The 57,671-nt window shown below is 56.7% G+C and carries 54 protein-coding genes and 1 pseudogene (2 of these 55 only partly in view); 37 read left to right on the plus strand and 18 right to left on the minus strand.

Features of this window, described 5'->3' with window-relative positions; all coding sequences use genetic code 11:
• The 3 genes from dprA to PKC29_10760 all read left to right on the plus strand — a co-directional run.
• Window positions 1-976 carry the 3' portion of a DNA-processing protein DprA gene (gene dprA, locus PKC29_10750; protein HML95896.1) on the plus strand. It extends 140 nt beyond the left edge of the window, so only the last 976 of its 1,116 coding nucleotides appear in the window; the start codon falls outside the window, past its left edge; it ends in the stop codon at window positions 974-976.
• A 154-nt stretch (window positions 977-1,130) separates the two neighbouring features.
• Complete coding sequence (locus tag PKC29_10755) at window positions 1,131-1,805, plus strand: response regulator transcription factor (GenBank protein HML95897.1); 675 nt, start codon at window positions 1,131-1,133, stop codon at window positions 1,803-1,805.
• 147 nt (window positions 1,806-1,952) lie between these two features.
• Window positions 1,953-3,257: a UDP-glucose/GDP-mannose dehydrogenase family protein gene (locus tag PKC29_10760; protein HML95898.1), complete on the plus strand. Its 1,305-nt coding sequence runs from the start codon at window positions 1,953-1,955 to the stop codon at window positions 3,255-3,257.
• Here the strand turns inward: PKC29_10760 and PKC29_10765 are convergent.
• Entirely contained in the window at window positions 3,254-3,850 is a 597-nt protein-coding gene (locus tag PKC29_10765) for a response regulator transcription factor (protein ID HML95899.1), read from the minus strand. The genes PKC29_10760 and PKC29_10765 overlap by 4 nt on opposite strands.
• 430 nt (window positions 3,851-4,280) lie before the next feature.
• On the opposite strand from PKC29_10765, the gene topA reads away from it, so the two are divergent.
• From topA to PKC29_10780, 3 genes are all read left to right on the plus strand, one after another.
• Entirely contained in the window at window positions 4,281-6,572 is a 2,292-nt protein-coding gene (topA, locus tag PKC29_10770) for a type I DNA topoisomerase (protein ID HML95900.1), read from the plus strand.
• Between the two features lie 76 nt (window positions 6,573-6,648).
• A complete protein-coding gene (gene ispG, locus PKC29_10775) occupies window positions 6,649-7,716 on the plus strand; it encodes a flavodoxin-dependent (E)-4-hydroxy-3-methylbut-2-enyl-diphosphate synthase (protein HML95901.1) in 1,068 nt (355 codons plus the stop codon).
• Window positions 7,717-8,929: 1,213 nt separating this feature from the next.
• On the plus strand, window positions 8,930-9,991 hold the full coding sequence (locus PKC29_10780; protein HML95902.1) for a PA0069 family radical SAM protein: 1,062 nt from the start codon (window positions 8,930-8,932) through the stop codon (window positions 9,989-9,991).
• 56 nt (window positions 9,992-10,047) lie between these two features.
• Here PKC29_10780 and PKC29_10785 read toward each other — a convergent pair whose 3' ends face one another.
• Window positions 10,048-11,472, minus strand: coding sequence for a hypothetical protein (locus tag PKC29_10785; protein HML95903.1), 1,425 nt, complete (start codon window positions 11,470-11,472; stop codon window positions 10,048-10,050).
• Window positions 11,473-11,715: 243 nt separating this feature from the next.
• On the opposite strand from PKC29_10785, the gene PKC29_10790 reads away from it, so the two are divergent.
• The 19 genes from PKC29_10790 (at window position 11,716) to miaA (ending at window position 30,390) form a co-directional block, all read left to right on the plus strand.
• Window positions 11,716-11,874, plus strand: a complete 159-nt coding sequence (locus PKC29_10790) for a hypothetical protein (GenBank protein ID HML95904.1) — start codon at window positions 11,716-11,718, stop codon at window positions 11,872-11,874.
• Between the two features lie 101 nt (window positions 11,875-11,975).
• Window positions 11,976-13,790, plus strand: a complete 1,815-nt coding sequence (gene mutL, locus PKC29_10795) for a DNA mismatch repair endonuclease MutL (GenBank protein HML95905.1) — start codon at window positions 11,976-11,978, stop codon at window positions 13,788-13,790.
• Window positions 13,791-13,793: 3 nt separating this feature from the next.
• Window positions 13,794-14,405 carry a D-sedoheptulose 7-phosphate isomerase gene (locus tag PKC29_10800; protein ID HML95906.1) on the plus strand — a complete coding sequence of 204 codons (612 nt, stop codon included), beginning with the start codon at window positions 13,794-13,796 and terminating at the stop codon, window positions 14,403-14,405.
• Window positions 14,406-14,474: 69 nt separating this feature from the next.
• Window positions 14,475-14,681 (plus strand): DNA gyrase inhibitor YacG, encoded by a 207-nt coding sequence (locus PKC29_10805; protein HML95907.1) that lies wholly within the window; start codon window positions 14,475-14,477, stop codon window positions 14,679-14,681.
• A 30-nt stretch (window positions 14,682-14,711) separates the two neighbouring features.
• Window positions 14,712-15,284 carry an elongation factor P gene (gene efp, locus PKC29_10810; GenBank protein ID HML95908.1) on the plus strand — a complete coding sequence of 191 codons (573 nt, stop codon included), beginning with the start codon at window positions 14,712-14,714 and terminating at the stop codon, window positions 15,282-15,284.
• A gap of 488 nt (window positions 15,285-15,772) precedes the next feature.
• Window positions 15,773-16,348: a sigma-70 family RNA polymerase sigma factor gene (locus PKC29_10815; protein HML95909.1), complete on the plus strand. Its 576-nt coding sequence runs from the start codon at window positions 15,773-15,775 to the stop codon at window positions 16,346-16,348.
• Window positions 16,338-16,841, plus strand: coding sequence for a zf-HC2 domain-containing protein (locus PKC29_10820; GenBank protein ID HML95910.1), 504 nt, complete (start codon window positions 16,338-16,340; stop codon window positions 16,839-16,841). Before PKC29_10815 ends, PKC29_10820 begins: the two co-directional genes overlap by 11 nt.
• Window positions 16,838-17,302, plus strand: coding sequence for a hypothetical protein (locus PKC29_10825; GenBank protein HML95911.1), 465 nt, complete (start codon window positions 16,838-16,840; stop codon window positions 17,300-17,302). The genes PKC29_10820 and PKC29_10825 overlap by 4 nt, the downstream gene beginning before the upstream one ends.
• A gap of 136 nt (window positions 17,303-17,438) precedes the next feature.
• Window positions 17,439-19,526, plus strand: coding sequence for a DUF3488 and transglutaminase-like domain-containing protein (locus tag PKC29_10830; GenBank protein HML95912.1), 2,088 nt, complete (start codon window positions 17,439-17,441; stop codon window positions 19,524-19,526).
• 163 nt (window positions 19,527-19,689) lie between these two features.
• Entirely contained in the window at window positions 19,690-20,148 is a 459-nt protein-coding gene (gene rimP, locus PKC29_10835; GenBank protein ID HML95913.1) for a ribosome maturation factor RimP, read from the plus strand.
• A gap of 14 nt (window positions 20,149-20,162) precedes the next feature.
• Window positions 20,163-21,566 carry a transcription termination factor NusA gene (nusA, locus tag PKC29_10840; protein HML95914.1) on the plus strand — a complete coding sequence of 468 codons (1,404 nt, stop codon included), beginning with the start codon at window positions 20,163-20,165 and terminating at the stop codon, window positions 21,564-21,566.
• 188 nt (window positions 21,567-21,754) lie between these two features.
• Window positions 21,755-24,394 carry a translation initiation factor IF-2 gene (gene infB, locus PKC29_10845; protein HML95915.1) on the plus strand — a complete coding sequence of 880 codons (2,640 nt, stop codon included), beginning with the start codon at window positions 21,755-21,757 and terminating at the stop codon, window positions 24,392-24,394.
• Window positions 24,395-24,408: 14 nt separating this feature from the next.
• Window positions 24,409-24,699: a DUF503 domain-containing protein gene (locus tag PKC29_10850; GenBank protein HML95916.1), complete on the plus strand. Its 291-nt coding sequence runs from the start codon at window positions 24,409-24,411 to the stop codon at window positions 24,697-24,699.
• A 16-nt stretch (window positions 24,700-24,715) separates the two neighbouring features.
• Window positions 24,716-25,057: a 30S ribosome-binding factor RbfA gene (rbfA, locus tag PKC29_10855; protein HML95917.1), complete on the plus strand. Its 342-nt coding sequence runs from the start codon at window positions 24,716-24,718 to the stop codon at window positions 25,055-25,057.
• Complete coding sequence (locus PKC29_10860) at window positions 25,050-26,033, plus strand: bifunctional oligoribonuclease/PAP phosphatase NrnA (protein HML95918.1); 984 nt, start codon at window positions 25,050-25,052, stop codon at window positions 26,031-26,033. Before rbfA ends, PKC29_10860 begins: the two co-directional genes overlap by 8 nt.
• Complete coding sequence (gene truB, locus PKC29_10865; GenBank protein HML95919.1) at window positions 26,030-26,941, plus strand: tRNA pseudouridine(55) synthase TruB; 912 nt, start codon at window positions 26,030-26,032, stop codon at window positions 26,939-26,941. The genes PKC29_10860 and truB overlap by 4 nt, the downstream gene beginning before the upstream one ends.
• A gap of 40 nt (window positions 26,942-26,981) precedes the next feature.
• The gene (rpsO, locus tag PKC29_10870; protein HML95920.1) at window positions 26,982-27,251 is read left to right on the plus strand and encodes a 30S ribosomal protein S15; all 270 of its coding nucleotides are present in this window, start codon (window positions 26,982-26,984) and stop codon (window positions 27,249-27,251) included.
• A gap of 52 nt (window positions 27,252-27,303) precedes the next feature.
• Complete coding sequence (gene pnp / locus PKC29_10875) at window positions 27,304-29,391, plus strand: polyribonucleotide nucleotidyltransferase (GenBank protein ID HML95921.1); 2,088 nt, start codon at window positions 27,304-27,306, stop codon at window positions 29,389-29,391.
• Between the two features lie 66 nt (window positions 29,392-29,457).
• A complete protein-coding gene (gene miaA, locus PKC29_10880; protein HML95922.1) occupies window positions 29,458-30,390 on the plus strand; it encodes a tRNA (adenosine(37)-N6)-dimethylallyltransferase MiaA in 933 nt (310 codons plus the stop codon).
• Between the two features lie 21 nt (window positions 30,391-30,411).
• On the opposite strand, the gene PKC29_10885 is transcribed toward miaA, so the two are convergent.
• Window positions 30,412-30,906, minus strand: coding sequence for a cytochrome c-type biogenesis protein CcmH (locus PKC29_10885; GenBank protein HML95923.1), 495 nt, complete (start codon window positions 30,904-30,906; stop codon window positions 30,412-30,414).
• Window positions 30,907-30,926: 20 nt separating this feature from the next.
• Complete coding sequence (locus PKC29_10890) at window positions 30,927-31,478, minus strand: TlpA disulfide reductase family protein (GenBank protein HML95924.1); 552 nt, start codon at window positions 31,476-31,478, stop codon at window positions 30,927-30,929.
• Between the two features lie 185 nt (window positions 31,479-31,663).
• On the opposite strand from PKC29_10890, the gene PKC29_10895 reads away from it, so the two are divergent.
• Entirely contained in the window at window positions 31,664-33,421 is a 1,758-nt protein-coding gene (locus PKC29_10895; protein ID HML95925.1) for a diguanylate cyclase, read from the plus strand.
• A gap of 48 nt (window positions 33,422-33,469) precedes the next feature.
• On the opposite strand, the gene PKC29_10900 is transcribed toward PKC29_10895, so the two are convergent.
• The 6 genes from PKC29_10900 to PKC29_10925 form a co-directional block, all read right to left on the minus strand.
• On the minus strand, window positions 33,470-33,868 hold the full coding sequence (locus PKC29_10900; protein HML95926.1) for a hypothetical protein: 399 nt from the start codon (window positions 33,866-33,868) through the stop codon (window positions 33,470-33,472).
• Window positions 33,869-33,944: 76 nt separating this feature from the next.
• Window positions 33,945-34,454, minus strand: a complete 510-nt coding sequence (locus PKC29_10905) for a cytochrome c (protein ID HML95927.1) — start codon at window positions 34,452-34,454, stop codon at window positions 33,945-33,947.
• 13 nt (window positions 34,455-34,467) lie between these two features.
• Window positions 34,468-37,596, minus strand: a complete 3,129-nt coding sequence (locus PKC29_10910; protein ID HML95928.1) for an efflux RND transporter permease subunit — start codon at window positions 37,594-37,596, stop codon at window positions 34,468-34,470.
• 29 nt (window positions 37,597-37,625) lie between these two features.
• Complete coding sequence (locus PKC29_10915) at window positions 37,626-39,032, minus strand: efflux RND transporter periplasmic adaptor subunit (protein ID HML95929.1); 1,407 nt, start codon at window positions 39,030-39,032, stop codon at window positions 37,626-37,628.
• Window positions 39,029-40,303, minus strand: coding sequence for a TolC family protein (locus PKC29_10920; GenBank protein HML95930.1), 1,275 nt, complete (start codon window positions 40,301-40,303; stop codon window positions 39,029-39,031). The genes PKC29_10915 and PKC29_10920 overlap by 4 nt, the downstream gene beginning before the upstream one ends.
• 119 nt (window positions 40,304-40,422) lie before the next feature.
• The gene (locus PKC29_10925) at window positions 40,423-40,818 is read right to left on the minus strand and encodes a hypothetical protein (GenBank protein HML95931.1); all 396 of its coding nucleotides are present in this window, start codon (window positions 40,816-40,818) and stop codon (window positions 40,423-40,425) included.
• 171 nt (window positions 40,819-40,989) lie between these two features.
• Between PKC29_10925 and PKC29_10930 the strand changes: the two genes are divergently transcribed.
• Window positions 40,990-41,985 carry an aldo/keto reductase gene (locus tag PKC29_10930; GenBank protein ID HML95932.1) on the plus strand — a complete coding sequence of 332 codons (996 nt, stop codon included), beginning with the start codon at window positions 40,990-40,992 and terminating at the stop codon, window positions 41,983-41,985.
• A 6-nt stretch (window positions 41,986-41,991) separates the two neighbouring features.
• Here PKC29_10930 and PKC29_10935 read toward each other — a convergent pair whose 3' ends face one another.
• The 8 genes and pseudogenes from PKC29_10935 to PKC29_10970 form a co-directional block, all read right to left on the minus strand.
• Complete coding sequence (locus PKC29_10935; GenBank protein HML95933.1) at window positions 41,992-42,648, minus strand: HAD family phosphatase; 657 nt, start codon at window positions 42,646-42,648, stop codon at window positions 41,992-41,994.
• A 184-nt stretch (window positions 42,649-42,832) separates the two neighbouring features.
• Window positions 42,833-43,144, minus strand: a complete 312-nt coding sequence (locus tag PKC29_10940; protein HML95934.1) for a hypothetical protein — start codon at window positions 43,142-43,144, stop codon at window positions 42,833-42,835.
• A gap of 151 nt (window positions 43,145-43,295) precedes the next feature.
• Window positions 43,296-44,189 (minus strand): cation diffusion facilitator family transporter, encoded by an 894-nt coding sequence (locus PKC29_10945; protein ID HML95935.1) that lies wholly within the window; start codon window positions 44,187-44,189, stop codon window positions 43,296-43,298.
• A 171-nt stretch (window positions 44,190-44,360) separates the two neighbouring features.
• Window positions 44,361-45,647: pseudogene (locus tag PKC29_10950) on the minus strand (malic enzyme-like NAD(P)-binding protein).
• 65 nt (window positions 45,648-45,712) lie between these two features.
• Window positions 45,713-45,940 carry a zinc ribbon domain-containing protein gene (locus PKC29_10955; GenBank protein ID HML95936.1) on the minus strand — a complete coding sequence of 76 codons (228 nt, stop codon included), beginning with the start codon at window positions 45,938-45,940 and terminating at the stop codon, window positions 45,713-45,715.
• A gap of 157 nt (window positions 45,941-46,097) precedes the next feature.
• Complete coding sequence (locus PKC29_10960) at window positions 46,098-46,847, minus strand: 4'-phosphopantetheinyl transferase superfamily protein (GenBank protein HML95937.1); 750 nt, start codon at window positions 46,845-46,847, stop codon at window positions 46,098-46,100.
• A gap of 76 nt (window positions 46,848-46,923) precedes the next feature.
• Window positions 46,924-47,679 carry a cytochrome c biogenesis protein CcdA gene (locus PKC29_10965; protein ID HML95938.1) on the minus strand — a complete coding sequence of 252 codons (756 nt, stop codon included), beginning with the start codon at window positions 47,677-47,679 and terminating at the stop codon, window positions 46,924-46,926.
• Window positions 47,676-48,197, minus strand: a complete 522-nt coding sequence (locus PKC29_10970) for a TlpA disulfide reductase family protein (GenBank protein ID HML95939.1) — start codon at window positions 48,195-48,197, stop codon at window positions 47,676-47,678. Before PKC29_10970 ends, PKC29_10965 begins: the two co-directional genes overlap by 4 nt.
• A gap of 239 nt (window positions 48,198-48,436) precedes the next feature.
• Here PKC29_10970 and PKC29_10975 point away from each other — a divergent pair, with 239 nt between their 5' ends.
• From PKC29_10975 to PKC29_11020, 10 genes are all read left to right on the plus strand, one after another.
• Window positions 48,437-49,117: an HAD family phosphatase gene (locus tag PKC29_10975; protein HML95940.1), complete on the plus strand. Its 681-nt coding sequence runs from the start codon at window positions 48,437-48,439 to the stop codon at window positions 49,115-49,117.
• Window positions 49,118-49,218: 101 nt separating this feature from the next.
• Window positions 49,219-50,301, plus strand: coding sequence for a sugar phosphate nucleotidyltransferase (locus tag PKC29_10980; GenBank protein HML95941.1), 1,083 nt, complete (start codon window positions 49,219-49,221; stop codon window positions 50,299-50,301).
• Window positions 50,302-50,395: 94 nt separating this feature from the next.
• Complete coding sequence (gene gmk, locus PKC29_10985; GenBank protein ID HML95942.1) at window positions 50,396-51,001, plus strand: guanylate kinase; 606 nt, start codon at window positions 50,396-50,398, stop codon at window positions 50,999-51,001.
• 6 nt (window positions 51,002-51,007) lie between these two features.
• Window positions 51,008-53,170, plus strand: a complete 2,163-nt coding sequence (locus PKC29_10990) for a bifunctional (p)ppGpp synthetase/guanosine-3',5'-bis(diphosphate) 3'-pyrophosphohydrolase (GenBank protein ID HML95943.1) — start codon at window positions 51,008-51,010, stop codon at window positions 53,168-53,170.
• A 96-nt stretch (window positions 53,171-53,266) separates the two neighbouring features.
• A complete protein-coding gene (gene lepB / locus PKC29_10995) occupies window positions 53,267-54,202 on the plus strand; it encodes a signal peptidase I (GenBank protein ID HML95944.1) in 936 nt (311 codons plus the stop codon).
• Window positions 54,203-54,246: 44 nt separating this feature from the next.
• Complete coding sequence (locus PKC29_11000; GenBank protein HML95945.1) at window positions 54,247-54,597, plus strand: hypothetical protein; 351 nt, start codon at window positions 54,247-54,249, stop codon at window positions 54,595-54,597.
• An 18-nt stretch (window positions 54,598-54,615) separates the two neighbouring features.
• Window positions 54,616-55,149: a bifunctional pyr operon transcriptional regulator/uracil phosphoribosyltransferase PyrR gene (pyrR, locus tag PKC29_11005; GenBank protein ID HML95946.1), complete on the plus strand. Its 534-nt coding sequence runs from the start codon at window positions 54,616-54,618 to the stop codon at window positions 55,147-55,149.
• Window positions 55,150-56,079 carry an aspartate carbamoyltransferase catalytic subunit gene (locus tag PKC29_11010; protein ID HML95947.1) on the plus strand — a complete coding sequence of 310 codons (930 nt, stop codon included), beginning with the start codon at window positions 55,150-55,152 and terminating at the stop codon, window positions 56,077-56,079.
• Window positions 56,076-57,359 carry a dihydroorotase gene (locus PKC29_11015; GenBank protein ID HML95948.1) on the plus strand — a complete coding sequence of 428 codons (1,284 nt, stop codon included), beginning with the start codon at window positions 56,076-56,078 and terminating at the stop codon, window positions 57,357-57,359. The genes PKC29_11010 and PKC29_11015 overlap by 4 nt, the downstream gene beginning before the upstream one ends.
• Before the next feature lie 283 nt (window positions 57,360-57,642).
• A protein-coding gene (locus tag PKC29_11020; protein ID HML95949.1) for a hypothetical protein crosses the window boundary here: on the plus strand, window positions 57,643-57,671 show its beginning. 124 nt of this gene lie beyond the right edge of the window; 29 of the gene's 153 nt are visible here — the first part of the coding sequence; the start codon lies at window positions 57,643-57,645; its stop codon lies beyond the right edge, outside the window.

A 57,671-nucleotide genomic window follows, 5' to 3' on the forward strand; every position in this document is an offset into this window, starting at 1 on the left:
AGGCGTTCCTCCGCGCTCGGTGGAGGCGATAAAGGCCTTTTCCGACTGGGAGATCGTGGACGCCGAGCTCGAAAAGCTCGCTGAATCCCGTTACGGGATCCTTCCTCTTAACGACCCCGAATACCCCTCGCAGCTTTATAACATCCATAGCCCGCCGCCCTGTCTCCTTACGCTCGGGGAGGTCCTGCCCGCGGACGACATTGCGATTGCGATAGTGGGGTCGAGGCTCCCGGACAGGTACGGCCGCACGGTGACGGAGACCCTGGCGGGGGAGCTCGCGGCCCTCGGGGTCACCGTGGTGAGCGGCATGGCGCGCGGCATAGATTCCGCAGCGCACGAGGCGGCACTTAAGAGGGGAGGGCGCACGATAGCGGTGCTGGGCTCGGGTATAGACGTCGTATACCCGCGCGAGAACGAGGAGCTCTACGAAGCCATAGCCGAAAACGGCGCCGTACTGTCCGAGTTTTTCACGGGGACGGCGCCGCTGCCGCAGAACTTCCCCAGGCGGAACAGGATAGTGAGCGGGCTTTCGCTGGGGGTGGTCGTGGTGCAGGCGTCGGAGAAGAGCGGCTCGCTCATAAGCGCCTCTTTCGCGCTGGAGCAGAACAGGGAGGTTTTCGCCGTTCCGGGCAACGTGGACAGGAAGCTCTCGAAGGGGCCCAACTATCTCATAAAAAGGGGGGCGAAGCTCGTCGAGACCGTGGACGACATACTCGGAGAAGTGGGGGCGCTGAGAGGTTTCGGCGGCAGGGCTTTGCGCGGGGCGGAATCGTTGGCCGAAGCGGAGGCGCCGCCTTCGATTACGGGGCCGGATAAGGCCGTGTACGATGCTCTCGGGCGCGATCCCGTTCACATAGACGAAATAATAAGGCTCACCGGGCTCGACACCCCGAGCGTCCTTTCGGTTCTTTTGTCGCTCGAGCTCGGGGGCTATGCCCTCCAGCATCCGGGTAAGTTTTTCAGCCGAAGGATATAGAGGCCTCGCTTACTTTAGTTTTACATCTTTTCTAACCAAAGTATGTTGACATTTTAGGACTTTGGTATTGTAATTAATATAGATATACCGAGAAACACCTGATTATGTATGCCGTTTCCCGCTTGCAGCGGGGCCCGGAAGCGCGGAACCAGAAATGTCCCAGGAAAAGAACGGTAGCGGTGAATCCGTAAGAATAGTTGTGGCCTGTCATTTCCCCCTCCTCAGGGAAGGTATATCGAAAATCCTCGAAGAGGACGCCGGTGTCGAGGTCGTGGCGAAAGTCTCGAACCTGATCGACCTTATCCAGTCCTGCGAGGAATTCGAATTCGACATACTGCTTCTGGACGTCGATCTGAGGGGCCTCAATCTCACCCGCATCCTTAACCTCATGAAGAAGAACAAGGGCGCGAAGGTTATTCTTATAATCGACAACGATTACAACGAGAATCTTCTTATAAACGCCATAAGGTCGGGCGTCAGGGGATATCTCGTCAAGGACACGGATTCGAAGCACCTCGTAAAATCCGTGAACGCCGTCTACAACGGGGAGCTCTGGGTGGAGAGAAAGCTCATGGGCAAGGTGCTCGACGGGACGGCGTATCCGACCAAGACGGTGAGGAGTAAGGGCGAGATTTACGACCTCACAGAGACCGAAATAAAGATTATAAAGCTCGTTCTGAACGGCTACACGAACAAGGACGTCGCCGACGAGCTTTACATAAGCGAAAAGACTGTAAAGTTCCACCTCTACAAGGTTTTCAAGAAGCTCAAGGTCAAGAACAGGTCCGAGCTTATACTGTTCGGCTTCCGCCACGGGCTGGTAAACTGATGCGGCGAAAAGGGAAGGGGGGCTTACGCCGGCAGGTTTCGGCTTGATTTCACGCCCGAAGGGTCTAAATTTAATGCGGATCTTCCATAGCAGTGGAGTCCCTCGATTCGGCAGCGTAAAAAGACCGCGGTTAAAGGAGAATTCTGAATGAGAGTATGTGTGATCGGCACGGGGTACGTCGGGCTCGTAACCGGGGCCTGCCTTTCCGGCAGCGGGAATAACGTCATCTGCGTCGATATCGACGAGGACAAGATAAGGAGCCTCGAGGAAGGACACGTTCCGTTCTACGAGCCCGGGCTCGAAGACATAGTGAAAAAGAACGTGAAGGAAGGCCGGCTTCATTTCACGAGCGACATCGCTCACGGGGTAAAGAATTCCCTTATCATACTGATAGCCGTCGGCACCCCGCCCAACGAGGACGGCTCGGCAGACATGCAGTACGTCGTGGCCGCCGCCCGCTCGATAGGCGAGCACATGAACGACTACAAGATAGTCGTCACGAAGAGCACCGTCCCCGTGGGCACTACCGAGATGGTGAGGGAAGAGATCAAGAAAATGACGGACGTCGAGTTCGACGTCGCGTCTAACCCCGAATTCTTAAAGGAAGGGGCCGCGGTAGACGACTTCATGAAACCCGACAGGGTGATAATAGGCGTCGATAAGCCGTCCGTCGGCGAGATATTGAGGGAGCTCTACTCGTCGTTCATGCGCTCGGGCGACAGGGCGATAGTGGTGTCGATAAGGTCTTCGGAGCTCGCCAAGTACACGGCGAACGCCATGCTCGCAACGAGAATCTCCTTCATGAACGAGATAGCGAACCTCTGCGAGCTCGTGGGGGCGGACATATCGGACGTGAGAAGGGCGGTCGGCTCGGACAGCCGTATCGGGAGGCATTTCCTTTTCCCGGGAATCGGGTACGGCGGATCGTGTTTCCCGAAGGACGTGAAGGCGCTTATAAATACGGCCTCGGGGCACGGGTATGACCTCAGGCTCTGCGGGGCTACGGACGAGGTGAACCACAATCAGAGGGAGGTTTTCTGGAAGAAGATAGAGCGGCACTTCGGCGGGAACCTCGCGGGCAAGAGGTTCGGCGTGTGGGGTATCTCGTTTAAGCCCGAAACGGACGACATACGCGAGGCGCCGTCGCTGTACGTGATAGACAAGCTGGTTTCGAGCGGGGCCGAGGTCGTCGTGCACGACCCCGTTGCGCTGGGGAACGCCAAGAAGCAGCTCGGCGAGAAGGTCGGCTACGGAGAGTCCAACTACGACGCGTGCAGGGACGCCGATGCGCTCGTCATATGCACAGAATGGAACGAGTACCGCCAGCCCGATTTTCAGACGATGAAGGAGCTCATGAAGGGGCACGTCATCTTCGACGGAAGGAACCTTTACGATCCGAAAAGGCTCTCCCGAGAGGGGTTCAAGTATTACGGGATAGGGGTAGGGAATTAAACCCCGGCGTCCTCGCCGGACATGTTCCTCTTTCCGTAGACGATGAGCTGGTAGCGGTTGTCGAGGCCGAGCTTTCCGAATATGCTCGTGATGTGAGCCTTTACGGTCTTTTCGCTGCTCCCGAGCTTCCGGGCGATTTCACGGTTGCTCTCTCCCTCGGCTATAAGCTGTATAATCCTGAACTCTGTTTTCGTTATCTTCCTGAATTCGAGGTCTTTAAGGCTCGTATTCCTTGCGGGCTGTTTTTTGCTTCCGCCGTTTTTGATGATGTTTATGAGCTCGCTCGTGGTCGTCTCGAAGTTGACGTGTATGATCTTTTCCGTGTCGGGCTCGGTCCCGCCGGACTGTGTGAAGAGTATCACCTTAGATTTGGATTCTCCGGAGGCTACGAGTCCGTCGACGTCGAATTCCCTTTCCCTGTTGTCGATGAAGATAAAGTCCGGTGCGCTGTCCCGTACCATTCCGGAGAGAGCCCCGGGCTCCGAAACCTCGGCCGCGACCTCTACGTCGGCCTCGAATTCCATTATTTTCCTGAGACCGTCCAGAAAGAGCTTCGAGCTCGATACGAGCGCTATTTTATATATTCGAGTCATTCTTTTTCTCTGCATGTAAGTGGCAACTACCGTGCCGGAAGGTTCAATTCCGGATATTTTCATTGACGTCTCCCGAAGCGGCATCAATAACCGAGTGTTTATATGTACTTACGAACATACTTCTGGAAATGGATTTACAGCCCCATGGAAACGATGAGCAGCCGTTCTGCATAGCCGCTGTCAAAAGACGGCAAATGATGGATGACGGGCGACAAAATACGTCACATTATCCGGTGTTACGTGCTTTTTAAGGGAATTCGGATGAGTGAAATATGCTTTCACGGAGCCCAAAACGGGTGCTCCCGCATCTAAGTATTTGAATAATTATTAATTCAGGTAAAATGCCACACGTCCCGACCGAAGAAATTTGACACCGGAAGGGTTGTGATTAGATTTAACAATAACGCATTTAAGGGAAGCCGGAGGTTTAATGGGTAAGTCTCTAGTAATCGTCGAGTCCCCTGCAAAAGCAAAGACAATAAAAAAATTCCTCGGCAGGAATTTCGACGTGGAAGCGTCTTCGGGTCATCTCGTGGACCTTCCCAGCAGCAAGCTCGGCGTAGATATAGAAAACAATTTTAATCCGCAGTACGTCGTAATAAAGGGAAAATCTAAGTACCTGAACCAGCTGAAGAAGGCGGCCAAGGGAGCGGAAAAGGTGTATCTCGCGTCCGACCCCGACCGCGAGGGCGAGGCCATAGCCTGGCACATCGCGGACAAGCTCGACATACGGGACAAGTCTCTCCGCGTTCTCATTCACGAGATAACGGAAAAGGCCGTCAGGGATTCGATAGAGCACCCGACGACGCTCAGCCAGGACAGGTTCGAGGCCCAGCAGGCCAGGCGAATCCTCGACAGGCTCGTCGGATACCAGGTGAGCCCGATACTCTGGAAGAAGGTCAGGAAAGGGCTCAGCGCGGGGAGGGTCCAGAGCGTCGCGCTCCGGCTCGTAGTCGAGCGCGAGAGGGAGATAGAGGCCTTTAAGTCCGAGGAGTACTGGACGATAGAGTCTCTTCTGAAGAGGAGCGAGGACTCGCCCGAGAGCGCGTTTACCGCCGTCCTCGCGACGTACGAGGGGAATAAGGTAAGCATCGATAACGGGGCCGACGCGAAGTCCATAGTCGATTCCGTCAGAAACGAAAAATTCACCGTCACGTCCATCGAAAGGAAAGAGCGAAAGAAGAACGCCCTCCCTCCGTTCATAACGAGCACGCTACAGCAGGAGGCGTCGAGGAAGCTCAGGTTCCCCGTGAAGAGGACGATGTCCATAGCGCAGAAGCTATACGAGGGCATCGACCTCGGGAGCGAGGGGCCGGTCGGTCTCATCACGTACATGAGGACGGACTCGGTCAGGATATCCGAAAACGCGCTCGCCGAGGCGAGGGAGCTCATAAAGGAGACGTACGGGGGCGAGTACCTCCCCGAGAAGGCGAATACGTATAAAGTAAAAAAATCGGCGCAGGACGCACACGAGGCGATAAGGCCGACGTACGTCGGCAAGCTGCCGGATTCCGTGAGGCAGTATCTATCGGACGACGAGTACCAGCTCTATAAGCTCGTCTGGCAGAGGTTCGTCGCTTCGCAGATGCAGCCGACGGTATTCGACCAGACGACTCTCGAGATAACCGCCGGGAAGGGCGTTTTCAGGGCCACGGGGTCAATCGTGAAGTTCCCCGGGTTCTCGGCCGTCTACCTCGAAGGCAAAGAGGACGAGGAAGAGGAGAAGGAAAAGGAGGAGATGCGGAAGCTCCCCGACGTCTCCAGGGGCCAGGAGCTCGACCTCGTTAACCTCGAAGGGAAGCAGCACTTCACGCAGCCGCCGCCGAGATTCACCGAGAGCTCGCTCGTAAAGGAGCTGGAGGAAAAAGGCATAGGACGCCCGTCTACTTACGCGACGATACTTTCAACCATACAGGAAAGGCAGTATGTCACCATGGAGAGGAAGAAGCTGAAGCCTACTCTCCTCGGATGCTCGGTGAGCGACCTTCTCATACAGGGGTTCCCCGAGATCATGGACGTACAGTTCACGGCCGAGATGGAAGACAAGCTCGACAACGTCGAGGAGGGGAGCGTCAACTGGGTAGAGCTCCTGAACGGTTTTTACAGCGGGTTCTCCGAAAGGCTCAGCAGCGCCCAGGATTCGATGAAGAGCCTCAAGCGCGACGGCCTCCCGACGGACATAAAGTGCGACAAGTGCGGCGCCGACATGATTATAAAGTGGGGTAAGAAAGGTGAGTTCCTCTCCTGCTCGAAGTACCCCGAGTGCAAGAACGCCAAGGCCTTCGAGTACGACCCCGACGGAAACATAAAGGTCATAGAGCAGGCGGAGCCCGTTCTTAGGGAAGACATAAAATGCGAGAAGTGCGGGAAGCCCATGCTCATAAAGCGGAGCCGGAGGGGGGAGTTCCTCGCGTGCTCGGGCTACCCCGACTGTAAGAACGCCAAGGCCTTCGAGCTCGACCCGGACGGCAACATCAAAATCATCGAGAAGGAAGAGCCGGTCCTCAGGGAAGACATAAAGTGCGAGAAGTGCGGGAAGCCCATGGCCGAGAGGAAGGGGCGCTACGGGAGATTCCTCGGGTGTACGGGATATCCCAAGTGCCGCAACATCAAGGGCCTCGACGAGAACGGAAACCCCGTAGAAGCCAAGGCCGCCGGGAAATCCGGCGGGAAGAAAAAGACCGCCGACCAGGCTGCGTCCGCCGGCGAAAACGCAGGTTAATTATGCGTTAACGGGCCCGCAGAGTTGTTGACACCGTAAAAATATCAACTAATCTTGATAGTGTTTTTAACCTGATATGGAAAGGAATTCGAGGCAGATAAATCTGGGCGGCGTCAAGGTGGGCGGAGGAGCGCCCGTGACGGTTCAGTCCATGACGAAGACCGACACGAGGGACGTCACCGCCACGGTCCTCCAGATAAGGGGCCTCGAAAAGGCAGGCTGCGATATAGTGCGCCTCGCGGTCCCCGACATGGATGCCGCCAAGGCCTTGGGGCACATAAAAAAGCAGGTCCGGATACCGATAGTCTCGGATATACACTTCGATTACAAGCTTGCCCTCGAGGCCGTAAAGCAGGGCGTTGACGGCATGAGGATCAACCCCGGCAACATCGGCGCCAGGTACAGGATAAAGGCAGTCGTGGACGCCGTTAAGGAAAGGGGCATACCGATAAGAATCGGCGTCAATTCCGGCTCGCTCGAAAAGGACATACTGAAAAAGCACGGCTCTCCGACAGCCGAGGCCCTCGCCGAGAGCGCCATGAGGCACGTCTCGATCCTTGAGGACTTCGATTTCAGGGACATAAAGATTTCGGTCAAATCGACGGACGTGAAGAAGATGATAGCCGCATACAGGCTCCTTGCCGAGAGGACGGACTATCCGCTTCACCTGGGCGTGACCGAGGCGGGAACGTACGAGCTCGGTACGATAAAATCGTCCATCGGCATAGGTACCCTTCTGGCCGACGGTATCGGCGATACTATAAGGGTTTCGCTCACCGGCGACCCGAGGGACGAGATAGGCGTCGGGCTTAATATCCTGAAATCTCTCGGGCTGAGGAAGAACGGCATAGAGCTCATATCATGCCCCGGGTGCGGCAGGCTCGAGATTGACCTTATGAAGCTCGTAAAGGACGTCGAGGGGCGGATAGCGGGGCTGGAGCTCCCGAGGCCGATCAAGGTCGCCATACTGGGCTGCGTCGTGAACGGGCCGGGCGAGGCGTCCGAGGCCGACATAGGAATAGCCGGAGGCCGGGGGAAGGGGATGCTTTACAAGGACGGGAAACTTGTGCGCTCGTTCAAGGAAGGGGACCTCGTGAACGAGCTCGTGAAGGAGCTAGAGACTTTTTCCGTACCGGTCGAGTGATCCGGTTTCTTCATTTTAAACTTTTACTTTATTCAACCGCTTTTCTTATTCCTCAAACTGAGTATTGCCCAAATGTGTCATTCCCAACGATTTCGAGCGAGCAAGGAATCGGATGCCGTTCCCAATGTTTGTCATTCCCAACGGTTCTGAGCGGGCGGGAATCGGATGCCCTAACCTTGAAGCGCAAACGCTTATCTGGTACCGCGCGAGACCTGCCTATACATCGGGAATCCATTCTTCAAGATAAAAAAGAGAAATACAAAGGCAAAGGATTTCTACTTTTGCTTGACCACACACGTACGTGTGTTTCTCGGCGTAGCACCGAAGCTGCCGTAACCACTTGGAGTGCGGCAGGTGGCAATGGCAAAGCGCTGCCACTTCGATTGTTTACTGCTGGGAGTCTTCAGTGGCTGAAGGGGAAGTTCTGAGCTAGCTGGTAAGGGCGGTGCAAGTGTTTTCTACTTTTCCTAGATGAAAAGTAGCAAAAATCACGGGCCGGGAAAAATTCTGCTAAAAATCATCGTTCCTTCGCTAAATCCTCCACCGGCCCACAGCCCCACATCGGATTTTTAACGCTCATCCACTCGGTTTTCTTAACGCGAATTTTGACGGCCCGAAGGGGTATTGCTGCGCCGCGTATGCGGCTTGCAATATGATGATTTATCCACCGACTTTGCATTTTCCGTCATTCTGAACTACGATTTCGAGCGAGCAAGGAATCGGACGCCACGGGCCGACTGCAGGGAAGCTCATATAGTACGGCTCCATAGCATATCAAATCAAAATATTCAGAATCTCGTTTTTAAAAGTATTAACAGAAAAAGCAAAGCATAAATCCCCCCATGCCCCCGGCTACGCATGGCTTCGCCGCGACAAGCGGCGGCTTGCAATATTATAGTCAAGGAATTCTTGATGGATTGCTGTCGGAAATGGATTCCCGATTAAGACGCTCGGGAATGACAGATTAAAAAGGCTTAAAGATTAGATCCTGAATCAAGTTCAGGATGACTGCGAACAAAAAGACTAGGAATATATCTCTCACATTCGTTCGAAATGACAATATTGTTGCCGTGCGGGTGGCGCATTGAATCTCAAATCTAACTATGTCGAATTCTTGTGGGAGTGGCCCGCAAAATTCGCCCATACCCAAGATTCGGCGTCTCGTTTACACTTTTTAATATGAGACGGATTTATGAATGCGGAGGGGTTTTCGGTGGGTAGCGAGGGCGCGGCGATAAAGGGCAGGGGCTCGGCGGAAAACCCGGCCAACAGGTTCGAGAAGATAGAGTTCACTCCCTCCGAAGAAGAGATAGCGGAAGGGCTTTCGCCTAAGACGGTATTCTACAGGGATGCTACGAAGTCGATCATCTCCTACAACGACAGCCCGGACGTCGGGTTCAACGCCGGTATAAATCCTTATCGCGGCTGCGAGCACGGGTGCATTTACTGTTACGCCCGGCCGACGCACGAGTATTTCGGGCTTTCGCTCGGGCTCGATTTCGAGACGAAGATACTCGTCAAGGAAGACGCCCCGGCGCTCCTCCGAAAAGAGCTCTCGTCGCGTAAATACGTCCCGGACACGATAGTCGTTAGCGGGAACACCGATTGCTACCAGCCCGCGGAGAGGCGCTTTAAGCTGACGCGGGCCTGCCTCGAAGTCCTCCTCGAATTCCGTAACCCTGCCGGGATAATCACGAAGAACTACCTCGTCACACGTGACATCGACCTATTCCGGCGGTTCGCCGAATGGAACGGCATTATGGCGGCGGTTTCGGTGACGACGCTCGACCCGGAGGTGAAGAGGGTCATGGAGCCGCGGACGTCCGAGCCGCGCCTGAGGCTGCGGGCGATAGAAGAGCTCGCGAAAGCGGGCGTCCCGGTGATGGTGATGGTCGCCCCCGTTATCCCGGGCCTTACGGACCACGAGATACCGGCGATTATAAAGAGCGCGGCCGACGCGGGGGCCGTGAACGCCGGGTTCGTCATGCTGAGGCTGCCATACGGCGTCTCGGACATATTCCAGGCCTGGCTCGGGAGGCATTTCCCCGACAGGAAGGACAAGGTGCTCAACAGAATCCGCTCCGTGCGCGACGGGAAGCTGAACAGCCCCGATTTTTACAGCCGCATGAGGGGCGAGGGAATCTACGCGGAGCAGGCGAGGGACATGTTCGAGCTTGCGTGCAGAAAGGCGGGGTTCGACAGCGGGAAGATAAAACTCTCGACAGAGCATTTCAGGAAGCCGGGCGGGCCCCAGCTCGAGCTCTTCAAAACGTGACTGCCCCATAGAGCTGCGCAATCACAGCTCTAACGCTTTTTAGGACGCTAATTGTATCAGCGGCTGAACGGCACGGCCGTTACGATGTCTATCTGGACTTCCTGCGGTATGGCGTTCAGGTATCCCGCTTTTATCTTCTTGAAAGTCTTTCTGCTGTTCGCGGGCAGGACTTCGTTTATGGTGGCCCTGTTCGAGAACATGGGCGCATTCGAGCCGAAGGAATAGAATTCGATTATGAGCTCTATGCGCGAATAGGAAATGGTGCTTATATTCCTGAGCGTGATTTCGTCTATCATGCCGATCGTGCCCGTTACGCCGCCGCCCCATTTGAAGTTCTCGACGACGATGTCTTCGGTAGGTATCGGCACGTCTTCCTCGTATTCGTACTCGTATTCCTCTTCTTCGCCGCCGGTTTCTTCTTCCGCCGCTGTGGTCCCTTCTTCACCCGTGGCCGCCTCGCCCGATGGCGGCGTAGCGCCGGGCTCTTCCGCCGCGACTTCGGGCGCAGGGCTTTCCCCGGAGGCCGGAGGGGCTATGCCTTGCTCTTCGGCGAGTCTTTTCTTGTATTTCTCTGAAAGGGAAAGGCCCTCTTCGCCCGAAGAAGGCGCAGTGCCGCCGGCCTCTCCGGCAGAGGCGGCCGCACCCTCGGCGGACGCCGTCTTCTTTTTCTTCTTGCGTACGGCCTTCTTCCCTTCTTTTTTCGCGGTTTTGATCTTTACTTCCTTCTCGGATATCGGCTTTGCGCTCATGACGCTTATGTCTTCCGTTTTGGCGTCAGGATGCCGGAACCCCATATTGATATCGTGGAAGGTCTTTTCGCCGTGGGCGGGGAGTACGTCGTGAATGACGGCGCGGCTCGTAAATCCCCTTATGCCTACCTTCGGCCCGGCGATTCCGAGATAATCGACCCTTATCTTTATGTCCTTCCAGTTTTCAGAGCTCTTGTTGACGAGTGTTATCTGTTTTAATATGCCCTCGGTGCCGTACTGTCCGCCGGCCCATTCCCAGTTCTTTACGAGTATGAGGTCCTTGGCCTGGGTCGGCGAGCCCTTTTCGATGAGATCGGCTTTGGCTACCCTCGCGATCGAGTTCTGGAGCTCGGCGCTCATTATGCCGAAGTTTACGTTGTAGAAGGTCTTTTCTGTGCCGGCGGGGAGAACGTCTTTTATGGTTGTCCTCAGCGAGCCTAAAGGAATGTCGTTGTGCGTGTAAAAATCGACCTCTATATCTATATTCTGAAAATCCGATTTACCCTTGTTCTGGAGGGTTATCTCTTTCATTATGGCGGGCCTTCCCATGCCCGCCGAGGCCCACTTGTAATCCTTGACGACGATTACGTTCTTTCCGACCTCGACGTCTTCGGCCTTTTGGGCGCCGGCGGGGGACGGGGAGCACAGGAAAACGATCTGAAGCAGGGCGAGTATAAAGAGTGCGGTTGTGGCTACAGCTTTTAATGAAGCTATTTCTTTTTTTCCTGGCATAAGACGCATCGTCTCTCCTTCTTCCTCTTTCGGTCCCCGCGTCGGGATTAGCATTAGATTATACATAATCGGAGTCGAAATAGTAGCGCACGGGATAAGGATAACGCCGCTTTCCCGGGGTGCGGTATTCCGGGTTGGCCGCCGGCGCGGAACAGGCCCGGACATGGGTATCGAGCGGGCATTTCCCCCGGGGGCGGCTGTTATTCCCGGCGGGATAGTGTAGATTAGTATAAAGGCGGCTCGATGCTGAAAGAATATAAAAGAATCCTGAAGTCGCACGCGGACGACGTTTACGGCGTAGGCGCAAAGCAGACGCTTTCCTTTTATACCGTCCTTTCGATAGCCTGCGTCGTCGTGCCCACGGCGTTCTTCCTCGTGGTGCTGGTTTTAAAGCTGTTCTGAGCCGCTTTTTCCCGGATTTAAGCCCCCTCTTTGCATGTGCACCGAATGGCTCTTCCTTCTTTGACTGAAACTTCGCTTTTATGTAAACTGGCACTTACCAGATGGGAAAGATAAGGGTATTATCCGATAATCTCGTCTCCAAAATTGCGGCAGGGGAAATAGTGGAAAGGCCCGCATCCGTGGTAAAAGAGCTCGTTGAAAATTCCATAGATGCAGGGAGCGCCTCGATCGAAATCGAGCTCGAATCGGGCGGGAGGAGGCTCATCAGGGTGTCGGACGACGGCGAGGGGATGACGCGCGACGAGGCGCTTTTATGCCTTGAGCGGCACGCTACAAGCAAGATAAAGGACGTAAAGGACCTCTTCTCGCTTACGTCGCTCGGCTTCAGGGGCGAGGCCATCCCCAGCATTGCGAGCGTCTCACGGTTCCGCATGATTACTAAAACGCACTCGGACATGATAGGCACCATGCTCAAGGTAGACGGCGGGGTTCTAAGGGGCGTCGAGGAGGCAGGGTCTCCCCCCGGGACGGACATAGAGGTGAAGGACCTCTTTTTCAACACGCCTCCGAGGCTTAAGTTCATGAAGCGCCCCGAGACGGAGCTCTCGAACGTCGTCGATATAGTGGAGAGGGAGGCCATTCCGAGGCCGGGCGTGTCGTTCGAGCTGAGGAGCGACGGGAGGGTGCTTCTCCGCTTCCCCGCGAGGGACAGCGTCAGGGAAAGGATAGAGAGCGTCTATCCCGGGACGAGGCTCTTTTCAGTCGAGGGCGGAGAGGAGGGCGTACGCCTGACGGGCTTTTTCGGAAGCCCGCTCGAAGGGAGGTCCACCGCACGCAAGCTCTACACGTACGTCAACGGGCGGGCGGTCAGGGACAGGTTCCTTACGCGGGCCGTCCTCGGTGCGTACGGCAAGATGCTCGAAAAGGGAAGGTTCCCCGAGGGGGTTTTGTTCGTCGAGCTTCCGCCCGGGGACGTGGATGTGAACGTCCATCCGACGAAGAACGAGGTCAGGTTCAAAAATCCCGGCCTAGTAGCCGGGCTCATTTCGTCGTGCATAGGCAGGATGCTCGGGAACGCGCCGTGGCTCGCGAGCTACGGCAGGGCCGCCGGGCCGGGGCACGACTGGCGGGGACTTACGAGGGAGCGGACGTCGTCCTATTCGCCGCCCGGGGGAGGTTTTTCGGGTGCTCACGCATCCGCGCCGGAGGGGTCGGATTACGCGCGGGGAGTGTCACGCGAGGCCGCTCCTCGGGAGACGCACGGGGATGTGCACCCGGGCGCTGTCCGCGAGGCGACCGCGCCGGCGGGGGAGCTTTTTTCATCCGGGGGGACGTACTCCGACCTCAAGATCGTGGGCCAGATAGGCGACCTTTACATCGTATGCGCGTCCGGGGACGGGATGGTAATAATAGACCAGCACGCGGCCCATGAGAGGATAAATTACGAAAAGATCAAGAACTCCTACGAAGGGCAGGGACGCGCCCCTTCGCAGGAGCTTTTGATGCCGAAAGTCGTAGGGCTTTCCCCATACGAGGCCGAGCTCCTTTCGGGGCACCTGGCTCCGCTTTCGGCGCTCGGGCTCAGGATGGAGCCTTTCGGAGACGGCTCTTATGTTGTAAGGTCTATACCTGCGGTGCTCGGGAACGCAGACCCTGAAACACTCGTCCGTGACATAGTGGGCGAGATATCCGAGGGCGACAAAGAGGAGAGCCTGTCCGGGAAGATAGACAGGGTGATTGCAACCATGGCGTGTCATTCGTCGATAAGGGCCAGCTTCGAGCTCGGGCCCGAGGAGATGAAGGCGCTTCTCGCCGAGCTCGACAGGGCGGAGTTCCCGCATGCCTGCCCTCACGGCAGGCCCGTCGCGCGCGAGCTCACGTTCGGCGATATAGAGAGGATGTTCAAGAGGACATAGGATATGAAGGAGCTTATAATTTCGAGACTGAGGGAGAGCGCCGACATCAAGCTGAGGTTCGCCAAGGAGTCGGCGGCCGAGGTCGAAAAGGCGGCGGCGCTTCTCATTAAGGCGCTTAAGGCAGGAGGGAAGGTGATGATATTCGGAAACGGCGGAAGCGCCGCCGACGCCCAGCACGTGGCGGCCGAATTCGTGAACCGCTACGCCGTCGAAAGAAAGGCGCTCGCCGCGCTCGCGCTTTCGACGGATTCGTCGCTTCTGACTTCGATACCGAACGACGGCTCTTTCGAGAGCGTATATTCGAGGCAGATAGAGGCCCTCGGGAACAAGGGGGACGTCGTGTGGGGGTTCACGACGAGCGGCAAGTCGCCGAACGTCGTAAAGGCGTTTCAGACAGCGAAGTCCCAGGGGCTCAAGTGCATCGCCTTTACCGGGCAGGAGGTGAGCAAGGTGGAAAAGCTCGTCGACTGCTGCGTGAGCGTTCCTTCGAAATCGACGCCGAGGATCCAGGAGCTCCACATCACGCTCGCCCATATCGTCTGCGAGCTCGTCGAGGAATCAGTCACCGTCAAAAAGAAAACCACCAGGAAGGAGCCTCGCAATCCCGAATCCTGACGGGTCTTCGTCCCGGAATTCCGGGAATATCCCCTTGCATTGTTCCACTGCTCGTAAATAATTTTTAGTATGAAGGTAAAATGTCCAAAATGCGGAAAGGAGTGCGAGTGGGAGAATAACGAGTGGAGGCCGTTCTGCTCGGAGAGGTGCAAGATGGTCGATCTCGGCGCCTGGGTTTCGGAATCGTACAGGATATCGGGCGAAGACGCTCTCGATGAAGAAGACGCGGAAGACGCCGGCGAAGAGGAAAACGGCGGCCCCCGGCTCAAGCACTGATTACAGTCAAACATACCAGGAGGTATTTATATGGGAGTTGTCGAAACCAACCAGTTCCACCGCGGGCTCAAGATAGAGTACGAGGGTGAGATCTGGGAGATAATCGAGTACAGGCATTCCAAGATGGCCCAGAGAAGCGCGGTCATGAAGACGAAGATAAGGAACGTCGCGACGGGAGCGGTCCAGGAAAAAAACTTCAGGTCCGGTGATTCGTTCAGGGTGCCGGACACGGAAAGAAAATCGATGCAGTTCCTCTACAAGGACGACATCGGGTATTACTTCATGGATTTGGATTCCTACGAGCAGTACAGCCTTTCGCCGAACGAGGTCGGGGAGTCGGCCGACTTCTTAAAGGAGCAGCAGGAAATCACCGTCCTCTACTTTAACGATAAGCCCATGGGCATCGAGCTGCCGACGGCCGTCGAGCTCGAAATCGTGGAGACCGAGCCCGGAATGAGGGGGGATACCGTCACCGGCGCCACCAAGCCCGCCGTCCTCGAATCGGGGGCGACGATCCAGGTGCCGCTTTTTATCGACCAGGGCGACGTTATAAAGGTGGACACGAGGTCGGGCGAGTATCTGGAAAGGATTAAAAAGAGGTAAGGTTTTGTTGCGAGTTTAAGGGCTTACCGGCTTGAGCGCCTTTTTTTAGGGGACGGTTCAGGCCGGAAAGACTCCCCACACCTCCGGGTGCATGTCTCCCCGGCACGGTTTTTCGGCTTTGCCGGATTCGTCGGCGTATTCGTTTCTATGTTGCAGAAGAAGGCTCTTCCGGTCCCGCGCGTAAAATGGCGGGGAAATAGACTTTAGGGCGTCGTCCGCCGGATACGGAGCGAAAAAATGAAGGAAAAACAGGGACTTGGCGCTCCCATGCCGGAGCCGGCGAGTCGATTGTATCCACGAATCCAGGTTTACAGGTTATACTTTTAGGCTCCTGCCGGGACGCGACGGCTAGGCTCCCGCCGGGACGCGACGGCCGGATTTTGCCGCCGTCTTGACCTCGGCCCGGGCCGGATTACACGGGGAAATCAGGGGTTTGTAACTTTTTTTTCGTTTCGGGGTTAATACTATAAAGACTTTATGGCGTCCAAATGGAAAGTGACATAGAGCTTATGTTGAGGACGAAGTCCGGGGACGACGGCGCGTTCAGCGAGCTCATGAGGAGGCATTATAAAGGGGTGGTAAATTACATCTATCGTTTTACCAATCGCAGGGATAATTCCGAAGACCTTGCGCAGGAGGTTTTCCTCCGCATCTACAGGTCGGCCGGGCAGTATAAGCCCGAGGCCAAATTTTCCACCTGGCTTTATAAAATCGCCACCAACGTCAGCCTGACGTACGTCAAGAAGAAAGGCAATAACAGTCTCAGCCTCGACGAGATAGACGACAGCGGGGACGCCACGGGGGACCCCGCCCTCGACATAGCGGACGACATAATTTACAGAAAGGAAATGATGAGCGTCATATTCGAGGCGATGGAGTCTTTGCCTGAAAGGGAAAAGGTTGCTATTATGTTGTGTAAATACGAGGGGTTATCATATGAAGAGGTCGCCCAGGTGCTCGAATGCACTGTGGGCGCGGTGAAGGCTTACGTCCACAGGGGAAGGATGAAACTTATAGAGAGGCTTAAGCCCTATTTGTCCGAAGGAGGGGATTATGGAGTGTAAAGATCTGAGAGAGCTCGTGGTCGGCCATTCCTCGGGCGACCTGGCCGGGGACGACCGCGTCCTTGTCGAATCTCACATTGCGGCCTGCGCCGAGTGCTCCGAGCTCTTTTCGAATTCGAACGAGGTCTGGAGACTGCTGGGCGAGTGGGAGGATATAGAGCCCCGGAGCGATTACCTGTCCGAATTCTGGAGCAGGGTCGAGAAAGAAGAGGCCCGCGCGGGGTTCTGGAGCTCCCTCCGGCACTCGGGAACCAGGTGGAAGCTCGCGGGAGCCTTCGCCTCGGTGCTTGTCGTCGGGATATTCTCGCTCGTCGTATTCACAGGCGACCCGGGCGGCAGGGTCGTCGCCGACCGCGACGTGCAGGACGACATGCTTCTCCTTGAGCTCGACAGCGCCACCTCCAGGGACACTACGGCCGCCCTCGAGATATACGGCCCGTGGGACGGCGGAATAGACGTCGTCAACATAAACGGAAACGGAGGCTTCAATTGAGGGCGTCGATATTTATCCTGACCCTGCCTCTCCTCATGACCGCAAGCGCATACGGCTACTTCGGGGGGGAGGTCTATTACAAGTGGTGGAAGAACCCGAAGATCGCCGAAGAGATGAAGCTCACCGAGAAACAGGCGGACGAGATAGAAAGCATATTCACGTCGTATAAAGAAGAGATAATCGTGCATCAGAATGAGCTCCGGCAGAGGGAGTCCGAGCTTCTGACGAAGCTCCGGGAGCCCCAGTGTTCGAGGGAAGAGGTCATGCACATGACGGACGACATCGAGAACGTAAAAGCCGCCCTCACGAGGATAAAGGTGGACATGTTCCTCAAGATAAAGAACGTCCTTACGCCCGAGCAGGAAGAGTCGCTCCACAACATCAGGGCCAGATACAAGGAAAGGAAGTTAAAAGAGATGAGAGAGCTAAGGCAGATGCAGCAGGGCGAAACGGTCCAGTAGCCGGCTTTTCTTTACCAGCTTTCTTAAAACTCCATTTGTTTACACGAAAACCGGCCGGGTATAAAATTCGTTTCGGGGAGACCTCCTGTCTTGCCGGTGTTTCCTTTTTTATCCATAACCGTCTTCCGGGTACCCGATGAAGATTTCACGCGCCCTTTCCGTATTCACACACCTTATAGCCCTCGTGGGCTTCCTGTCGATCTTCATGTCGGGCGGGGTGGGCGTGCCGACGGCCGCGGTCTTCGTCCTCGCGCTCGCCGCGAGCTTCGTTAGCGAGCTTTACGGCAGGGACTACTTCGTCGGCGGCAGGGTGGGGGCGGCGCTCGCCGTCCTTCTCGTCGCGTACTCGGCCGCGGCCATTCTCCTCTTCAGGCTCGAGCCGTTCAGGGTCGTCCTCGACTTCCTTATATTCACGCAGGTCTTAAAGCTCCTCGGGAAAAAGAGGATGCGGGACGTCGTCCAGATATACGTCCTCAGCTTTTTTCAGTTCCTCGCCGGGGCGATAATCACCATCAGCTTTTCCTTCGCCGTCGCTTTCGTCCTTTACATAGCCGCGGCTATATGGGCGCTCATGATCTACGAGATGAGGAAGGCCTCGCTCGATGCGGGGGCCTCGGCCGGGGACGGCGACCCAGGCGTCGTGACGCCGATGTTCCTGAGCACGACGTTTCTACTCAGCTTCGGCATATTCCTTCTTGCGGCGCTCATATTCGTCACCGTACCCCGGATGAGGGGGAATTACCTCCGGACGGATTTCCTCCGCTCGGGCGACCTCCGGAGCGGATTTTCGGACGAGGTCAGGCTCGGGAGAGTGGGGCAGATAAAGCTCGACAGCTCGCCCGTGATGATGGTGAGAATACTAAACCGGAACGTGAACAACCTCCCCGTCCCGCTTTACTGGAGGGGCATAGCGCTCGACGAATTCGACGGCGCCGCGTGGAAGGCGACGGGCGGGGGACGGTACGGCGGGCCCGAGACGGCCCCCCATGCGCGCGCTCCCGGGGCGAAGGGGAGGGAGGGGCATCTCGCGCAGGAGGTTATAACAGAATCACTCGACACGGATATTCTCTTCGCGGCCAACTTTCCCGTTTCGTACGGCTCCGTCCCCGGCGGGCGCGTCGCGCAGGTGAACGATTCCTACATATTGCCCGGAAGGATTTCGGGCAGGATAAAGTACCTCGCGTACTCTGACGTCTACACGCCGCCCGCGGGGGACCTGAGGGAGGCGGGCGCGGACTATTCGGATATTGAATTCGAGAGGTATCTCCAGCTCCCGCCGCTCGCGCCCGAGGTTTCGGAGCTCGCGCATGAGATAACGTCGTCGGGTGGAAACGCGTACGACAAGGCGCTCGCCATAAAGCGCTATCTTCTCATGAACTACGGCTATACGCGGACTCTCGAAGGCCGGAAGGGCGAATACCCGCTCGAAGAGTTCCTCTTCGATATAAAGGAAGGGCACTGCGAGTATTTTTCCACCGCCATGGTCGTTTTGCTCAGGGAATCGGGTATTCCGGCCAGGGTGGTGAACGGCTTCATAGGCGGGGAATGGAACGAGCACGGGCAGTTCTTCTTGGTTAGGGAAAGCGATGCCCATTCCTGGGCCGAGGCCTATTTCCCCGAATACGGGTGGGTTACCTTCGACGCCACCCCCGAAGGCGGCGCCGATATTCTGGCCTCGGGGTCTTTCATATCGTCCTACGTCGATTACCTGAGATACAGGTGGAACAGGTACGTCATAGACTTCAGCCAGCGCGACCAGGTACGCCTCTTTAACGACATACGTGACAGGTGGAAGTGGCGCCAGGGGAAGCTCACGGGCCCGAGCGGGCTTTTCTCGAGGCCGGACGGCACGGTAGTCGCCCTGGCGGCGCTTTCCGTGATCGCCGTATGGATACTCGTTACGAGGACCGGGCTTGGGGCGCTTTTCAGGCGTGGGAAGGGAGGCGCACCCGAGAGGGCGACCGTTATATACGGCAGCGCCCTTAAAGTCCTCTCCGGGAGGGGCTTTACGCGGCCCGGCTACATGACGCCGAGGGAGTTCTCCATTTACCTCAAGGACTCTTCCTTTCCGGGCGCGGCTATCATGAGCGAGCTTACGGACAAGTACCTTTATATAAGGTTCGGCGGGGGCGGCGGCGCACACGAAATAACGGCGCTCGAATCCCTCTACAGGAAGCTTAAGTCCCTGAAATCCAAGGGGCATGCCCCCGGAACGACGCCGTGACGTTCTTGCTCTATCCCACGTGGTAAGGTACTATTTAACGACGAAAAGCGGGTAACCCCCGCTTTTTTAATTGGAAGCGCCTGATTTTTAGTTGGAAGTGTCTGATTGGAAGTGTCTGAAAGGAATAAATCAGCGGGATAAGTCCCGGTGCCGGGTTTTTATAATGTCAGAAGATATTGTGTATAACGTCAAGGAGCTGCTGGAGCCCCTCTTGAGAGGGAAGGGCCTTGAGCTTTTCGACGTCGAATACAAGGGCTCGGGCAAAAGAGGCGTTTTAAGGGTATTCATAGACAAGGAAGAGGGGGTTACGGTAGACGACTGCGCGCTCGTGAGCAGGGAACTGGGGACGCTCCTCGATGTGCACGACATCATACCCTCGTCCTACACGCTCGAGGTGTCGTCGCCGGGCCTCACGAGGCCTCTCAGGAACCCGGCAGATTACGCGAGGTTCACGGGCAGCAAGGTGAAGATAAAGACGAGCGAGGAAATAGATAAAAGGAAGGTATTCATAGGCACGCTGGCCGGCATCGAGGACGGCGTCGTGACCGTTGAGGCCGACGGGGCCCGTTACGAGATTCCTTACGGGTCGATAGAGAAAGCGAATTTGGAACTGGATTTTTAAGGGGGCAAAACTAGATGGCGACCATGACTGAGCTTAGCAGGGTAATGGATTCTGTCTGCAAGGATAAGGGGATAGACAAGGACGAGATAGTTAACGCTGTCGAGGAAGCGGTTCTTTCCGCGGCCCAGAAGCTGTTCCGCATGCAGGATAAGGACAAGGAGCTCGAAGTGCATTTCAACGAGGACGACGGCGACGTCGAGCTCTTCGAGTTCAAGACGGTGGTCGAGGACATACAGGATCCCGACACCGAGATCACGCTCGATGCGGCGCACGAGCTCGACCCCGAAGCGGAATTCGGGGACGAGATCGGCGTGAAGATCAATCCCGAATTCACCAGGATAGCGATTCAGAACGCAAAGCAGAAAATCCTCCAGAGCATAAAGGAAGCCGAGGGGAAGGTAATTTACGAAGAGTTCAAGAACAGAAGGGGCGAGCTCATAAGCGGCATCGTGAGGCGGGTCGAAAGAAGGAACATCATAGTCGACCTCGGGCGTACGGAGGCTATTCTGCCTCCGGAGCACCAGGTGCCGAGGGAGTACTACAAGCCCAAGGAAAGACTCCGCGCTATACTCTTCGAGATCAAGGAAACCAAGCGCGGCCCGCAGCTCATACTGTCGCGCGCACACAAGGACTTCGTCAAGAAGCTCTTCGAATCGGAAGTCCCTGAGATCGGGGACCAGATAGTGGTGATAAAGGCCATATCGCGCGACCCGGGCGGGCGTACGAAGATAGCCGTTACCTCGAGCGATACGGACGTCGACCCGGTAGGCGCGTGCGTCGGTATGCGCGGCTCACGGGTGCAGAACGTCATACAGGAGCTCAAGGGCGAGAAGATAGACATCGTGCCGTGGTCGCCGGACCCGGCCCGCTTTGCCTGTAACGCCCTGTCGCCCGCCCGCGTGAGCAAGGTGATAATCGACGACGACAACAAGTCGATGGAGATAATCGTCGACGACGATCAGCTTTCCCTCGCGATCGGGAGACGCGGACAGAACGTAAGGCTCGCTTCGCAGCTGACCGAATGGAGAATCGACATCAAGACCGAGTCCCAGGTCAAGCGCGAGCAGCAGGACGTCGTCCACCTCTTGATGTCTCTCCCCAACGTCAAGGAAGTTACCGCGAATCTCCTTTACGGAGAAGGCTTCCACAAGCTGGAAGATATAGCGTTCTCGGACCCCGAGACCCTGGCCAAGTCGGCGGGGCTCAGGAGCGAGGAGGACGCCGTCAAGCTCCAGACGGCCGCAAGGATAGCGCTCAAGGACAGGCTCGAGCAGATGTCCATAGAAGAGCCGGCGCAAGAGGCGCATGAGACGGGTGAGCCCGTGGAAGCGCAAGGGGCGGTTGAGTCGCCCGAGACCGCGGAGACGGAGACCGACCGGCCTAGGGCAGAGGAAGAGCCGCTCACGGAGCAGGAATAAGGGAGTCCCCGTAAAATTTTCCGGACTGTAAGACATGCCGGAAAGGGCTGTTTAAGGCCGGTTTCCGGCTGCATAAGTATTGTTATATCCAGCTCTTTTTTGCATAGTAAAGTAAACTTTGGTACTCTACTCCGGATAACCGTACGATCATTTAAAGCGGAGGTATTTTAGCACCCGGTGCGCTCGATATGTCCAATGTCAGAATTTACGAACTGTCTAAAGATTTGAACAAGTCCAATAGAGAAATCCTTAACGTCGCCAAGGGACTCGGCATCTCGGTCAAGAGCCATGCGAGCTCCATTTCGGACGAAGAGGCCCAGAAAATAAGGGACAGGATTATTTCGTCCCACGGCGGAGAAGGAGCCCAGCAAAAGCCCGTCGACGACACGGAAAAGGTGAGGGTGTTCCGCTCCGAAAAAGGCGAGGAAGTAGTGGAGAGAAGGCAGGGCGAGCGCGTCGTTATAAGAAGAAAAAAGAAGCAGGAAGAACCGGCGGAGGAAGAGGCGGCGCAGCCGGCGGCGGAAGCGGGGGATGCGTCCCGGGCCGGTGTTTCCCCGGCTGGGGAAGAGCCCGGAGAACCCGGCGAGGCCGTTCCGGAAGAGGCGGGAGGCGAGGAAATCCCTGCCGGGGACGAAGCCGTGCTCCAGGCGCAGGAAGAAGAGGCGCTTCAGGGCGAAACGAACGGCGTGGCCGTAAACGGGGCCGAAGCGGGTGCGGGGACGGCCGAAGCCAAGGGCGACGCAAAGCCCGGAGACAAGGACGAGACCGATGAGTCCGCCAAGAAAAAGAAAAAGGTCCGCAGCAGCCGCGTCAAGCCGAAGCGGGAAGAAATAATAGACGAAGACACGCTCGAAGAATTGAGAAAGGCGTTCCGCACGAAGCTCCCCGGAAGAAAGAGGGAGTACCTGGTGGACGACAGGCGCTCGAAGGCCAAGTCCTCCCCACATGGTTTCCAGAGAGAAAGAACTTTCGACAGAGGAGGAAGGGGGGTCCAGGGGCAGAGGGATCAGCGAACTGCAGGGACCGCGGCGGACGATGCTTCGAGGGTAATTCCCTTCCCGGGGAAACCGCCCCGGCGCACGGTTAAAATCGGCGAATCCATAAATCTCGGCGAGCTCGCCAGGATGATGGGCATAAAAGCCGGCGAATTAATAAAGAAGCTTATAAGCATGGGTATGAGGGCCACCGTGAACCAGGCCCTCGATCACGAAACGGCGGCGCTGCTCGCCGAAGAATTCGATTTCGACGTGTCGGTGGATATCTTCGAAGAGAAGGACATTCTTTTGGAAGAGCCGGACACTGGCGAGGACAGGGAGCTTGCGCCGCGTCCTCCCGTAGTCACGGTCATGGGACACGTAGACCACGGAAAGACGACGCTCCTCGATTCCATAAGGCAGACGAACGTGGTGGAAGGCGAGGCCGGAGGCATCACGCAGCACATCGGCGCTTATTCGGTAGACGTCGACGGGCGCACGGTTTCGTTCGTCGACACCCCGGGCCACGAGGCCTTCACCGCTATGCGCGCGAGGGGCGCCAAGGTTACGGACGTCGTAATACTCGTAGTCGCGGCCGACGACGGCGTCATGCCGCAGACGATCGAGGCGGTGAACCATGCGCGTGCGGCCGAGGTGCCGATAATCGTCGCGATAAACAAGGTCGATAAACCCGAGGCCAATCTCGAAAGAATAAAGCGCCAGCTCTCTGAAATAGGGCTTATTTCGGAAGAATGGGGCGGCGACACGCTCTTCGCCGAGGTTTCGGCGAAGCAGAGAACAGGTATAAAGGAGCTCCTGGAACTCGTGCTCCTTCAGGCGGATATTCTGGAGCTCAAGGCCGACAAGGACAAGAGGGCGAACGGCTTCGTCATAGAGGCCGTGCTCGACAAGGGCAGGGGCCCGGTCGCGACCGTCATTGTCAGGGAAGGGACGCTCAAGATAGGGGATTACATAGTCACCGGAACGACCGTGGGTAAGGTAAGGGCGCTTATCGACGACAAGGGAAAGAGGGTGAAAGAGGCCGGCCCGTCGATGCCCGTCGAAATCATGGGCCTTTCGGGCGTGCCGGAGGCCGGTGACCGCTTCTACGTGGTCAAGGACGAAAAGGCGGCGAAGGACGTCGTTTCACACAGGGAAACCAAGATCCGCGAGACGGCAGCCGCGAAGGAAAGAAAGCCCACGCTCGAAAATCTCTTCGAGACGCTCGAGCAGGAAGAGGCCAAGGAGCTTCCGCTCATAATCAAGGCCGACACGCAGGGCTCGGTCGAGGCGGTCTCGGAATCCATAAGCAAGCTCAGCACCGAAAAATGCCAGGTGAAGATCGTGCATTCAGGCGTCGGCGGCATAACGGAAACGGACGTCGTCCTCGCGAGCGCATCGGACGCGATAATCGTGGGCTTTAACGTAAGGCCGGATGTAAAGGCGCTCGAAATCGCCGAAAGGGAGGGCATATCCCTTGAGCTGCATTCCATAATCTATAAGCTCATCGACAGGGTAAGGAGCGCGATGGAAGGCCTCCTCGACCCGATCGTGAAGGAGAAGATTACGGCGCACGCGGAAATCAGGGAGACGTTCACCATATCCAGGATAGGCACCATCGCGGGCTGTATGGTTACGGACGGAAAGATATCGAGGGATAATAACGTAAGGGTGGTCAGGGACGGCGTTACGGTTTTTGAAGGAAGGCTCTCGTCGCTAAAGCGTTTCAAGGACGATGTCAGGGAGGTCAATGCGGGTTATGAATGCGGTATCGGCATCGAGAGGTTTAACGATATAAAAGTAGGAGATATACTGGAGTTCTACACGCACGAGGAGTTTAAGCAAGAGCTTTAGCGCGCAAGCTATAGATGGTTATAGGCATAGTCAGCATTGACCTGTACATGAATGGCAACAGATCGCTCAAGGCAAAGAGGCAGATTGTAAAAAGCCTTATTCGCAGAGTACAATCCCGATTCATAAATGTCTCCATATCGGAGGTGGGCTCGCTCGACCTCTGGCAAAAAGCCACGATAGGCATAGCTTTCGTAGGTAACGAAACCCGTTTCGTGAATTCGGTCCTCGACCAGGTGACCGATTTCATCGAATCCACCGGGCTAGTCGAGATGGGGCAGCGGGAGCTCGAGATAATACATTATTAGGAGACGAGACCGGCCGATGGCAAAGAGGTCAAGCAGGGTAGGCGACCAGATTCTTAAAGAAGTATCGGGGATGCTGGTCAGGGGAGAGATCAAGGACCCCCGCGTAAGCGGCGTGTCGGTTACGGAAGTGAGGATGTCGGATCTCGGAATGGCCGAGATCTACTTTACGCTCCCCGGCGGGGAGGCCGGGAAGGACGAAGCCCTTTCGGGGCTCGAAAGCGCCAGGGGGTTTGTCCGCGGGAAGCTCGCGTCCAGGCTGAGGATGAGAAAGGTACCGGACATAAAATTCATATTCGACATCGCGCTCGAAAAGGGCTACAGAATAGACGAGATACTAAAGGAGATTTCCGGTGAATGAAGAGATGAAGGCCGTGATCGAGGCCATCCGCAATTCCGGCAGGATACTCATTACATCGCACGAAAACCCGGACGGCGACGCGCTCGGCTCGACTCTCGGGCTCGGACTCGGGCTCGAAAAGCTGGGGAAGGAGGTGGTCTTTTACAATAAGGACGGGGTGCCCGAGCTTCTGACTTTTCTCCCGGGCTCGGAGAGGATCCGAACTTCACTCGAAGGCGCGGGCGATTTCGACCTTGCTTTTGCCGTCGACTGCACCGGAACGAGCCGGGCCGGGGACGAATTCGAGGATTTCGTTAAGGCCGGCCGATGCAGGCAGGTCGTCATAATAGACCACCACCAGACGAACAGCAGCTCGGCAGACATACATCTTCTCGATTCCGGGTCTTCTTCGACAGGCGAGATCGTATACCTTCTCTTAAAGACGATGTCCGTGGAGATAGACGAAGCGATAGCGAAAAACTTATACACCACTATAGTGAGCGACACCGGGTCGTTCAGGTACTCGAACACGAATCCGGTGACGTTCAGGGACGCCTCGGAGCTTGTCGAGCGGGGTGTTGACCCTGCTGAAATATCGGAAGCTCTCTTCGAGAGCGAGCCGCTCCGGAAGCTCCGGCTCGTGGCTCTTGTGCTTCCCACGCTGAGCGTCCGGGAAGGGAACAGGGTAGCCTCGGTTGTCATAGATAGAAGCATGTTCGAAAAGGCGGGCGCCCGGAGGGAGGATACCGAGGGGCTCGTCAACATACCCAGGAGCATAAAGGGCGTCGAGGTCGCGGTCGCGTTCAGGGAAGAAGCCGGGAACGGGTCCCCCTTCTGGAAGATAAGCTTCCGGTCCAAGGGGGACGTGGACGTCGCCAGGATAGCCGAGCGTTTCGGGGGCGGGGGGCATAAGAAGGCCGCGGGCTGCTCCGTGGAAGGGACGCTCGAGGAAGTGCAGTCGAAAGTGTTCGGCTGTATAGGCGAGGAGCTTGAATGAATGGAGTGATAGTCCTCGACAAGCCCGAGGGTATAACGTCCCGGGCGGCGGTAAACACTGTAAACAGGCTTCTTCAAATAAAAAAATCGGGCCATACCGGTACGCTCGACCCGTTCGCCACCGGCGTTTTGCCGATCTGCGTAAACGACGCCACGAAGATAATTCCTTTTATGAATAGCGGTTACAAGAAATACGAGGCGCTCATAAGGCTCGGCATAAGGACCGACACCATGGATCTCACCGGGAAAGTCCTTTCCGAGGAGGCGCTTCCGGACATAGATAAAATCGCGCTTCAAGGTGTATTTTCTAAATTTATAGGTAAAATTAATCAGATTCCCCCAATGTTTTCGGCATTGAAGAAGGGCGGGGTAAGGCTCTACGATTATGCTCGAAAGGGGGTCGAAGTGGAAAGGGCTCCGAGAAGTGTGACGATAAAGGAACTAGAGCTCCTGGATTTAAATCCGCCCTTTATCAGGATTATGGTAAAATGTTCGCGCGGGACGTACGTGCGCGTGCTGGCATCCGATATAGCCGACGAGCTCGGCTGCGGCGGGCACCTTGCGGAGCTGAGAAGGATTGAAAGCGACGGCTTCGGGCTCGAGCGCGCCGTGACGATAGAAGATTTAACGAATGGCGTCGTCAGGCTCATGCCTCTCGAAGACGCGTTGTCGCACATGGCGCGTGTCGATGTCGGGCGCGACCTGGCGGCGGAGATAAGGGAAGGAAAACAGATAAGAAAGACAAGCTTGAAAAATATCGACATCCCCGATTTCAAGACGGGCGACAAGCTGGGCGTCTATGAAGACGGCAGGCTCATTTCCGTCACCGAGGCCCTTACGGATGCGTCGGGCATGGACACCGCCGAGGACGGCGAGGTCGTGCTCAGGCTGCTCCGTGTCCTGAATTGAAAACGGACGTTTTTATATATCTTACTGAGGAGGGTATTAAATGCCTATAGATAAGGAAGAGAAATCACAGATAATAAGCGAATTCGCTCATCATCCGAAAGACGTCGGCTCGTCCGAGGTCCAGGTGGCTATACTTAGCCGCCGCATACAGGACCTTTCGGCTCATGCGGAGAAGGCGCCCAAGGATTTTCATTCGAGGCGTGGGCTTGTATCGCTGGTTGCGAAGAGGAGAAGGCTTCTCAACTATATTAAAAGGCACAACCCGGAGAGCTATCCGGAACTCATACAGAAACTCGGACTGCGAAAGTAGGGTTTAAGGAGGTTTAGTTTTGAGCAATCAACCAAAGAAAGTTGAAACCCGGATTTTCGGGAAACGATACGAGCTCGATACGGGCTCGCTGGCGCGTCAGGCCAGCGGGGCGGTATTCGCGCGTAACGAGGACACGGCGGTACTGGCTACCGTCGTCGCAGTGGATGAAAAGACCGAGGGCGAGGATTTCCTTCCCCTCACTATTAACTACCAGGAAAGGCCGTCCGCGGCGGGAAAGATACCCGGCGGCTACTTCAAGCGTGAAGGCAGGCCGAACGAGAAGGAAGTTCTTACTTCGAGGCTTATAGACAGGCCGATAAGGCCGCTCATCGCGAAGGACTTCACGTTCCAGACGCAGATCATCGTCACAGTCTTTTCGGCCGACGCCGACCACGACCCGGACGTGTTGTCTATTACGGCGGCCTCGGCCGCGCTCATGGTTTCGGACGTCCCGTTCGCGGGGCCGCTCGCGGCTGTGAGGGTCGGAAGGGTCGAAGGAAGGTTCATATGCAACCCGACGAAGGAGGAGCTCGCCGAGAGCGATATGAACATAGTGGTCGCGGGCACCAAAGATGCGATAGTGATGGTGGAGGGGGGGGCGAACGAGGTCCCGGAACCCGAAATCGTCGACGCGCTCATGTTCGCCCACGAAAGCATACAGGAATTCATCAAGCTCCAGGAAGATCTTTTGTCCGGGCTCGAGATAGAAAAGAGGCAGTACGAAGGGCCGGTCGAAGAGGACCCGTTCGAGGCCGAGATTCTGGCGTTTGCCGGCGGGAAGCTGAAAGACACGCTCGTATGGTCCTCGAAGGCCAAGAGGCGCGAGCGCATAAAGAGCATCAAGCAGGAAACCGAAGAGCACATGGCCTCTCTTCATCCCGAAGAAGAGGAAATAAAGATTTCAAAGCCCTTCGAGAAGGTTCTGAAGTCCCTCGTCAGGGACCTCATCGTAAAGGACCGGATAAGGCTCGACGGCAGGGGTTATACCGACGTCAGGAACATATACGGCCAGGTCGGATTCCTCCCCCGCGCCCACGGCTCGGCGCTGTTTACCAGGGGCGAGACGCAGGCGGCGGTCACCGCGACGCTCGGGACGGCGTACGACGAGCAGAGGATCGACTCGCTCGAAGGCGACATCACGAAGACCTTCATGCTCCACTACAACTTCCCTCCCTACAGCGTCGGCGAAGTCAGCCACAGGCTCGGGCCGGGCAGAAGGGAGATAGGGCACGGAGCGCTCGCCGAAAGGGCGATACTGCCGGTGCTTCCGCCGAAGGACCAGTTCCCGTACACGGTGAGGGTCGTCTCCGACGTTCTGGAATCGAACGGCTCCTCTTCGATGGCGACTGTCTGCGGCGCGGCGCTTTCGCTCATGGACGCGGGCGTACCCATAAGCGCGCCCGTGGGCGGCATAGCGATGGGCCTCATTAAAGAGGAAGACAACTTCGTCATCCTGACGGACATACTCGGCGACGAGGACCACCTCGGCGACATGGACTTTAAGGTCGCGGGCACGAGGGCGGGCGTCACCGCGCTTCAGATGGATATCAAGGTTATCGGCGTCACGAGGGACATACTTTCGACGGCGCTTGAGCATGCGAATAACGCAAGGATGGTCGTCCTCGACAAGATGGCCGAGATACTCGACCAGCCGAGGGGCGATATATCGCCGTTTGCGCCGAGGATAATCTCCATACAGATTAACCCGGAGAAGATAAAGGACGTCATAGGCTCCGGCGGGAAGACCATAAAGAAGATAGTCGAGGTTACCGGTGCGCAGATAGACATCGACGACAGCGGCAGGGTCAACATCGCGTCGCCCGACAGGGATGCATGCGACAGGGCCGTCAAGATCATCCAGGGTATTGTCGAGGAGATAGAGGTCGGAAAGATTTACAGGGGAACCGTAAAACGGATACTAGATTTCGGCGCTATCGTCGAGCTTGGCTTCGGTAAGGACGGACTCGTTCATATATCCGAGCTTGCCCCGAACAGGGTCAATAGCGTAACCGACGTCATTCAGGAAAATGACGAGATACTAGTCAAGTGTATCAGCAGGGAGAACGACGGCAGAATAAGGCTCAGCCGTAAGCAGGCCCTTGGCGAAGACATAGAGAATTACACCAACAACGCACTCTAGAATTGTCCCGGGACCGGCGGGCCTAACGGTTCTCCGGTCTTACGTTCCATTCTCCGAAGAAAAGCGGTGAAAGAAAAGAAACCGAGACTGCTCGTCATCCTTGGCCCCACGGCATCCGGCAAGAGCCGGCTCGCGATGGAAATCGCAGGGGCCCTGGACGGTGAGATCGTGAGCTCGGACTCCCTCCAGGTTTATAAGCATCTCGACATAGGAACGGCGAAGCCCTCCCCCCAAGAGAGGGCCCGGGCGCCGCATCACCTCGTAGACATCCTAGAGCCCGGCGAAGAGTTTAACGCCGGGACCTTCAGGCGTGGGGCCTCTTCGGTCATAGAGTCTCTCGCCGCGGCCGGTAAAAAAATAATAGTCGCGGGCGGGACGTACCTGTATGTAAAGGCGCTCCTCTCGGGCCTTATCGAGGGCCTCCCCGCCGACCGCGGGCTGAGGGCCGCGCTCAGGAAGGAGCGGGCGGAGCACGGGCCGGAGTATCTCTACAAGAGGCTCTCATCTGTCGACCCGGAATCGGCTTCGAAGATTCATCCCAGGGATTACATCAGGACCGAGAGGGCCCTCGAAGTGTACGAGCTAACGGGCCAGAAGATGTCGCTCCTCCAATCACTCCACGAATTCGGCGTCCGCGATTACGATTACCTCAAAATCGGTATAAACGTCGAGCGCCAGGAGCTCAGGCAGAGAATAGACGAAAGGGTTGACGGCATGATCTCGGCCGGGCTCGTGGACGAGGTGCGTCGCCTCCGCGCCATGGGATACGGCCCGGGGCTAAAGCCCATGCAGTCCATAGGCTATAAGGAGATGAACGCTTACATCGACGGAGAGATCGGCCTCGAAAGGGCAGTCGAGCTCATAAAGCGCGACACCAAACGCCTGGCCAAGCGCCAGATGACGTGGCTAAGGGCTGATAAGGAGATTCACTGGCTGGATATTCCGGAGGATATGGGAAAGGTTCTGGAAATTGCCGAGGTATTCTTCCGAGGCGAATGAGCCGCACCCTGCAGTAATACGTCACTCGTACTTCTTGAGCTCCTCGTCCACCTTCTTTAAATACTCGCTTTCGGATTCTTCCCCGGGCGCCGCCGGAATGAATTCGACGTCGTCCCCGGGCCGTTTGGACTTATGAAGGAAGAGCGCGATACCCACCGCGCCCAGGACGACCGCCATACCGGGCATTACCCAGAGGAGCCAGTTTATCCCCTTTTTCGGGGGCGACGCGAGTATGGAGTCGCCGTAGCGTTTTACGAAGTAGTCGATCACTTCCTGGTTGGTCTTCCCTTCTTCGAGCTGCTTCCTTATTATCTGCCGCATGTCGTTCGCAAGGTTCGAGTTCGACTCGGCGACGCTCTGCCCCTGACATACGGGGCACATGAGGAGATAGGCAATCTCGTTAACCCTGTCGTCTAGGCTCTTCTCGTCGGCAAGGGCGGAGGCGGAAAAGAGGAACAGCACGGTCAGCGCCAGAGTGATGATGCCACTATATTTCTTCGTGTTCGTTAACGTCATGATATCGCTCCGCCCGGCGGCTATGAAGTCTCGGCCTCGCCGGGCTTCATGGCCCTTTCGAGGTAATAATCGATTATTTCGCCCGTGAGCGGGCCGTTGTACTTGTCCCGTATCCTGCCCGTCTCGTCGATAAAGTATGTCTCGGGCACCCCTCCTATACCGAAGTCTACCTGTATCTCCTCTTCGGGGTCTATACCGTGGGGATATTGCCCGCCGAACCTCTCCATGTACGACATGGCGTTCTCGTTGTCGTCCCAGACGTTGACGCCGATGAATACGACGTCCCTGTCCTTGTACTTCTGCCACGCTTCTTCGAGGGCCGGGGCCTCCTGGCGGCAGGGGATGCACCACGACGCCCAGAAGTTGAGGAGCACTGTCTTTCCCTTGAGCTCCTCCGAGGAAATTCTCTTTCCGTCGTAAAGCTTTATCGTGAACGGAGGGGCCTCCTTTCCGACGAGGGGCGAAGTCTTCGTGATGTCCCTCTCACCGAAGAGCGCATATCCAAGAACGGCCAAAATTATCAGGATGACCGCGAGAACGGTATATTTGATGATAGAATTAATTATTCTCATCTTGCCTGCTTTTCTGGGGAATGAGAGATATTATAGCCAATCCTGTGAAATTTTCATATTATACGGGATATTAAGACCGTTTCGGGCCGGAGGCCCGTTTCTTTCACAACCCGGCGAAATCCCGGGGGCGTTGTGCTATAATAAAAGCTCAGGGTTATGGGTTTTTCCCCGGCAATAATATATACATGAACAGCGACTACGATAATGTCGGGAACGGCAGCATGAGGTTTCATGACGAAGAGGTGGAGCGTTACAGGGCTCTCCTCGAATACGGGGTTCTCGACACTGCGCCGGAAGAGGCGTTCGACGAGATATCCCGTCTCGCCGCTTATATATGCAAAACCCCCATCGCGCTGATTACATTCGTCGATGAGGGCCGGGAATGGTTTAAATCCGTGACCGGCCTCGACGCGGACATTTCCGAAGTCCCCAGGGACAAGTCTTTCGGGGCGTACGTGATTAATAACCAGGGCGACTTTCTGTCTATATCCAACCCGCTCGAAGACGACAGGACAAAGCGTAATCCTTTTCTTAACAAATTGAAGGACATAAATTTTATAGCGGGGGTCCCTCTCACGGACGACGCCGGACACAAGCTCGGGTCGCTCTCGGTCATGGGATTCACCCCGAAGGAATTGAGCTCCGAGCAGATATCCATGCTGCATACGATAGCGAGGAAGGTCGTGCTCCAGCTCGAAAAGAACCGGAACGCCGTCGAAGAGCGGGAGAGACGGCATGAGACGGGGCTCAGGGTCGCCGCGGCCTCCGGCGACGTTCTCGAGAATAACGGCTCCGCGAAGGAAGAAGACAGCGAATATTCAGCCCCTGCCCCGGATAACCCGGTCTTGAAAGCCGAAGCCGGGACGGTTAATCCCGAAGCGGGGGCGGATGAAGAAGGCCCCGAAGCCATACGAAACGAGATAAGGGGCAGGCTTGGGGATCTCGAGAGACAGAACAAAAAACTCCTTCTTTTATGCGAGATGGACGAGCTTTTACAGGCTTCGAGGACGGAGGAAGAGGTTTATACGATAATAGCCCATTATTCGAAGCTTCTTTTTCCCGAGGGCTCGGGCGGACTTTTCATTTTCAACGATATTCTTACGCTGCTCGAATGCGTTACGAGCTGGGGCGAAATAAAAAGCCAGCGCGAGTTCCTCCCGGACAAGTGCTGGGCGCTCAGGCTCGCCAGGGTGCACATGTCGAACAGCCTAAGCCGGGAGCTTTACTGCCAGCACCTCGACCATTCGGAATCCGTAAACTACTTCTGCGCGCCGCTGGTTGCCAGGGGGAAGACGCTCGGTCTCCTATACATCGAGCAGGGGAGTTCTTCCGGAAGCGAGACCGACGCCCACGCACGGCATGCGTACGACCAGCACATTGCCGCGACTGCGGCCAAGCTTTCGGCCCTTAGCCTGGCCAACATCCAGCATCACGAGTCTCTCAAGAATTTCGCCATATACGATTCGCTTACCGGGCTCTTCAACAGGCGCTACATGGAAGAAACCCTGAAGCGCGAGATAAGCAGGGTGACACGTAACAAGGAGCCGCTCGGGCTTATAATGATAGACATCGACCATTTCAAGCAGTTCAACGACACATACGGCCACACGGCCGGGGACATGCTGCTCAAAAGTATCGGGGATTTCTTCAGGGACAGCATCAGGCGCGAGGACATCGCATGCCGTTACGGGGGAGAGGAGTTCGTTCTCATTCTTCCCGGCTCGTCGCTCGAAAATACCTTCCGGAGGGCCGAGCAGCTCCACGAGGAAATAAAGCGCGTCCGCGTGAGGCACAGGGGCGGGTTCATAAGCTCGGTCCAGGTTTCTATGGGCGTCGTGGTCTTCTCCGAGCACGGCAATTCGGCCGAGCTCCTCCTGGAATCCGCCGACAAGGCCCTGTACAAGGCGAAGTCCCTCGGCCGGAACAGGATAGTAGTAGCCTGACGGCGACGCCCGGAAACCGGGCGACCCGCCGATTTCACGTCCCGCTTCTCAGTCGGCCGAAGCCGGGGTTCCCTTGAAGCTCTTTAGATTCTCGGCGCTCTCGAAATAATAGACGCTGCCGTCGGGGGCCGCGCCTATGACTGCAGCCGCCTTATCCACCTGCTGCCCGCTAACCGGGTCCACGGCCACCCTGCTCTCCGCGCTCGCTTTCAGGCGCGCCTCGCACATCTCGCAGCAACCGTAGTAGGTTTTGTCCTCGACGACGACGGGTATCTGCTCCTTGGGGAAGACGTGGTCCGTCATCATGCATACGTACTTGGACTCGACCCGGGTCACTGCGGGCGAGCCGTTATCGGCCCTTGATTCGCTGAGCTGAAATCCAAATACCGCGGCCATGCAAAGGGCGGCAAGGGCGAATGCCTTCAATGTCAACATTCTCGTATTCATATCTGTTTCCTCCTTGAAGTGGAATCCGGAATTAAAATTATATACGACGTTTCCTTTGTTAAAAACGAAATCTTAATCAGTGTCCGTTTTCGTGCGTGTGCCCGTCCGACTCTTCTTTCATGCGCTCATAGTCATCGGTAGTCATACCGGGCAGCCTGTCCACGAACGCCGCTATTGCCCATATCTCGTCGTCCGTGTGTGTCGAGCCGAATTCGAGCATCGCGGTCATCTTGATGCCGTGCTTCACCACCCAGAAGGTCTCGCGCGGCTCGAGCCCCCCGGCGATTTCTGTAAGCGCCGGGGGAGGCGGGTTGAATCCCTTCGCCGGCTCCGCGCCCGGAGCGCCGTGACATCCGGAGCACATGTCGTCGTAGAGGCCGAAGCCCTTCTCTACGAGCGAAGGGTCGTCAAGGGCCGGAGCGCTTATGTCCCTCGAATGATACTCTATGGACCTGTCCCTGGCCTCCGTCAGTATCCACTCAACGGGCTTTGTGTGAGGCTCCGTGGCCGCGACGTTGTAGCGGCCCGAATAGATGTAATAAAAAGCACCGCCTATAATAACTACCAGGAGAAATATGGTTTTCATGTTACCTCCCTCCTTATGGTTTAGCTTCACCCGTCAGCTTCCTTCCTTTCCAGAAGGAATAAACCACAGGGATAATTATAAGCGTAAGTGCGGTCGAAGTAACGAGCCCCCCGACCATCGGCGCCGCGATTCTTTTTACCATGTCGGCCCCTGCCCCCGTGCTCCACATGAGCGGCATCAGGCCCAGTATAGTCGTTGCGACCGTCATCATCTTCGGCCTCACCCTCTGCACGGCGCCTTCCATTATCGCTTCGTCGAGGTCTTTCTCCGTTTTCATGGAGCCGCTCCCGACCCTTCTTTCGTAGGCCTCGTCTAGGTACATGATCATGACTATGCCCGTCCCGGCCGCGAGCCCCGCGAGCGCGATTATCCCCACCCACACTGCTATGCTCATGTTGTATCCGAGAAGATACAGAATCCAGACGCTCCCTATGAGAGAGAAGGGGACCGTGAAGAGAACGATGAAGGATTCGGTCACGGAGCTGAAATTGATGTAGAGGAGAAGGAATATTATGAAGATCGTGAGCGGGAGAATATAGGACAGCCTCTCCTTTACACGTTGTAAATATTCGTACTGCCCCGCCCATTCGAGGTAGTAGCCCGCCGGCAGCTCGACCTTCTCCCGTATGATTTCCTTGGCCTCGTTCACATACCCCTCGTAGTCCTTTCCTGAGGCGTCGATGAAGACGTAGCCCACCTTCTGCCCGTCCTCGTTCCTTATCTCGGAAGGGCCGGTGCTGAAGCTTATGTCGGCGAGGAGCGTAACGGGCACCTGTGCCCCGGAAGGGGTGCCGACGAGGACTCTTTCGAGCCTTTCGGGATCCGTCCTGAAATCCCTTTGGTACCGGACGTTGACGGGGTATCTCTCCTGTCCCTCGACCGTCTGCGAGATGTTCTTCCCGCCTATGGCCGTTTCGATCACTTCCCCTACGTCGCCGACCGTGAGGCCGTACCTGGCCGCCTTCTCGCGGCTTATGTCGAAGTCGAGGAAGTATCCGCCCGTGATCCTCTCGGCGAAGACGCTCCTAGTCCCGGGCGTGCCGGAGAGGGCTTTTTCGATTGAGGTGCCAATCTTCTCTATCGTTTTAAGGTTGGGGCCGAACACCTTTATGCCGAGGTTGCTCCTGAAGCCCGAGGTCAGCATTTCCGTTCGCGTCTGTATCGGCATCCAGAATATATTCGCCATTCCGGGGAACTTTACCGCATCGTTCATTTCGGCTATAAGCTTGTCCCACGTCATGCCCTCGCGCCATTCGGATTCGGGCTTTAACGTGACGACCGTCTCGACCATGCTGAGCGGCGCGGGGTCGGTCGGGGATTCCGAGCGGCCGATCTTTCCGAACACCCTTTCGACCTCGGGGAACTGCTTGAGCATCCGGTCCTGTATTTGGAGGACGCGCGTCGCCTCCGTTATCGACATGCCGGGCACGGCTGTAGGCATGTAAAGAATCGTCCCCTCGTTTAAAGGCGGCATGAACTCCGAGCCGAGCTTTAAAAACGGCACAATCGTCAGGAGGAAGAGCACGATCGAAGTTATGAGCACGGTCGGCTTCCAGCGGAGGACGAATTTCATCACCGGGTCGTAGAGCTTTATAAAGAACCTGCTTATCGGGTTCGTCTCCTCGGGCTTTATCCTGCCCGTGACGAGGAGCGCTATGAGCGCCGGGGTTATCGTTATCGCGAGGAGGGACGAGAAGAACATGATAAACGTCTTCGTGAAGGCGAGGGGCTTAAAGAGCCTCCCCTCCTGGTATTCGAGGGTGAAGACGGGGAGGAACGAAACCGTTATTATGAGGAGCGAAAAGAATACCGGCCTTCCGACCTCCTTCATCCCTTCCATCACGGCCCGGAACCTGTCGCCTTTCTCGCCTTCCTCCTGCCACTTCTCGAGCTTCTTGTGAACGTTCTCTATGAGCACGATGGACGCGTCGACCATCTCGCCTATGGCTATCGCGATCCCGCCGAGCGACATTATATTCGCGTTGAGTCCCATGTAGTACATCGGTATGAACGCCATGAGAACCCCTATCGGTATCGAGATTATGGGGATCGCGGCGCTCCTCCAGTGAAGGAGGAAAACGATTATGACGAGGCTCACGATTATCATTTCCTCGATCAGGGTCCCGCGCAGCGTATCTATCGCTCTCTCGATGAGATTCGACCTGTCGTACGTCGTGACGATTTCGACTCCCTCGGGGAGCGACGGCTTCACGTCTTCGAGCTTCTGTTTTACCCTCTCGATGACGTCGAGGGCGTTCTCGCCGTAGCGCATGACGACTATGCCGCCGACGGTCTCACCCTTGCCGTCGAGCTCGGCGGCCCCGCGTCTCATGTCGGGCCCGAGGTGAACGGACGCGACGTCCCTCACGAGAACCGGCGTCCCGTTTCCGTTCGTGCCTATGGAAATGTTCTCTATGTCTTCCGTCGATTCTATGTATCCCCGTCCCCTGACGAAATACTCGGTGGAGGCGAGCTCGACGACCCTGCCGCCGACGTCGTTGTTGCTCCTTCTCACCGCATCGATAACGTCGTTTACGGGTATCCCGTACGCCAGGAGCTTGTTCGGATCGATTTCTATCTGGTACTGCTTGACGAACCCCCCGACGCTCGCTACCTCGGCCACGCCGGGGACGGATTCGAGCCAGTAGCGGAGATACCAGTCCTGGAGGCTCCTAAGCTCGGAGAGGTCTCTCGTTCCGGTCTCGTCGGTGAGCGCGTACTGGAAGACCCAGCCAACGCCCGTCGCGTCGGGCCCGAGGGTAGGGGTCACGCCTTCGGGGAGCTTTCCGGCGACCTCGTTCAGGTATTCGAGCACCCTGCTCCTCGCCCAGTAAATGTCGGTCCCGTCCTCGAATATGATGTAGACGAGTGACGTCCCGAACATCGACTGCCCCCTCACGGCGCTCACGCCGGGCGCTGCTATCATGCTCGTAACTATCGGGTACGTAATCTGGTCCTCTATGATGTCGGGGCTCCGGCCGTCCCAGTCGGTGTAGACGATTACCTGGACGTCCGAGAGGTCGGGGATGGCGTCGAGCGGCGTATTCTTCATCGCCCAGTAGCCCCAGACGGCCATGAAAGCGACTATGGTAATCGTGATGAACCTGTTTTTCGCCGAGTATTCTATTATCCTGTCTATCATCTCTGTCTCCGTCGGATATGCCGCGCCGGTCAGTGGCTGTGGCCCGCTCCGTCCTCCTGCCACGCCGCCGCCGCGTCCTGTATCCTGCTCTCGGAATCTATGAGAAAACGCGCGTTTGTGACGACGAGCTCCCCGTCCGAGAGGCCGCCCAGCACTTCGTAGTATCCGCCGGCTTTCGCCCCGAGCCTGACGGCCCTTATCTCCATTCTGCCCCCGCCCTTGCTGACGAAGACGATGTCGCTCGCGCCCGTACGCAGCACGGCCGAGTCGGGGACGGCCAGCCTTTCGCCTACGGGGACGTCTATGACGACGTCGGCGTACATCTCGGGAAGGAGGCTGAGGTCGGGGTTCGGGAATTCGAGGCGCGCCTTAGCCGTCCGGGTCTTCATGTCGAGATGAGGGGATATAAACGTCACCTTCCCCTTGAATTCACGGCCGGGGAGGGCGGCGAGCGTCATCGTGGCCTCGTCTCCGACCTTGACCAGGGAAATCTCGTTCTCGTATACGTCGGCCTCGACCCAGACGCTCGAATGGTCGGCTATCGTGTAAAGGACGGTGTCGGGCTCGACGTACATGTTGGGGAAGACGTTCTTTTCGAGGACGTGGCCCGAGACGGGGGAGTAGACGACGAGGTTATCCTTCACCTTTCCGGTTCTCGCGAGCTCGTCTATCTGTCCCTGAGATACGTCCCAGAGCCTGAGTCTCCTCTCGGCGGCATCGAGGAGCGCGTCGGAGCCGCCGGATATTTCCGGATAGCCGCTGCCCGAGAGGGCATCCTTCGAGCGGAGGGCTATAAGGTATTCCTCCTGCGTCGAGACGAGCTCGGGGCTGTATATGGAAAAGAGCGGCTGGCCCTTGTGGACGTGCTCGAACGTGTAATCGACGTAGAGCCTGTCCACCCAGCCGCTGAACCTCGTGTGCACGCGCTCGACCTTCGTCTCGTCGAGGACGACTATGCCGACGGTTCTTATAGTCCTGTCGAGTGGGCGCATCGTTACAGGCGTCGTCTTCACGCCTATGAGCTGCTGCCTTTCCGGGCTCACCGTAAATTCCGTCTTCGGCTTGCCGGCGTCTGCGTCCGTCGGGATTTCCTCCATCACGTGCCCGCCGTGGTCTTCACCTTGAGGCGTTCGGGTCTCGTCCGGCGCGTCGTGATGCTCGTGGCCGTTATCCTTCATCACGGGGGTGAGCTCCATGCCGCATATGGGGCACGTGCCGTGGTCTTTCATCTTCACCGATGGGTGCATGGGGCATGTCCAGTAATCTATCTCGCCCTCGGCCGTCAGCACGGGCTTCAAGGTGTGCTCGTGGCCCTTTTGAAAGAAAGGGATTTCCCTCAGGCCCGGAAGGGCGTGACCGTAACGGTATAATCCGTAGGCGATTACCGCGAGGGCGATAAGTACGGCGACGAGGGTGATGCTGTTTCGTTTTTTCATTTTCCTTCTCCTCCGGCTCCTGCGATCTCTGCCCCTGTAAACTCCTCTATCCTGGCTATTGCCTTCAGATACTCCGCGAGGTTTCTTTCGTATTCGAGCTCGAAGCTGAATACGGCGGCGAGGCTGTCGAGGAGGGCCGAAAAGTCGACGGCGCCCGTCTGGTATGCCGACGTCGCGGATTCGAGGGCCAGCCTCGATTGCGGGATTATCCCTTTTTCGTAAAGGTCCATCAGCTTCGCGGCAGTCCTCGCACCGAGGTAGCTTTCCTTAACGGAGAAGAGGACCTCCCGGTTCGTATTCCTGTAATCCTCTTCGGCGCCCCTCAGGTTGAGCGCCGCCTCCTCGACGCCGAGGCTCTGCTTCCGCCAGAAGTAGAGCGGCACCTTGACCCCGAGCGACACTTCCCAGACGCCGTCCATGCCCTTCCCCTCCTTCCCCATCACTCCGGGAGAGAGGCCGACGACGAAGTCGGGGTAGAGCTCCTTCCTGGCGAGGGCGAGCGATTCCTGCCCGGACATGACCAGGCTTTCCTTTACGGCAAGGGCGGGGGAGTTCTCCCCGGCGAGTGTTTCCGCTTCTTCGGGCGAGAAGGGAAGGGGCGTCCTTGCGGGCTCCTCCGGCCTCCCGAGAGGGGCGTCCGACGGGCGGTCGAGGAGGGAATTGATCCCGGCCTCTATTATCTCTCTTCTGAGCTCGAGCACTTCAATCTGCTCCAGGAGCTTCGACGTTTCGACGCCGGCCGTGATCATGTCCTGCTGGGCGCCCCTTCCGACCTCGTACCTTACCTTCGCTATCTCGGTGAATTTTTCGAGGAGCGTTTTATTCTTCCGGGTGATCTCGATCGCTTTCAGTGTGAGCTGCCAGTCGTAGTAGGCAGATTTGAGATCGGCGACTACTTTCCTTTCGCTCGCCTCGTATGATTTGCCTTCGGCCTCTGCGTATATCGAGGCTATCTTCTCCTTGAGCGAGAGCTTGCCGGGAAAGGGTATCTCCTGCGAGACCGAAAACCTCAGCATGCTGTTCGGGTCTTCTTCTAGTGTGATGCTGTCGAACGTGACGTTCTGCCAGCCGACGCCTATCATGGGGTCGGGCAGGGTGCCCTCCTGCTTCGGACGTTTTTGCGACGCCTCCCACCTGGCCCGTGCGGCTCTCAGCCCGGGATTCTTTTCGAGCGCTTCGAGAACGAGCGAGTCGAGCGTCACGACGTCGTCGGCGTGCGAGATGGCTGAACATCCCAGTAAAATCGCGAGGACGCATAATAAATTCTTCATCTTTTCACCTCCATGGAGGTTTTAAACAGTTCTCTGGCTTACGGGTTTTAAAGATTCGAAAAGACGCAGGTATCCGTAGCCGCGGGGAACGCGGAACGGTCCCGGTTTTCAGGACGGGTCTATAGCAGAAGGGATGAGTCAGTGATTTCGAGCCCGGGGGGCGAGTGCTCCTTCGAGGCGACGTTCCTCGGCTCGAGAGGATCGCCCGGTGTAAAATCGAGCATGACTACGGGTATTGTGAAAACTACCGTTCTTACGGTGAAATTATTGTCTATAGAGGCGTTTACGAGGCTCTCGAAACAGCAGGACGAGGCCGAGTCTCCCGACTCACGGGAGATCGATGCTCCTTCCTCAGGCGCAGCTTTATCGGCCTCCCGGGCCATGCCGTGACAGCCGGGGTGTTGCGACTGCGCCTCTCCCGGTGCGGGCGCAGGGGATGCGAGCGCAACCGGCCTGAATCCGCTGTAGCAGACAAGGACTATTAATATGAGGGTGAGGCTTATGTATCTCGTCATCGCTTCTGGTTATAAAATACAACTTAAAAGCACGAAGTCAACGGCCTTGAAACTTGCCCGAATGGGGGAGCCCCGGCAGCGGGCGTTCGTTCAGGCGGCTCATGAGACAATAGCCGAAGCTTCGGTTAATCTACATTATTGCCACATATTAACGCGTCTGGGAGGCTCGGAATGGAATTTACCAAAATCAGCGGAACCGACATTGAATCTTCGAGAATAGGGCTCGGGTGCTGGGCGATAGGCGGCTGGCTTTGGGGCGGGAGCGAGGAGAGGGAGTCGATAGATACCATAATCTCGGCGCTGGACAGGGGGATAACCCTCATCGACACCGCGGCGATATACGGCTTCGGGAGGTCCGAGGAGATCGTAGGGAAGGCGATCGCGGAGTACGGAAACCGCGGGAAAATAATCCTCGCGACGAAAGCCGGGCTCGACTGGACATCCGGAAAGGTATACAGGAACTCTACGCGTGACCGCATAATGAAGGAGGTCGAGGATTCGCTTACGCGCCTCCGGACGGATTACATAGACATCTACCAGATACACTGGCCGGACTACGATACGCCGATAGAGGAAACCGCAAAGGCGATGAACGAGCTTTTCGAAAGGGGGGTCATTAAGGCCATAGGGGTCAGCAACTATTCCCCGGAGCAGATGGACGTATTCAGGAAAAATTCGCCCCTCCACACGTCGCAGCCCCCTTATAACCTTTTCGAGCGCGGTATAGAGGAAGACATCCTGCCCTACTGCGACGGCAACAAAATCACCATGCTCCTTTACGGCGCCATATGCAGGGGGCTCCTCAGCGGGAGGATGAACAAGGACACCCAATTCGAGGGCGACGACATACGAAAGGCTGATCCCAAGTTCGGCGAGCCGAGGTTTGCGCAGTACCTGGAGGCCGTGAGCCTCCTCGATGAATATGCCCGGAAGCACTACGGAAAGCGCGTCATACATCTGGCCGTAAGGTGGGTGCTCGACAAGGCGCCTTCGCACATAGCGCTATGGGGTGCGAGGCGTCCGTCGCAGCTCGACCCGGTCGGCGACATAACGGGCTGGTCGCTCAAGAACGAGGACTTCGAAGCTATAGATAGAATTCTCGAAGAGGCAATATCCGAACCCGTAGGGCCCGAGTTCATGGCCCCTCCCGAGCACGGGCCGGCGTGAGACGGGTCAATCCTTGTCGAGAGATTTTATCGTCCCGGGCGTAAGCTCACGGAGGCTGCCGAGTATGACATCCGCGCTCTCGAACTCCGCCGGGGTCAGTCTCTTGTCGGGTATGGCGATGCAGTACATACCCGCGCCCTTCGCCGACCTGAGACCGTTTATCGAATCCTCTATCGCAACGCATTCGGCGGGCTCGACGCCCAGCGTCTCCGCCGTGTGCACGTAGATGTCGGGGTGGGGCTTCCCGTTTCCGACGGAGTCGCCCGAGACTACGGCGAGGAAATGATCGCGGAGCGAGAACATGTCAAGGACGAAGTTTACGACCCTTAACGGAGAGCTCGACGCGACGGCAAGCCTGTAGCCCTCTTCGCCGAGCTGTTCGAGGAGGGGCGCCAGGGCCGGTATCACTTCGAGCTCTTTCTCGTATATGGACGTGAGTATGGAGATGCGCTCGTTTATTATTTCCTCGACGGTTTCTTCGAGGTCGAACGTATCGACGAGGAGCCTCCCGGAATCGCGCTGGTTGAGCCCCACTATTTTGTCCCTGTAGTCGGGGCTGTAATCTATGTTCCTCCTGGCCAGCAGTATCCTCTCGGTTTTTTCCCAGAGCGGCTCGCTGTCTATCATGACGCCGTCCATGTCGAATATCACTGCGTTTATCATAGAATGTCCGTCCCGGTCTCTGTTCGGGAATTCCCGGCGCCGGGTTTTGCAATGAGCCTACCCGGGGAATCACCCGCTAGAAAGTGTCGGACGGGCATCCGCCCTCATGCGGATGCCCCGAAAGAAGGTTGGAGAATCGGTATGACTTATATTTCTTTAAGCGCCGGCTTATGCGCGCCGTTCCTTAATCGAACGTAATCCCGAAATTGAGGTAGCCGCCGCTGGAAGGGCCGTAATAGCTCGGCCCGTAATAAACGGGAGGCGGGGCGTATACTACCGGCGGCGGGGCGTATACTACCGGAGGAGACGAATAGTATATGTAATTGCGCGGGCCGTAGGCATAGGGGCGATAATAACCCTTGTGGTGATGATGCTTTTTGTAGTAGCCGTGGTGGTGATGTTTATAGTGCCCACGTCCTTTCCGGGCCATGCCGTCGTCCGGCATTCCGAATACGAAGGCTATTAAAACTAAAAGGGGTATAAGTATTTTTTTCATGACTCATCTCCTTTTGCTTCATCCTATGTGTATATAAACCCGTTAACAAGGGTAAAGGTTGCGAAGCCTGAATCAAGCTTTTTTTACGCCTGGCAGGCCGGCCGGAAAGCGAGGGGATCGGTGAGGAGAAATTTTGTTTGATGGATTGTGGTTACGTTGTGATTTTGTCCGGGTCTACGTGTATCGTGACCTCGGAGCCGGGGACGTTATCCTTTATTTCCCTGACGATGTCCTCGGCAATCTCGTGGGATTTTACGAAAGTGAGGGTGTGGTCCATGACGACGTGGAACTCGACGAACTTGGCCTGTCCGGCGTTTCTCGTCCGGAGCTTGTGGAAGCTCCTGACCTCAGGCGCGTATTTCATTATCGACTTCTCTATCTCGTCTATGGTATCCGGGGGCAGCTCCCTGTCCATGAGTATGTCCACCGACTGGATGATTATGTCCTTGGAGGACCAGAATATGAGGGCCGCGATGACGATGGATATTATGGGGTCGATGAAGTAAAACCCCGTGAGCTTTATGATCACGAGCCCGGCGACCACCCCGGTGTTGGTGTATACGTCGACGCTGTAGTGAAGGCTGTCGGCCCCGAGGACGAGGCTCTCCGTTTCCTTCGCCACTTTTTTTATATACTTCGCGAGGAAGTAGCTTACGAAGATGGAAACGAATATGACGACGATCCCCCAGTCGACGGATACGAGCTCGCCGCCCTCCGTCAGCCTGACTATGGAGAGGTAAACCAGATAGAGGGCGGAAGACCATATCACGAAGGTTTGAAACAGCCCCGCGAGCCCCTCGGCCTTACCGTGGCCGAACCTGTGCTCGCTGTCGGCGGGCTTTTCGGATTTTTGTATGGAGAAGTAGTTTACGGACGACGTGATTATGTCGAGGAACGAATCCACCGCCGAGGCCAGTATGCTGATGGAATTCGTCAGTATGCCGACCACGATCTTTACTATTATCAGGGTGAAGGATACAGCTATGGATAAGACGGCGGTGCGAAGCTTTTTATCCTTGACGTGATTCTGGCAGCTCGAAAACAATGGTCCGTATCTCGCGCGGTTTTTTTCGGGGACGGAGGCGGGGAGTAATCTCCGTCCTCTGGCCGCGCAAGAGTATTCAAAGAGACAGCGCCGATGCACCGGTCCTTCGGTTTGGTCTTAGGCGGTACTCCATCTCTTGAGCTTTTCGTCAACCTTCCTCGAAAGGCTTTCCCTGTACTCTTCTATGTCGATTCGAATTCTCGATGCGCCGGTATGCATGGCCGTCTCAGCGACGGCGACGGACTCCCATACGAGCACCCTCGGATCGAACGGGCTCGGGACTATGTATTCCGGGCCGAATTCGAAGTTCTTTTTGCCGTAAGCCTTCGCGACGCTCTCGTCCGCCCCCGTCTTGGCGAGGTTGGCGAGCGAATGCGCGGCTGCCACCTTCATCTCTTCGTTTATGGCCTTGGCCCTTACGTCGAGCGCGCCCCTGAAGATAAAGGGGAACCCGAGCACGTTGTTGACCTGGTTCGGATAGTCGGACCTTCCGGTCGCCATTATGACGTCCTTCCTCGCGGCCTTTGCCTCGGGGTAGGAGATTTCGGGATCGGGGTTGGCCATGGCGAATATAATGGGCTTGTCGGCCATCGATTTGACCATGGCCTGCGTGACCATTCCGCCCTCGCTGAGGCCGACGAATACGTCGGCGCCCTTCATGGCGTCTCCGAGCGTCCTTGCGCTCGTATCGACGGCGAATCTCTCCTTCTGGGTATTCATGCCGGCTTCCCTTCCCTTGTAGATCACGCCGCGGCTGTCGCACATGACGATGTTTGCGCGCTTGGCCCCGAGCTGTATGAAGAACTCGGCGCAGGCTATGGCCGATGCGCCGGCGCCGTTAAACGTCATCCTGAGCTCGCTTATGTCCTTGCCGACGAGCTCGCACGCGTTTAAGAGCCCCGCGCCGGAAATGATGGCCGTTCCGTGCTGGTCGTCGTGGAATACCGGGATGTCGGTCTGCTTTCTGAGCTCGTCCTCGATGTAAAAGCACTCAGGAGCCTTTATGTCCTCGAGGTTTATGCCGCCGAATGTGGGCTCTAGGTATTTCACGGTCTTGATGATTTCGTCGGGGTCTTCGGTGTTTAATTCTATGTCGAATGCGTCGATGCCGGCGAATCTCTTGAAGAGGACGCTCTTACCTTCCATGACGGGCTTTCCGGCGAGCGCGCCTATCTTTCCGAGCCCGAGAACCGCGGTGCCGTTCGACACGACACCCACGAGGTTGCCCTTGTTCGTGTATTCGTACGCGAGATCGGGATCCCTGTAAATTTCCATGCAGGGCTCGGCCACACCGGGCGAATAGGCCAGGGACAGGTCCCACTGTGTGAGGCACGGCTTCGTCGGGACTACCTCTATCTTGCCTTTTCTTCCCACGCGGTGGTATTCGAGGGCGGCCTTCTTTATGTCCTGGTCCCTTTCTTTCTCGTTCTCGTTCTCATTCTCTGCCGAATTCGACATGTAATTAAAATCCTCCGTTTTGGTTCAGGGTTGTTGAGCCTGTATTTTTGTCGAGTTTATATGGCCTAGCTTCTCACGCCGCAGCCGCAGCCGGAATGCCCGCAGCCGCCGCTTCCGCCGACGCTCGTCGAAGGCGCTTGTGTTTCACCTTGGGATTTGACACCGAAAGAGGAAAACTGCTTCTCGATGTTGGAACCGTGGCACGAAAGACATGAAACGTCGTCGTCTTTGTTCAGCAACAACGCTTCGAATTCCTCATTACAATCGAGGCACCTGTATTCGTATATCGGCACGACTTGATTCCTCCGCACCTAAGAACTTGCAAGCATTATAGAATTATCTAAACACTAGTCAACCGGCGGTGCTTCCGGCAAGAGGGAAATGCCCCTCGTTTGTAGAAGGGAGATATTATAACAGGAATAAATGAGCGTGTTAAGGAGGATTTTAAGGTTATGAAAGACCGGCGGGAAAATCGAACTTTCTGACGTGATGGGCCTCGCCTTCGACCGCAACCGCCGCTACGTAGCCCCGGGGCCCGTCGATGCCAACGAGGGACAACGAGCCTCCGATGTTCACCGGTCTTCCGGGATCGAGCAGCCACCCTGCGGGCGGAGGCCCCGGGATCACGAGCCCTTTCCTCGTGAATACCCCGTACCCGCCGGCCTTTACCGACGCCTCCCTGAACGTCCAGAGCCTGAAGAAGGCCTCTCGTTTCAGCTCCTCGGGGCGGGAGCGGTAGAACTCTCCCTCCGTTTCGGTGAAAAAGCGCCTGATGACGTCTTCGGGTCTTCTGACCTCCCTCAGGTATTCGACGTCGATGCCGACCTCTTTCCCGGCCGCAACGGCATACATAGCCAGCTCGTGGGAGTGCGAGAGATTGAACGACACCGCCGGGGCATCGGCCCGTGCTTTAACGAAGGGCTTTCCCCCCTTTCCATAGCCGAGCTCTATGGCCCCGGGCTCTTCTCCCGTGTAGAGGGACAGAATGCGTCTCAGTATGCCGCGGGACGCTACGAACATATCCCTTCCGTTGCCCGGCCGGAGTTTCTCCGCCCGCGCGGATTCGTCCGGTGAGAGTACGCGCCTGAGCCGCTCGATCTCCTCGCCCGTGAATGCGAGCGGACGCGCCGTCCAGACGTGAATCTCGCTTTCGTCAAGGGCTGTCCGCGGCCGGAGTGATGAGACGGATTTTCTATTCACGTTAAAAAGGATACTATAGCCGAAACCGGTTTCTCAACCCGGGCCCCCGGAAGGACGGGCCCGTGGATATTTCGCCTCAGAAGGATTTCCAGAAGTCTATGCCCAGCGAGTCGAGAACCCTCTGGCCGTAAATGTTCAGGTAAAAGAGGGTGTTCGTGACCATGAGAAGACCGACCGCTACGAGCGTCCCGCCTACGACAATTTTATAGACGTTGTAATGCTTCTTTATCCAGCCGAAGGCCGTAAGCGCCTTCGATAGCGCGAGCCCGGTGATGATGAAGGGAAGGCCGAGGCCTATCGAGTATACGAACAGCAAAAGCGCTCCCTTTCCCGCGCCCTCGGCGGTGCTCGCGTAAAGGAGTATCGACGCGAGTATGGGCCCCACGCACGGGGTCCAGCCGAAGCCGAACGCTATGCCGAGGAGGAAGATACCGGCGTTCCCCATGTTGCCTCCGCCGACGTTGAGCCTCCTTTCCCTGTAGAGGAAGGGGACCTTGAGAAGGTCCATCGTGAAGAGGCCGAAGATTATTATTATCACGCCGGATATTCGGAGGAGAAGGACTTTGTTCTGATGAAGGAATGTCCCGAGGAACGAGGCCCCCGCGCCGAGCGAAACGAACACGCACGAGAACCCGAGCACGAAGAGGAGGCTCGGGACGAGTATTTTCGTCATCTTCCCTTCGGCCGCGCCGCCGGTGAGCTCCTCGAAAGACATCTTCGAGACCATCGAGACGTAGCCCGGGATGAGGGGCAGGACGCAGGGGGACAGGAACGATACGATCCCCGCGAGAAACGCTATGGCCCAGCTTACCTGTACTTCGGCGGGGTTCATTTAGACATCTCCGAGAGGATTTTTTTAAATTGCTTTTCCCCATCCTCGCCTACGAACGGGCCGTAGTTCTGGCGTATTATCTGCCCGTCCCCGTTTATGAAGAAGGTGGCGGGCAGGGCCACTACTCCGTACCTGCTCGACGCGTCGCCCGAGGGGTCGTGAAGGTTGAGGTAAGTGACGCCCTCCGACTCCACGAATTTTTCGGCGTTTTTCTTGTCGTCCATGACGTCTATGCCTACGAATACGACGCCCTTGCCCTCGTATTCCTTCCAGCTCTTTTCGAACAGGGGTATCTCTTCCTTGCACGGGCCGCACCACGAGGCCCAGAAGTTGAGCACCACGGGCTTGCCCCTGAAATCCGAAAGGCTCACTTTTTTGCTCCCGTCTATGGTCGAAAGTGTGAAATCAGCCGCCTTCGGAAGCTTCGAATCGGAAATCGGCTCTCCATCCTTTTCGCACGCCGCGAGCGCCGCTGCCAGAAGAACGGCCGACAAGAGCGGGAGAAAGAGTTTCTTCATTTTGTCTCCTTGGTAATATCCGCGTAATCTCCGGCGGGGTTAAAATAATATACCATTCAATATTTTTTTTGAGCCGGAAAATTAGAAATTAGTGCGAATGCGTTTCCTATCGCGCTGGTTCCGCACGTCCGTCCGTGGGGTTAGATAACCGCCGGAGAGCGTTTATACTAATCGGGCTTATGGCCCGCGTCCGTGGGGGGCCGTGCCGTGCGTGTCAAAATAAGGGGGCTTTATATTATATGCTGAAGGCCGTGATTTTCGATTTCGACGGGGTTATAGCGAATACGGAGCCGGTGCATCTCCGGGCGTTTCAAAGGGCACTCGCCGGGGAGGGAGTCGAGCTTACCGAAGAGGATTACTACGCGAATTACCTCGCATACGACGACAGGACGCTTTTCGTGAGGCTCTACGATGACAGGGGGCTCGAAATGGAAAGCGCCCTCCTGGCCGCTCTTATGGAGCGTAAGTCCCTCAATTACGACGAGATGATCGAAGGGAATATAGAGCTTCTGCCGGGTGCGGTGGATTTCATAAAGTCCCTCGGGGGAAAATACAGGCTGGCGATAGGGTCGGGGGCTCTCGAAGCCGAGATCATGAACGTTCTCGACTTCGCCGGTATAAGGGACATCTTCGAAGTGATTGTCGGGGCCGACCGGATAGCGAACTGTAAGCCCGCGCCCGACGTTTACCTGGAAGCGCTCAGGTGTCTTAACGCCCTCCCCGGAGAGGGCGGTGAAATAGCCCCGGCCGAGTGCCTGGTCATAGAGGATTCGGTCTCGGGTATAAAGGCCGCGCTGGCCGCCGGGATGAAGTGCCTCGCGGTTACGAATTCCTATTCCGAGGCCGAGCTCGGTGAGGCGCATGCCGTAAAGCCCGGGCTCGCGGGGCTCGACCCCGGAATCCTCGGGAAATTATTTTGACCGGGCGTCTCCGGCTAACCGCCCAGAGCATCCTTTAAAGCTCTATTTCGGCCCCCGGATTGAGAATCTTTCCAAGTACAATTACTATTAACCGCGTGGATATGTATGCGCTGATAATGGCAGGCGGCGAGGGGAAGCGGTTCTGGCCCCTCAGCAGCCGCGAAAAGCCGAAGCAGTTCCTTACGCTTACGGGCGGGAAGTCGCTCATACGGGAGACCGTGGACAGGGTCCTCCCGCTCGTACCCATAGAAAGGATATTCATAGTCACCGTCGAGAAATACAGGGACGAGACGATGAAGCACATTCCGGAGCTTCCCAAAGATAATCTCGTTCTCGAGCCCGAGGGGAAGAACACGGCCCCGTGCATCGCGTACGGGACTCTCAGGATCGAAAAGAAGGCCGGCGAGGCGGTCGTCGTCGTTCTGCCGGCGGACCACGCCGTGGGCGACGACGAGGGGTTCAGGGACTCGATAAAATTCGCCGCCGGGGCGGCGGGCGTAAGGCTCGGGGACGGGAGGTATCCGATAATCACCCTCGGCGTGACGCCGACCTCCCCCGAAACCGGGTACGGCTACATAAAGGCCGGTAAGGACGTCATCGAGTCCGGGGATAATCTCAGGGCGCTTAACGTAATAAGGTTCAGCGAGAAGCCCGACCACGAAACGGCCCTCGCGTTTTTAAGGGAGGGTGGTTACTACTGGAACTCGGGCGTCTTCGTATGGAAGACGTCTTCCATAATCTCCGAGTTCGGGGAGATTCTCCCCGAGTGGCACGCGAGGTTCGAGGAGCTCGCGCAGTGGCTCTACAGCTCGTCCGAAAAGGGGGCCGCGGCAGAGTTTTACGGCTCGATCGAAGCGGGCTCCATAGACAAGCTCATCCTGGAGCACTCGTCGCACACGGCCGTCGTTCCCGTGAGCTTCCCCTGGAGCGACGTCGGGAGCTGGAAGGCGCTCGACGAGTATCTTCGTGACGGGGAAGAGGCCAACGTCACGCGGGGTAACGTGATTTCCATTGGCTCCTCGGGCTGCCTCGCCATAGGCGGCAAGAGGCCGGTGGCGATCGTCGGGCTCAGGGACGTCGTGGTGGTCGATTCCGAGGAGGGGATACTCGTCCTCGACAAGGAGAAATCCCAGGACGTCCGGCTCGTCCCGGATGTGCTCGAAAAGGGCCCCCGGGATTCATAGACGCGCGTCTATCGAAAATTGATAAATTTCCTTCGTTATCCTACAATTAAGGACAGCCAGGAATCCATTAAATCTAGACCGGATAAGAGAGAGAATGAGAGAGGGAATTCTGTTTATAGTTTCCGGCCCGTCCGGGGGAGGCAAGACTTCACTCGTGAAAGAGGCGCTCGGGCGCATACGGAACCTGACGTTTTCGGTTTCCGTTACGACGAGGAAGCCGAGGGACGGCGAGGTCGACGGGAAGGATTACACGTTCGTCAGCGAAGAAGCCTTCGGGGAGATGATCAAAGAGGGCAGGTTCGCCGAATATGCAAATGTTCACGGTAACTTGTACGGCACTCCGCTCGCCGAGCTCGAAAATGCGCGGAAGTCGGGCGTGGACATGATACTCGACATAGATATTCAAGGCGCAAGGCAGATAAAGCAAAAGTACGGGGCAGGGGTGTTTTGCTTCGTCCTTCCGTCTTCGTTCGGGATATTGAAGGAAAGGCTCACCGAGAGGGGGAGCGAGAAGACCGGGGACCTCGAGAAACGTCTCACCGAGGCGAAAAGGGAGATGGAAGAGATAAACAACTATGATTATATTATTATTAACGACTCGTTTGACGAGGCCTTCGACTGCCTTTCGGCGGTCATAAAATCGGCCAGGTGCGAGTATTCGAGGGCGGCGGAGAGGATAGGGAAGGATTACTTCGCCTGACGACACATGATAAGACTTAACGACATAATAGAGAGGGTTAACGCCTATCTCTACCTGAGCGATGCGGACGTCGAGCTCCTGAAAAAGGCGTACGTCTACTCGGCCAAGGTGCACGCCGGCCAGACGCGGAGCTCTGGGGAGCCGTACCTGAGCCATCCCCTGGAAGTGAGCTGGATACTGGCGGAGATGAAGCTCGACGTGTCGTCCATAGTCACGGGCCTCCTCCACGATACGGTGGAGGATACGCTCGCGACGCCCGAGGAGATAGAGACCCTCTTCGGGAGCGAGATAGCCTTTCTCGTGGACGGCGTGACAAAGATAAGCCAGCTCCCCTACACCACCAAGATCGAGCGGCAGGCCGAGGGGTTCCGTAAGCTCATACTCGCCACGGCCAAGGACATAAGGGTAGTTCTCATAAAGCTCGCCGACAGGCTCCACAACATGCGGACGCTCGAATACCTGCCCGAGGACAGGCAGAAGAGCATAGCCAAGGAGACGTTCGACATATACGCCCCGCTGGCCCACAGGCTCGGCATGAGCTGGGTGACGCAGGAGCTGGAGGACCTTTCCTTTAAATTCCTCAATCCCGGCGAATATCAGAAGCTGGCGAAGCTGATAACCGACAGGAAGGAAGAGTGGGAGCAGCACGTAGACGAGATAAAGGCGCTCATAGCCAATAAGCTCGCAGAGTTCGACATACACGCCGAAGTCACCGGAAGATTCAAGCACGTATACGGCATTTACAGGAAGATGCAGATCCAGAACCTTGAGTTCGACAGCGTCTACGACGTAATCGCCTTCAGGATCATCACAGACTCGCTAAGGGAATGTTACGAGGCGCTCGGAGCCGTTCACTCGGCGTGGAAGCCCGTCCCCGGGAGGTTCAAGGACTACATCGCACTCCCCAAGGGGAACGGCTACCAGTCGCTCCATACTACCGTCATCGGCCCGTTCGGGGAGAGAATGGAGATACAGATAAGGACGAGGGATATGCACACCGTGGCCGAATACGGAGTCGCGTCACACTGGAAATATAAGGAAGGCAGGCTCGACAGCAACGGCAAGTACGATATCTATACGACCCTGAGACATCTTCTCGAATGGAAGGACATAAAGGACCCGACGGAGTACATGGAGGCCATAAAGGGCGAGCTCATATCGGATGTCGTATACGTCTTTACGCCGAGGGGTGATCTGATGGAGCTCCCGAGCGGCGCGACGCCCGTGGACTTTGCCTACGCCGTTCACACCGAGGTCGGGAACAGGTGCATGAGGGCCATGGTGGGCGGGAAGCTCGTGCCCCTCAGTCATCAGTTAAAGACGGGCGACACGGTCGAGATAGTCACCTCGAACGACAAGCACCCGAACAGGGACTGGCTCAAGTTCGTCGTCACGTCGCGGGCGAAGACGAAGATACGCGCCTGGCTCAGGAACGAGGAGAGGACGCAGTCCGAGATAGTCGGCAAGTCCATATGCGAGAGGAAGTTCAAGCAGCACGGGCTCGATTTCGGCGCCATGCTGAAGAACGGCGAGCTTGCGGACGCCCTCGCCGAGTTCAAGCTGAAGGACGAAAAGGAGCTCTACCTCGGAGTCGGCTACGGCAAGATTTCGGCAAACGATTTCTTAAAGAGGGTTCTCCCGACGGACAAGCTCGAAACGCCGCCCGAAAAAAAATCGCGGATGGAGAAGATTATCAGGACGATAACCGGCACGTCCGAGAACGGCGTCCTGATAAACGGCTACAACGACGTCATGATAAGGTTCGCGAATTGCTGCTCGCCGCTCCCGGGCGAGCCGATCACGGGATACATAACCAGGGGGAAGGGCATCACCATCCACAAGAGCGACTGCCCTAGGCTCCTGGACGTGGACGACGCACGGAGGATAGAGGTCGAGTGGGACAAGAACTTCAAGGTCCAGCGCCCGGCGAGAATCGTGGTCAAGTGCGTAGACCGCCCGGGCATTTTGTCGAACATAACGAGCTCGTTCTCGTCTTCGGACGTAAACATCTCCAAGGCCGAGATACATTCTACCGACGTGGACACCGCCGTCGGAACGTTCGACGTCGTCGTCACGGACCTCGACCAGCTCGAGAACGTCATGAAGTCGATAAGACAGGTGGACGGCGTCCGGTCCGTCGAGAGGCTCCTCGAATGGGAAAGGCCGTAAATACCGCCCGTTCCGCACCACCAACGATGCCGGCCGCTGTATCTAACCGTTTATATTGAAAGAACCTTTTTCACCGTTTATACTCAAACCTCAATCATGCTCGGTCTATGGTCGCGGGACGCGAAAGTAAGGAATAAAGCGAAGCAGTCTCTTTCTCAAGCCAAATCGTTATTAAGCAAGAACAAGCCGAAGATAAGCCCGGAAGCCGCGGCCGTCGTGGAGGGCAGGATAACGGCCCTCGAATCGGCGCTTGCGGGCGGGAACACCGAAGAGACAAGGCGGAGGACGGCGGAGCTCGATGGGGCCTCGCACGATTACCTTTCGAAGTTCGCCAAGTCGAAGCTCCGGCAGAACGTCGAGGCGCTCGTACTGGCCGTGGGGCTCGCGCTCATCATAAGGACTTTTCTCTTCCAGCCGTTCAAGATACCGTCTGGCTCGATGATCCCGACCCTCCTCGTTGGCGATCATCTCCTCGTCAACAAGTTCGTATACGGAACGCGGATTCCCCTTACGGGCATAACGGTCATGCCGTTCGAGGAGATAAAGCGCGGCGACGTCATAGTGTTCACCTACCCCAACCCTGAAAAAGACCCGTCCAAGGACGATATGTATTATATCAAGCGCGTCGTCGGCGTCCCGGGGGACAGCATAGACATAAACGGCAGGCAGCTCGTAATAAACGGACAGCCCGTGCCGCTCGAATACGAGGGCGATTACGTCGACGAAAGGAGCGGCGAGAAGCTCGACGAGTACGTCGAGGACCTCTCCGGCCACAAGCACGATGCGATATTCAGGCAGGGTAAAGAGACGACCAACAAGGGGAGCTTCATCCCGGTCGGGGAGGTTCCCGAGGGGCACGTCTTCGTCATGGGCGACAACAGGGACAACAGCCAGGACAGCAGGTTCTGGGGCTTCGTGCCCGTCGAGAACATAGCCGGGAAGGCCATACTCATTCACTGGTCGTGGGATTTCCAGAACCCGGACTTCCTCAACAAAGTAAGGTGGAGCAGGATCCTGCAGGGTATAGAATAAAGACGTTTAAAATCGGCCCGGACGCGAAGGGGGGAGCAACATAAATGAAAAGCTTATCTTCCGTATTCTGGATTCTGGTCGTCGTCATTTTATTCTACGTCGGATTCAAAATCGTCCCCATATACTACAAGGGCATATTCGGCATAAGGGGCGTATGCAAGGAGAACGCCGACGTCTACCACAAATGGGGAAAGAACTACGTCGTAAACGATATCTCCGAGAAGCTGAGAAGGATGGGCATACCGGAGGACAAGAGCGATTTCACTATAGACCGGACGGACGACAGCGTCGTCATATGGATCTACTATACCGACGACGCCAACTTCCTCGACCGTTACACGAAGCACTTCGAGTTCGAGTACGAGTGCGAGGGCGTCCTGAAGTCGGTATATTAGGGATAGGGGGTACACGAGATGGCCGATAAGGTAGTCATGGATTCCGATTCCATAAACCGCACGATATCGAGGATCGTGAACCAGATCCTCGAAAGGAACAACGGGGCCGCCGACGTCGTAATCGTCGGCATAAGGACGAGAGGGATACACATAGCGACCCGCATCGCGAACGAGATAGAGAAGCTCGAAGGCATAAAGCCCGAGATGGGTACGCTCGACATCACGCTTTACAGGGACGATCTCCGGCAGAAGACGGAATGGCCCAAGGTCGAAAGGACCGAGGTGCCGTTCGACCTCGACGACAAGAAGGTAATACTAGTAGACGACGTCATATTCACCGGCAGGACGACCAGGGCCGCGATCGAGGCCATAATGGACTTCGGCAGGCCGTCGTCCATACAGGTCGTAACGCTCATAGACAGGGGCCACAGGGAGCTCCCCATACAGCCCGACTATACGGGACTCAAACTAAATACGCTTAGCTCCGAGACCGTCAGGGTTCATCTAAAGGAAGCCGACGGAAAGGACGAAGTCGTCGTGGTGAAACAATAAATGGCATTCGAAAGAAAACACATACTGGGGTTAGAGGAGCTGACGGCCGAGGAGATAACACTCGTCCTCGACACGGCCGAATCCATGAGGGAAGTTTCGGACAGGGACGTGAAGAAGGTCCCGGCTCTAAGGGGCGTCACGGTATGCAACCTCTTCTTCGAGCCGAGCACAAGGACGCGCTCGTCGTTCGAGATAGCCGAAAAGAGGCTTAGCGCGGACGTACTCAACTTCACGACCATACACAGCAGCGTCGTAAAGGGCGAGACCCTCCTCGACACCGCGCGTAACCTCGAGGCCATGGGCGCGAGCATGATAGTAATCCGGCACCCGATGTCGGGGGCGCCGTGGCTCCTCGCGAAGGAGCTAAACTCGTCGATCATCAACGCCGGGGACGGATGGCACGAGCATCCGAGCCAGGGCCTTCTCGACCTCTTCACGATAAGGCGTTTCAAGGGCCGGATAGAGGGGCTCAAGATCGCGATAGTCGGCGACATACTCCACAGCCGCGTCGCACGGTCCGACATCTGGGGGTTCACCAAATTAGGAGCCGAAGTGAGGGTAGTCGGTCCGCCGACCCTCATACCTAAATATATAGAGGAAATTAACGTTAAGCCTCACTACAACCTCGAGGACGCCATACGGGACGCCGACGTAGTGATAATGCTCCGCATACAGAGGGAAAGGCAGGACTCCGAATTCTTCCCGTCGCTTAGGGAATATTCCAGGTTCTACGGCCTCACGCGGGAAAAGCTCAAGGTCGCCGCGCCGGACGTCACGATCATGCACCCGGGGCCGATAAACAGGGGCGTCGAGCTTTCGTCCGACATAGCCGACGGCGCCGAGGCCGTCATACTGGAGCAGGTGTCGAACGGCATAGCAGTGAGAATGGCGATGTTTTATCTCGTCGCTTCAGCAAGGAGAACTTCGTGAAATTACTGATAAAGGGCGGGCGCGTGATAGACCCGGCGTCCGGCAAGGATAAAAAGGGCAACGTTTACATCGAGGACGGGAAGATCAAGTCCCACCCGGCGGATACGAAGAAGATCGAAGGCGAGAAGGGCGTCGAGGTGATAGACGCGAAAGGAAAAATAGTCGCCCCCGGGCTCGTAGATATACACGTACACCTCCGCGAGCCGGGCTTCGAGCACAAGGAAACGATAAAAACGGGCTGCGAGTCCGCGGCCGCGGGCGGATTCACGTCCATCGTATGCATGCCGAACACGAACCCGATAAACGACAACGCCTCCGTCACCGAGTACATAATGCTCAAGGCGAGGACCGAGGGCATAGTGAACGTCTTCCCCATAGGGGCGATAACCAAGGGCGAGAAGGGCGAGACCCTGGCCCAGATAGGCGAGATGTACGAGGCCGGGTGCGTCGGCATATCCGACGACGGGATGCCCGTCATGAACTCCAAGGTCATGCGCCACGCGATGGAGTACGTGAAGGCGTTCGGCATACCCGTGCTCACGCACGCCGAGGACAAGGACCTCTCGGGCCACGGGGTTATGAACGAGGGCGACACCTCGACACTCCTCGGCCTGGGCGGAATACCGTCGGCCTCCGAGGACGTCATGGTCTCACGCGACATAACCCTGGCCGAGCTTACGGGGACCCACCTCCACGTCTGCCACGTTTCGACGGCAGGGGCGGTCAGGCTCATAAGGGCCGCGAAGAAGAGGGGCGTCCGGGTTACGGCCGAGGCCGCGCCGCATCACTTTACGCTCACGGACAGGGCAGTCGCCGAGTACGACACTAACGCCAAGATGAACCCGCCTCTCCGGCGGGAGGCCGACAGGGCCGCCCTGATCGAAGGGCTCCAGGACGGCACGATAGACGCCATTGCGACAGACCACGCACCCCATAGCGAGGACGAGAAGAAGGTGGAGTTCGACCTCGCTCCGTTCGGGATAGTCGGCCTCGAAACGTCGCTCCCGCTTTCGCTCAAGCTCGTCGAGGACGGGATACTCACGCTTCAGGAGATGATAGAGAAGATGACCTCGGTACCCTCACGGATACTCAATCTCGGGAGGGGGACACTCGAAGCCGGGGCCCCGGGGGACGTCGTCATATTCGACGCCGACGCGCCCGTGAAGATAGACAGGACGAAGTTCCGCTCGAAGAGTAAGAACACACCGTTTAACGGTTGGGATTTAAAGGGCAGGGTGCTTTATACGATAGTCGGGGGGAAGGTGGTTTACCGCGGGTGAGATAAAAGAACACAGTAACTTTAATGATTTTCGGATTAGGTGAATCCACATTTAAGAAGCGATGAATCACTTTTATATATAAAATCCACTATTATGTGAAAAGGAGATCAGCAAATAAATATATAAATCATATTTGCCACTTCCCTAAGCGTCGATTATGTGCCATTATTAGACTTTGACCTGTATTCACAAAACTATCAATCTTCTTTGGGTTCGTTAAATTTTCAGATATAAATAATTCACGATATCTAGTAATCGTCAATGAAAATTGGAGATATTACAAATGGCAATTGAAGATTTAGAGACCGAAGA

The organism is Thermodesulfobacteriota bacterium (assembly GCA_035325995.1).
GTDB lineage: Bacteria > Desulfobacterota_D > UBA1144 > Nemesobacterales > UBA2774 > JADLGH01.

Excerpts from the sequence above, each read along its gene's own strand:
- PKC29_10755 (HML95897.1), top strand. The coding sequence starts at position 1,131 with ATGTCCCAGGAAAAGAACGGTAGCGGTGAATCCGTAAGAATAGTTGTG.
- PKC29_10760 (HML95898.1), top strand. The coding sequence starts at position 1,953 with ATGAGAGTATGTGTGATCGGCACGGGGTACGTCGGGCTCGTAACCGGG.
- PKC29_10765 (HML95899.1), bottom strand. The coding sequence starts at position 3,850 with ATGACTCGAATATATAAAATAGCGCTCGTATCGAGCTCGAAGCTCTTT.
- topA (HML95900.1), top strand. The coding sequence starts at position 4,281 with ATGGGTAAGTCTCTAGTAATCGTCGAGTCCCCTGCAAAAGCAAAGACA.
- ispG (HML95901.1), top strand. The coding sequence starts at position 6,649 with ATGGAAAGGAATTCGAGGCAGATAAATCTGGGCGGCGTCAAGGTGGGC.
- PKC29_10785 (HML95903.1), bottom strand. The coding sequence starts at position 11,472 with ATGCCAGGAAAAAAAGAAATAGCTTCATTAAAAGCTGTAGCCACAACC.
- PKC29_10790 (HML95904.1), top strand. The coding sequence starts at position 11,716 with ATGCTGAAAGAATATAAAAGAATCCTGAAGTCGCACGCGGACGACGTT.
- mutL (HML95905.1), top strand. The coding sequence starts at position 11,976 with ATGGGAAAGATAAGGGTATTATCCGATAATCTCGTCTCCAAAATTGCG.
- PKC29_10800 (HML95906.1), top strand. The coding sequence starts at position 13,794 with ATGAAGGAGCTTATAATTTCGAGACTGAGGGAGAGCGCCGACATCAAG.
- PKC29_10805 (HML95907.1), top strand. The coding sequence starts at position 14,475 with ATGAAGGTAAAATGTCCAAAATGCGGAAAGGAGTGCGAGTGGGAGAAT.
- efp (HML95908.1), top strand. The coding sequence starts at position 14,712 with ATGGGAGTTGTCGAAACCAACCAGTTCCACCGCGGGCTCAAGATAGAG.
- PKC29_10815 (HML95909.1), top strand. The coding sequence starts at position 15,773 with ATGGAAAGTGACATAGAGCTTATGTTGAGGACGAAGTCCGGGGACGAC.
- PKC29_10820 (HML95910.1), top strand. The coding sequence starts at position 16,338 with ATGGAGTGTAAAGATCTGAGAGAGCTCGTGGTCGGCCATTCCTCGGGC.
- PKC29_10830 (HML95912.1), top strand. The coding sequence starts at position 17,439 with ATGAAGATTTCACGCGCCCTTTCCGTATTCACACACCTTATAGCCCTC.
- rimP (HML95913.1), top strand. The coding sequence starts at position 19,690 with ATGTCAGAAGATATTGTGTATAACGTCAAGGAGCTGCTGGAGCCCCTC.
- nusA (HML95914.1), top strand. The coding sequence starts at position 20,163 with ATGGCGACCATGACTGAGCTTAGCAGGGTAATGGATTCTGTCTGCAAG.
- infB (HML95915.1), top strand. The coding sequence starts at position 21,755 with ATGTCCAATGTCAGAATTTACGAACTGTCTAAAGATTTGAACAAGTCC.
- PKC29_10850 (HML95916.1), top strand. The coding sequence starts at position 24,409 with ATGGTTATAGGCATAGTCAGCATTGACCTGTACATGAATGGCAACAGA.
- rbfA (HML95917.1), top strand. The coding sequence starts at position 24,716 with ATGGCAAAGAGGTCAAGCAGGGTAGGCGACCAGATTCTTAAAGAAGTA.
- truB (HML95919.1), top strand. The coding sequence starts at position 26,030 with ATGAATGGAGTGATAGTCCTCGACAAGCCCGAGGGTATAACGTCCCGG.
- rpsO (HML95920.1), top strand. The coding sequence starts at position 26,982 with ATGCCTATAGATAAGGAAGAGAAATCACAGATAATAAGCGAATTCGCT.
- PKC29_10885 (HML95923.1), bottom strand. The coding sequence starts at position 30,906 with ATGACGTTAACGAACACGAAGAAATATAGTGGCATCATCACTCTGGCG.
- PKC29_10890 (HML95924.1), bottom strand. The coding sequence starts at position 31,478 with ATGAGAATAATTAATTCTATCATCAAATATACCGTTCTCGCGGTCATC.
- PKC29_10895 (HML95925.1), top strand. The coding sequence starts at position 31,664 with ATGAACAGCGACTACGATAATGTCGGGAACGGCAGCATGAGGTTTCAT.
- PKC29_10900 (HML95926.1), bottom strand. The coding sequence starts at position 33,868 with ATGAATACGAGAATGTTGACATTGAAGGCATTCGCCCTTGCCGCCCTT.
- PKC29_10905 (HML95927.1), bottom strand. The coding sequence starts at position 34,454 with ATGAAAACCATATTTCTCCTGGTAGTTATTATAGGCGGTGCTTTTTAT.
- PKC29_10910 (HML95928.1), bottom strand. The coding sequence starts at position 37,596 with ATGATAGACAGGATAATAGAATACTCGGCGAAAAACAGGTTCATCACG.
- PKC29_10915 (HML95929.1), bottom strand. The coding sequence starts at position 39,032 with ATGAAAAAACGAAACAGCATCACCCTCGTCGCCGTACTTATCGCCCTC.
- PKC29_10920 (HML95930.1), bottom strand. The coding sequence starts at position 40,303 with ATGAAGAATTTATTATGCGTCCTCGCGATTTTACTGGGATGTTCAGCC.
- PKC29_10925 (HML95931.1), bottom strand. The coding sequence starts at position 40,818 with ATGACGAGATACATAAGCCTCACCCTCATATTAATAGTCCTTGTCTGC.
- PKC29_10930 (HML95932.1), top strand. The coding sequence starts at position 40,990 with ATGGAATTTACCAAAATCAGCGGAACCGACATTGAATCTTCGAGAATA.
- PKC29_10935 (HML95933.1), bottom strand. The coding sequence starts at position 42,648 with ATGATAAACGCAGTGATATTCGACATGGACGGCGTCATGATAGACAGC.
- PKC29_10940 (HML95934.1), bottom strand. The coding sequence starts at position 43,144 with ATGAAAAAAATACTTATACCCCTTTTAGTTTTAATAGCCTTCGTATTC.
- PKC29_10965 (HML95938.1), bottom strand. The coding sequence starts at position 47,679 with ATGAACCCCGCCGAAGTACAGGTAAGCTGGGCCATAGCGTTTCTCGCG.
- PKC29_10970 (HML95939.1), bottom strand. The coding sequence starts at position 48,197 with ATGAAGAAACTCTTTCTCCCGCTCTTGTCGGCCGTTCTTCTGGCAGCG.
- PKC29_10975 (HML95940.1), top strand. The coding sequence starts at position 48,437 with ATGCTGAAGGCCGTGATTTTCGATTTCGACGGGGTTATAGCGAATACG.
- PKC29_10980 (HML95941.1), top strand. The coding sequence starts at position 49,219 with ATGTATGCGCTGATAATGGCAGGCGGCGAGGGGAAGCGGTTCTGGCCC.
- gmk (HML95942.1), top strand. The coding sequence starts at position 50,396 with ATGAGAGAGGGAATTCTGTTTATAGTTTCCGGCCCGTCCGGGGGAGGC.
- PKC29_10990 (HML95943.1), top strand. The coding sequence starts at position 51,008 with ATGATAAGACTTAACGACATAATAGAGAGGGTTAACGCCTATCTCTAC.
- lepB (HML95944.1), top strand. The coding sequence starts at position 53,267 with ATGCTCGGTCTATGGTCGCGGGACGCGAAAGTAAGGAATAAAGCGAAG.
- PKC29_11000 (HML95945.1), top strand. The coding sequence starts at position 54,247 with ATGAAAAGCTTATCTTCCGTATTCTGGATTCTGGTCGTCGTCATTTTA.
- pyrR (HML95946.1), top strand. The coding sequence starts at position 54,616 with ATGGCCGATAAGGTAGTCATGGATTCCGATTCCATAAACCGCACGATA.
- PKC29_11010 (HML95947.1), top strand. The coding sequence starts at position 55,150 with ATGGCATTCGAAAGAAAACACATACTGGGGTTAGAGGAGCTGACGGCC.